The 54841-nt window shown below is 71.4% G+C and carries 54 protein-coding genes and 1 pseudogene (2 of these 55 cut by a window edge); 19 read left to right on the top strand and 36 right to left on the bottom strand.

Translation table 11 applies throughout. From position 1 onward, the window contains the following. Positions 1-550, top strand: partial view of an aminotransferase gene (locus LQ222_RS11220; protein WP_230166467.1) — the 3' portion only. 644 nt of this gene lie to the left of the window's left edge; the window shows 550 of its 1194 coding nt (coding positions 645-1194); its start codon lies off the left edge, out of view; the stop codon is at positions 548-550. 478 nt (positions 551-1028) lie between these two features. Beyond that, on the top strand, positions 1029-1322 hold the full coding sequence (locus LQ222_RS11215) for a hypothetical protein (protein WP_230166466.1): 294 nt from the start codon (positions 1029-1031) through the stop codon (positions 1320-1322). 109 nt (positions 1323-1431) lie between these two features. Here LQ222_RS11215 and LQ222_RS11210 read toward each other — a convergent pair whose 3' ends face one another. Together LQ222_RS11210 and LQ222_RS11205 are read right to left on the bottom strand one after the other, a co-directional pair. Then, positions 1432-1677 (bottom strand): DUF3297 family protein, encoded by a 246-nt coding sequence (locus LQ222_RS11210; protein ID WP_230166465.1) that lies wholly within the window; start codon positions 1675-1677, stop codon positions 1432-1434. A 148-nt stretch (positions 1678-1825) separates the two neighbouring features. Further along, complete coding sequence (locus tag LQ222_RS11205) at positions 1826-3277, bottom strand: M81 family metallopeptidase (protein WP_230166463.1); 1452 nt, start codon at positions 3275-3277, stop codon at positions 1826-1828. A 124-nt stretch (positions 3278-3401) separates the two neighbouring features. Between LQ222_RS11205 and LQ222_RS11200 the strand changes: the two genes are divergently transcribed. Both LQ222_RS11200 and LQ222_RS11195 read left to right on the top strand, forming a co-directional pair. Then, positions 3402-5165, top strand: coding sequence for a calcium-binding protein (locus tag LQ222_RS11200; protein ID WP_230166462.1), 1764 nt, complete (start codon positions 3402-3404; stop codon positions 5163-5165). Between the two features lie 121 nt (positions 5166-5286). Beyond that, on the top strand, positions 5287-6222 hold the full coding sequence (locus LQ222_RS11195; protein WP_230166461.1) for a TAXI family TRAP transporter solute-binding subunit: 936 nt from the start codon (positions 5287-5289) through the stop codon (positions 6220-6222). On the opposite strand, the gene LQ222_RS11190 is transcribed toward LQ222_RS11195, so the two are convergent. From LQ222_RS11190 to LQ222_RS11160, 7 genes are all read right to left on the bottom strand, one after another. Further along, positions 6223-7539: a TRAP transporter large permease gene (locus tag LQ222_RS11190; protein ID WP_230166460.1), complete on the bottom strand. Its 1317-nt coding sequence runs from the start codon at positions 7537-7539 to the stop codon at positions 6223-6225. Further along, positions 7536-8024, bottom strand: coding sequence for a TRAP transporter small permease (locus tag LQ222_RS11185; RefSeq protein ID WP_230166459.1), 489 nt, complete (start codon positions 8022-8024; stop codon positions 7536-7538). The genes LQ222_RS11190 and LQ222_RS11185 overlap by 4 nt, the downstream gene beginning before the upstream one ends. Next, positions 8021-9061: a TRAP transporter substrate-binding protein gene (locus LQ222_RS11180; protein ID WP_230166458.1), complete on the bottom strand. Its 1041-nt coding sequence runs from the start codon at positions 9059-9061 to the stop codon at positions 8021-8023. Before LQ222_RS11180 ends, LQ222_RS11185 begins: the two co-directional genes overlap by 4 nt. 151 nt (positions 9062-9212) lie before the next feature. Beyond that, the gene (locus tag LQ222_RS11175; RefSeq protein WP_230166457.1) at positions 9213-10058 is read right to left on the bottom strand and encodes a neutral zinc metallopeptidase; all 846 of its coding nucleotides are present in this window, start codon (positions 10056-10058) and stop codon (positions 9213-9215) included. Between the two features lie 67 nt (positions 10059-10125). After that, entirely contained in the window at positions 10126-10263 is a 138-nt protein-coding gene (locus tag LQ222_RS11170; RefSeq protein WP_230166456.1) for a hypothetical protein, read from the bottom strand. 233 nt (positions 10264-10496) lie between these two features. After that, positions 10497-11231, bottom strand: coding sequence for an aspartate/glutamate racemase family protein (locus tag LQ222_RS11165; RefSeq protein WP_230166455.1), 735 nt, complete (start codon positions 11229-11231; stop codon positions 10497-10499). Then, entirely contained in the window at positions 11231-12148 is a 918-nt protein-coding gene (locus LQ222_RS11160; RefSeq protein ID WP_230166453.1) for a TauD/TfdA family dioxygenase, read from the bottom strand. Before LQ222_RS11160 ends, LQ222_RS11165 begins: the two co-directional genes overlap by 1 nt. A 107-nt stretch (positions 12149-12255) precedes the next feature. Between LQ222_RS11160 and LQ222_RS11155 the strand changes: the two genes are divergently transcribed. Further along, positions 12256-13398 (top strand): M20/M25/M40 family metallo-hydrolase, encoded by a 1143-nt coding sequence (locus LQ222_RS11155; protein WP_230166452.1) that lies wholly within the window; start codon positions 12256-12258, stop codon positions 13396-13398. Between the two features lie 110 nt (positions 13399-13508). Here the strand turns inward: LQ222_RS11155 and LQ222_RS11150 are convergent, their stop codons facing one another. Genes LQ222_RS11150 through LQ222_RS11140 form a run of 3 tightly spaced genes read right to left on the bottom strand, consistent with a single transcriptional unit; the run spans position 13509 to position 16072 of the window. Next, positions 13509-14216 (bottom strand): tellurite resistance TerB family protein, encoded by a 708-nt coding sequence (locus LQ222_RS11150; RefSeq protein WP_230166451.1) that lies wholly within the window; start codon positions 14214-14216, stop codon positions 13509-13511. Positions 14217-14276: 60 nt separating this feature from the next. Then, positions 14277-15038 carry an SDR family NAD(P)-dependent oxidoreductase gene (locus LQ222_RS11145; RefSeq protein WP_230166450.1) on the bottom strand — a complete coding sequence of 254 codons (762 nt, stop codon included), beginning with the start codon at positions 15036-15038 and terminating at the stop codon, positions 14277-14279. Further along, positions 15035-16072: a ketopantoate reductase family protein gene (locus LQ222_RS11140; RefSeq protein WP_230166449.1), complete on the bottom strand. Its 1038-nt coding sequence runs from the start codon at positions 16070-16072 to the stop codon at positions 15035-15037. The genes LQ222_RS11145 and LQ222_RS11140 overlap by 4 nt, the downstream gene beginning before the upstream one ends. Positions 16073-16150: 78 nt before the next feature. Here LQ222_RS11140 and LQ222_RS11135 point away from each other — a divergent pair, with 78 nt between their 5' ends. Beyond that, a complete protein-coding gene (locus LQ222_RS11135) occupies positions 16151-17017 on the top strand; it encodes a DMT family transporter (RefSeq protein ID WP_230166448.1) in 867 nt (288 codons plus the stop codon). Here LQ222_RS11135 and LQ222_RS11130 read toward each other — a convergent pair. Beyond that, positions 16989-17429 (bottom strand): gamma-glutamylcyclotransferase family protein, encoded by a 441-nt coding sequence (locus LQ222_RS11130; RefSeq protein ID WP_230166447.1) that lies wholly within the window; start codon positions 17427-17429, stop codon positions 16989-16991. The two genes, LQ222_RS11135 and LQ222_RS11130, sit on opposite strands and share 29 nt — an antisense overlap. Here LQ222_RS11130 and LQ222_RS11125 point away from each other — a divergent pair. The 3 genes from LQ222_RS11125 (at position 17428) to LQ222_RS11115 (ending at position 20859) form a co-directional block, all read left to right on the top strand. Further along, positions 17428-18411, top strand: a complete 984-nt coding sequence (locus tag LQ222_RS11125) for an MBL fold metallo-hydrolase (RefSeq protein ID WP_230166446.1) — start codon at positions 17428-17430, stop codon at positions 18409-18411. The genes LQ222_RS11130 and LQ222_RS11125 overlap by 2 nt on opposite strands. Beyond that, complete coding sequence (locus LQ222_RS11120; RefSeq protein WP_230166444.1) at positions 18408-19811, top strand: L-lactate permease; 1404 nt, start codon at positions 18408-18410, stop codon at positions 19809-19811. Before LQ222_RS11125 ends, LQ222_RS11120 begins: the two co-directional genes overlap by 4 nt. 70 nt (positions 19812-19881) lie before the next feature. Beyond that, the gene (locus LQ222_RS11115; protein WP_230166442.1) at positions 19882-20859 is read left to right on the top strand and encodes a tripartite tricarboxylate transporter substrate binding protein; all 978 of its coding nucleotides are present in this window, start codon (positions 19882-19884) and stop codon (positions 20857-20859) included. 201 nt (positions 20860-21060) lie between these two features. Here the strand turns inward: LQ222_RS11115 and LQ222_RS11110 are convergent. Further along, positions 21061-21687, bottom strand: a pseudogene (locus LQ222_RS11110) (TerC family protein); the annotation flags it as partial. A 478-nt stretch (positions 21688-22165) separates the two neighbouring features. On the opposite strand from LQ222_RS11110, the gene LQ222_RS11105 reads away from it, so the two are divergent. The 4 genes from LQ222_RS11105 to LQ222_RS11090 all read left to right on the top strand — a co-directional run bounded on the left by LQ222_RS11105 (position 22166) and on the right by LQ222_RS11090 (position 25864). Then, on the top strand, positions 22166-23140 hold the full coding sequence (locus LQ222_RS11105) for a DctP family TRAP transporter solute-binding subunit (protein WP_230166441.1): 975 nt from the start codon (positions 22166-22168) through the stop codon (positions 23138-23140). 65 nt (positions 23141-23205) lie between these two features. Continuing rightward, on the top strand, positions 23206-23793 hold the full coding sequence (locus tag LQ222_RS11100) for a TRAP transporter small permease (RefSeq protein WP_230166439.1): 588 nt from the start codon (positions 23206-23208) through the stop codon (positions 23791-23793). A 149-nt stretch (positions 23794-23942) separates the two neighbouring features. Next, positions 23943-25220: a TRAP transporter large permease gene (locus tag LQ222_RS11095; RefSeq protein WP_230166438.1), complete on the top strand. Its 1278-nt coding sequence runs from the start codon at positions 23943-23945 to the stop codon at positions 25218-25220. Continuing rightward, complete coding sequence (locus LQ222_RS11090) at positions 25217-25864, top strand: DNA-3-methyladenine glycosylase (RefSeq protein WP_230166436.1); 648 nt, start codon at positions 25217-25219, stop codon at positions 25862-25864. Before LQ222_RS11095 ends, LQ222_RS11090 begins: the two co-directional genes overlap by 4 nt. On the opposite strand, the gene LQ222_RS11085 is transcribed toward LQ222_RS11090, so the two are convergent. Beyond that, complete coding sequence (locus tag LQ222_RS11085) at positions 25857-27044, bottom strand: FAD-binding domain-containing protein (protein WP_230166434.1); 1188 nt, start codon at positions 27042-27044, stop codon at positions 25857-25859. The genes LQ222_RS11090 and LQ222_RS11085 overlap by 8 nt on opposite strands. Positions 27045-27122: 78 nt before the next feature. On the opposite strand from LQ222_RS11085, the gene LQ222_RS11080 reads away from it, so the two are divergent. Further along, positions 27123-27995 (top strand): metallophosphoesterase, encoded by an 873-nt coding sequence (locus tag LQ222_RS11080; protein ID WP_230166433.1) that lies wholly within the window; start codon positions 27123-27125, stop codon positions 27993-27995. Here the strand turns inward: LQ222_RS11080 and LQ222_RS11075 are convergent. The 9 genes from LQ222_RS11075 to LQ222_RS11035 all read right to left on the bottom strand — a co-directional run bounded on the left by LQ222_RS11075 (position 27985) and on the right by LQ222_RS11035 (position 38272). Beyond that, positions 27985-29676: an acyl-CoA dehydrogenase family protein gene (locus tag LQ222_RS11075; RefSeq protein ID WP_230166432.1), complete on the bottom strand. Its 1692-nt coding sequence runs from the start codon at positions 29674-29676 to the stop codon at positions 27985-27987. The two genes, LQ222_RS11080 and LQ222_RS11075, sit on opposite strands and share 11 nt — an antisense overlap. Before the next feature lie 102 nt (positions 29677-29778). Continuing rightward, the gene (locus LQ222_RS11070; protein WP_230166477.1) at positions 29779-31179 is read right to left on the bottom strand and encodes a homospermidine synthase; all 1401 of its coding nucleotides are present in this window, start codon (positions 31177-31179) and stop codon (positions 29779-29781) included. Between the two features lie 26 nt (positions 31180-31205). Further along, positions 31206-32540 (bottom strand): type III PLP-dependent enzyme, encoded by a 1335-nt coding sequence (locus LQ222_RS11065; RefSeq protein WP_230166431.1) that lies wholly within the window; start codon positions 32538-32540, stop codon positions 31206-31208. A gap of 671 nt (positions 32541-33211) precedes the next feature. Further along, positions 33212-33982: an alpha/beta fold hydrolase gene (locus tag LQ222_RS11060; protein ID WP_230166430.1), complete on the bottom strand. Its 771-nt coding sequence runs from the start codon at positions 33980-33982 to the stop codon at positions 33212-33214. Further along, positions 33979-34836 carry a DMT family transporter gene (locus LQ222_RS11055; RefSeq protein ID WP_230166429.1) on the bottom strand — a complete coding sequence of 286 codons (858 nt, stop codon included), beginning with the start codon at positions 34834-34836 and terminating at the stop codon, positions 33979-33981. Before LQ222_RS11055 ends, LQ222_RS11060 begins: the two co-directional genes overlap by 4 nt. Positions 34837-34994: 158 nt before the next feature. After that, complete coding sequence (locus LQ222_RS11050; RefSeq protein ID WP_230166428.1) at positions 34995-36332, bottom strand: NAD(P)H-dependent oxidoreductase; 1338 nt, start codon at positions 36330-36332, stop codon at positions 34995-34997. A gap of 10 nt (positions 36333-36342) precedes the next feature. Continuing rightward, positions 36343-36525, bottom strand: coding sequence for a hypothetical protein (locus LQ222_RS11045; protein WP_230166427.1), 183 nt, complete (start codon positions 36523-36525; stop codon positions 36343-36345). Beyond that, the gene (locus LQ222_RS11040) at positions 36525-37265 is read right to left on the bottom strand and encodes an SDR family NAD(P)-dependent oxidoreductase (protein WP_230166426.1); all 741 of its coding nucleotides are present in this window, start codon (positions 37263-37265) and stop codon (positions 36525-36527) included. The genes LQ222_RS11045 and LQ222_RS11040 overlap by 1 nt, the downstream gene beginning before the upstream one ends. Beyond that, positions 37265-38272 (bottom strand): NAD(P)H-quinone oxidoreductase, encoded by a 1008-nt coding sequence (locus tag LQ222_RS11035; protein WP_230166425.1) that lies wholly within the window; start codon positions 38270-38272, stop codon positions 37265-37267. The genes LQ222_RS11040 and LQ222_RS11035 overlap by 1 nt, the downstream gene beginning before the upstream one ends. Before the next feature lie 126 nt (positions 38273-38398). Between LQ222_RS11035 and LQ222_RS11030 the strand changes: the two genes are divergently transcribed. Beyond that, complete coding sequence (locus LQ222_RS11030) at positions 38399-39619, top strand: ABC transporter substrate-binding protein (protein ID WP_230166424.1); 1221 nt, start codon at positions 38399-38401, stop codon at positions 39617-39619. Between the two features lie 6 nt (positions 39620-39625). On the opposite strand, the gene LQ222_RS11025 is transcribed toward LQ222_RS11030, so the two are convergent. The 6 genes from LQ222_RS11025 to LQ222_RS11000 all read right to left on the bottom strand — a co-directional run bounded on the left by LQ222_RS11025 (position 39626) and on the right by LQ222_RS11000 (position 46165). After that, positions 39626-40603: a tripartite tricarboxylate transporter substrate binding protein gene (locus LQ222_RS11025; protein ID WP_230166423.1), complete on the bottom strand. Its 978-nt coding sequence runs from the start codon at positions 40601-40603 to the stop codon at positions 39626-39628. 89 nt (positions 40604-40692) lie between these two features. After that, positions 40693-41760, bottom strand: a complete 1068-nt coding sequence (locus LQ222_RS11020) for an ABC transporter ATP-binding protein (protein WP_230166422.1) — start codon at positions 41758-41760, stop codon at positions 40693-40695. A gap of 4 nt (positions 41761-41764) precedes the next feature. After that, complete coding sequence (ugpE, locus tag LQ222_RS11015; RefSeq protein ID WP_230166476.1) at positions 41765-42604, bottom strand: sn-glycerol-3-phosphate ABC transporter permease UgpE; 840 nt, start codon at positions 42602-42604, stop codon at positions 41765-41767. Positions 42605-42657: 53 nt separating this feature from the next. Beyond that, complete coding sequence (gene ugpA, locus LQ222_RS11010) at positions 42658-43539, bottom strand: sn-glycerol-3-phosphate ABC transporter permease UgpA (RefSeq protein WP_230166421.1); 882 nt, start codon at positions 43537-43539, stop codon at positions 42658-42660. A 28-nt stretch (positions 43540-43567) separates the two neighbouring features. Continuing rightward, on the bottom strand, positions 43568-44917 hold the full coding sequence (gene ugpB, locus LQ222_RS11005) for a sn-glycerol-3-phosphate ABC transporter substrate-binding protein UgpB (protein ID WP_230166420.1): 1350 nt from the start codon (positions 44915-44917) through the stop codon (positions 43568-43570). A gap of 72 nt (positions 44918-44989) precedes the next feature. After that, a complete protein-coding gene (locus tag LQ222_RS11000; RefSeq protein ID WP_230166419.1) occupies positions 44990-46165 on the bottom strand; it encodes a diaminopropionate ammonia-lyase in 1176 nt (391 codons plus the stop codon). Between the two features lie 65 nt (positions 46166-46230). Here LQ222_RS11000 and denD point away from each other — a divergent pair, with 65 nt between their 5' ends. Both denD and LQ222_RS10990 read left to right on the top strand, forming a co-directional pair. Then, positions 46231-47214 carry a D-erythronate dehydrogenase gene (gene denD, locus LQ222_RS10995; protein ID WP_230166418.1) on the top strand — a complete coding sequence of 328 codons (984 nt, stop codon included), beginning with the start codon at positions 46231-46233 and terminating at the stop codon, positions 47212-47214. Between the two features lie 4 nt (positions 47215-47218). Then, a complete protein-coding gene (locus LQ222_RS10990) occupies positions 47219-47734 on the top strand; it encodes a YqhA family protein (RefSeq protein ID WP_230166417.1) in 516 nt (171 codons plus the stop codon). A 152-nt stretch (positions 47735-47886) separates the two neighbouring features. On the opposite strand, the gene LQ222_RS10985 is transcribed toward LQ222_RS10990, so the two are convergent. Beyond that, on the bottom strand, positions 47887-48336 hold the full coding sequence (locus LQ222_RS10985; protein WP_230166416.1) for a thioesterase family protein: 450 nt from the start codon (positions 48334-48336) through the stop codon (positions 47887-47889). A gap of 122 nt (positions 48337-48458) precedes the next feature. Here LQ222_RS10985 and LQ222_RS10980 point away from each other — a divergent pair, with 122 nt between their 5' ends. After that, on the top strand, positions 48459-49427 hold the full coding sequence (locus tag LQ222_RS10980) for a tripartite tricarboxylate transporter substrate binding protein (RefSeq protein WP_230166415.1): 969 nt from the start codon (positions 48459-48461) through the stop codon (positions 49425-49427). A 68-nt stretch (positions 49428-49495) separates the two neighbouring features. Next, complete coding sequence (locus LQ222_RS10975; RefSeq protein ID WP_230166414.1) at positions 49496-50464, top strand: tripartite tricarboxylate transporter substrate binding protein; 969 nt, start codon at positions 49496-49498, stop codon at positions 50462-50464. Between the two features lie 53 nt (positions 50465-50517). Here LQ222_RS10975 and LQ222_RS10970 read toward each other — a convergent pair whose 3' ends face one another. The 5 genes in view from LQ222_RS10970 to LQ222_RS10950 are tightly spaced (at most 57 nt apart) and all read right to left on the bottom strand, a layout consistent with a single transcriptional unit that may run on beyond the window. Continuing rightward, a complete protein-coding gene (locus LQ222_RS10970) occupies positions 50518-51696 on the bottom strand; it encodes a M20 family metallopeptidase (protein ID WP_230166413.1) in 1179 nt (392 codons plus the stop codon). A 57-nt stretch (positions 51697-51753) separates the two neighbouring features. Continuing rightward, complete coding sequence (locus LQ222_RS10965) at positions 51754-52722, bottom strand: tripartite tricarboxylate transporter substrate binding protein (protein ID WP_230166412.1); 969 nt, start codon at positions 52720-52722, stop codon at positions 51754-51756. Between the two features lie 40 nt (positions 52723-52762). Continuing rightward, a complete protein-coding gene (locus LQ222_RS10960) occupies positions 52763-53638 on the bottom strand; it encodes a fumarylacetoacetate hydrolase family protein (RefSeq protein ID WP_230166411.1) in 876 nt (291 codons plus the stop codon). Between the two features lie 12 nt (positions 53639-53650). Then, on the bottom strand, positions 53651-53947 hold the full coding sequence (locus tag LQ222_RS10955) for an alkylphosphonate utilization protein (RefSeq protein ID WP_230166410.1): 297 nt from the start codon (positions 53945-53947) through the stop codon (positions 53651-53653). Next, positions 53944-54841, bottom strand: partial view of an amidase gene (locus LQ222_RS10950; protein ID WP_230166409.1) — the 3' portion only. Its footprint extends 512 nt past the window's final position; only the last 898 of its 1410 coding nucleotides appear in the window; its start codon lies off the right edge, out of view; its stop codon occupies positions 53944-53946. The genes LQ222_RS10955 and LQ222_RS10950 overlap by 4 nt, the downstream gene beginning before the upstream one ends.

Raw genomic sequence — 54841 nt, 5'->3', positions numbered from 1 at the left:
GACGCTGCCGGGCATGCGGCAGCGCTGCATGCGCGTGGGCTCCGCCGGCAAGACCTTCAGCCTGACCGGCTGGAAGGTCGGCTACGTGACCTGCGACCGGTCGATCGCGCCCAATGTGGCGAAGGCGCACCAGAACCTGACCTTCACCACGCCGCCCAACCTGCAGCGCGGCGTCGCGGTCGGGCTGGTGAAGGATGATGCGTATTTCGAGGGGCTGTCCTCGCATCTCCAGCAGAAGCGCGACCGGCTGGCGGATGGCCTGGCGCGGCTCGGCTTCGGCGTGCTGCCGACCCAGGGCACCTACTTCATCACCACCGACGTCCGCCCGCTCGGCTGGAACGGCGACGACGTGTCGTTCTGCCGCACGCTGACCGAGGAAGCCAAGGTGACCGCCATCCCGGTCACGGCCTTCTATGCGTCGGAGGATGCGCCCAACCACTACGCGCGCTTCGCCTTCTGCAAGGGCGATGCGCTGCTGGACGCGGCGCTGGGGCGGATCGAGGCGTGGCTGGCCGCGCGCGTGGCCGGGACGCGCGCAGCGAACGGATAGGCCGGCGGCCTGGCGCGCTGCGCGCCGGCGGCTGAGGTGGGCGTTCGCCTCGCCGTGGCGCGGGTCCTCCAGCCCGCGCCAGCCAGGCTGGTGGGCCTTGCCCCGCGGGCGAACCCCGCCCCGACGGATGGTGCCGCCAGCGCCGCCCCGTCCCGAAGCATGTCCGCGTGAACCGGCGCCAGGCCGTCGCGCTGCGGTGGCGGAGCGGCGGCGGGGGCTCGCGCCATGCGCATGGCGGCGGCGGCGCGGCGCGCGCCGAGTGTGGCGACGGGCACGCGACCGCCATCCCGTGCGTTTCAAAAAGCGGGAATCACCATGAATTCGACGGCACCCCAGATATGGTGGTTCTGACGCTGGTTTGCCTACAATATCGATCCAATCGCAGGGAATGTCCTAAAAATAAGATTTATTAATACATTGCAAACGTTACAACCTCGTGGTTTCCTTCCCGTCACAGATTGCAACGGGGGTCCACAAAATGTCGGATACGGGAATCGTCGATCGCCAGCGCGTCCGGGACGTCTATGGCGACTCCAACTGGTCGCTCGATGGGCGACTCGCCGTCGCGCTGGGCATCATCGCCATGCTGATCGGCCTCGGCGCCATCGTCACCGGCGCCTGGATCGCCTACGGCAATACCGCGACGATGTTCCATCTGCCCGGCGGCATGCCGCCGGCGGAAGGCCAGACCATCAGCCTCTATCTGGTCGCCTGCGGGGCGCTCACCACCCTGCTCGGCGGGTTCAGCATCTACAAGTCACAGGACATGTGAGCCCATCCGGTTGCCGATGGGGCGGCGACCGGCGGTAGCACCATGCCCCTGTGACCACCGAGGGGCCGGATGCAGGGGGGTATCCGGCCCCTCCGGCCTGCGCCGGCGGTCAGCCGGCGGGCGCACGCAGATAGGGTTCGACCGTGCCGGTCAGCTTCAGGGTCAGCGGCTTGCCCCGGCGGTCCACCGCCTTGCCCATGCTGACCCGCACCCAGCCTTCCGAGACGCAGTATTCCTCGACATTCGTCTTCTCCTGCCCGCGGAAGCGGATGCCGACGCCGCGGCCCAGCAGTTCCTCATTGAAGAACGGGCTCGCGGGGTCGGTCGACAGGCGGTCGGGGAGGGTGTCGGACATGGGCTGACGCCTCTGGCTGGGAAGATGGCGCAGCGCTACGCCAGCGCGCCGCCGATGCCAATGGGCGGAAGCCGGGGCCGCCGCCCGTTTCGCCACCAAACGCGCGGCGCGCCGCGGGCTGCGGGTCCGGCCGCCGCGCGCCCGGCGGTCAGCGCCAATCGGCCGGCACGTGCCGGAAGGGCAGCGCCGCCAGGTCGAGCGCCGCCGGCCCCGGTGCGTCGCATTCCACGATCGCCACGCAGCGATCCCTGAACGCCGCGCGGAAATGATTCTTGCCCTTGTTCGCCAGCAGCCGCGTGGCCGCCAGGTCGATGCCATGCAGCGCGAAGAAGGCCGGGTCCACCGCCGATTCCTTCAGCGTGGTGCAGATGATGCGCAGGCTGCCCGCGCGCAGCACGCAGGTCGGGCCGAGGTCGACCGGCGCGCCGCGCTCCATCGGCCCCTCATTGACGAAGCGCCCGTCAGTCAGGCGCTCGACCACCACATCGGTGATGACGGGGCGGCCGAAGGCCTCGGTGATGGTGGCACCGAGGTGGCGTGTCAGCGTGGCGCCCAGCCCGGCCTCCTGCGCCGCCGCCACGCTGGCGGGGTCGTGCAGGAAGGCGAAGACGGCGGGTACGTCGAGTTGCGCCGCAACCAGCACGCGCAGCATCTCGGGCGTATCGGCGATGCCGCCCGACAGCGGGTTGTCGGCCGGGTCCAGCAGCGCCACCAGGCCGGGCGGGGCGGCCAGTGCCTGGCGCAGCGCGGTGGCGGGGCCGGGCAGGGTCACGCCGAAGCGCGCGCGGCGTGACGCGATGGCATCCGCCAGGCGTTCCGCCAGGTCCCGCGCCGCGCCGGCATCCTCCGCCCAGACCATCGCCGCGGGCCCGGCATAGGGGCTGTCACCCCAGGCGAAGCCGCCGAAGATGCTGGCATCGAGGACCGGCGCGCGTTCCGCCGCCGCCGCCTCGGCCCAGACTTCGGCCATCGGCCCGGCCTCGTGGCGCATGTGGAAGCTGTGCAGGACCATCGGACGCTTCGCGATGTGGCCCTGCGCGCGCGGGGCGCCGGACAAGGCGCGCTCCAGCAGCGCCAGGGCACGCATCGCCGCGGCATCCATGTCGATATGCGGGTAGGTGCGATAGGCCGAGGCGCCGTCGAGTTCCCCGGCGATCTCTGGCGCCATGTTGGCGTGGAAGTCGAAGGACGCGGTGATCGGCACGTCGCGCCCGACGATGCTGCGGATGCGCGCGATGGTGGTGGCGTCGGCCTCCGGGTCGCTTTCGCTGACGCAGGCGCCATGCAGGGAAAGATACACGCCATCGAAGCGCTGCGCCTTGAGCGCGGCCTCGACCTCGGTCCGCCAGGCGCGCAGCGCGTCGTCGGCCATCGGCCCGCCGGGCTGGGCGGCGATGCAGGGCAGCACCGTCGCCTGCCAGCCGGGCCGCGCCGCCAGGAAGGCGCCCACCGCGCCCAGTTCGGTCGCGGTGCCGGCGTAGCGCGCGAGATGCGCCGGCCCGCTGCCCCATTCGCGCGATTCGAAGGCGCTGCGGGGCGTGGGCACCGGGGTGAAGGAATTGCCTTCGAACCAGAGGCGGGCGACGGCGATGTGCGGCATGGCCGCATGCGTAGCGCCCTTGCCAGGGTCCGGCGAGCCCAGCGGCCGATATTGCGGGTGCAGCGGCCCACGATCCGCCCTAGAATGTTGCGATCTCGAAAATATAAACGGGAGGGAAAAGCCCATGGCGACGACCGTGATCGCAACCAATTCGGGCGCGCGCATCGTACAGCAGGGCAACCAGCTGGTGGTCACACGGACCGGCACCGTGACGGCCCTGACCGATGGCAGCCCGGCGGTCGATGCGCGCGATTTTTCCCGGATCGTCGTCGATGGCGGCGTCTATGGCGGCGACGGGAGTGCGATAGACCACGACGGCAGCGGCAATGTCGAAGTTGTCGTCGGCCTTGCCGGAACGATCACCGCGCCGGGGTCCGGCATCGTCTCCTTCGCAGGCCCCCTGGCAGTGACCAATGCTGGCTTCATCGATGGCGGGCTTCGCGGTGTGTACACGCTTGGCGGCGCGCTCAGCCTGGTCAATGCGGGTACGATCTCCGGCACGCTGCTGGCCGTTGATGTGAACAACGCGATGGCACCGGTGGTCATCGTCAATTCGGGCGTGCTCGCCGCCGCCGCCGCCAGCACGGGTGCGCAGGGCGCGGTGGCGATCGAATCAACGGCGGGCTGCACGCTGCTCAACAGCGGGACCATCCTCGGGGGTGGCGGTTTCGGCGTGCGCCTTGAAGTCGCGGGCGATGCGTTCGTCGTCAATGATGGCCGGATCATCAGCAACAACGACTTCTCCTTCCCCGACAGCACCGACGAGGCATTGAGCACGGGCGGCGGCAACGACACCGTCGTCAATCGCGGCGACATCGACGGCGGCGAGATCCGGCTTGGCGCCGGCAACGACATCTTTGACGGCCAGGCCGGGCGATCCGGCGGCAGGATCCTGCTCGACCTCGGCAACGACACCGCCTTCGGCGGCGAACTGGGCGAGCGCATCGATGCCGGCGGGGGCAACGACCTGGTGGTCGGCGCCGCCGGCGACGACCAGGTCGATGGCGGCACCGGCAACGACACCCTGGCCGGCGAGACCGGTGCCGACACGCTGCTGGGCAATATCGGCATCGACATCCTGCTGGGCGCGGAGGGCGACGACCGGCTGGATGGCGGCGCCAATGACGACCTGGTCGATGGCGCGGAGGGGCGCGACACGCTGCTGGGCGGCGACGGCGCCGACGACATCGCGGCCGGGTCTGGCGACGACCTGGTGGAGGGCGGCGCGGGCGCCGACCTGCTGTTCGGCGGCGAGGGCGCGCGGGACATCCTGTCCTATGCCACGAGCACCCTTGGCGTGACCGTGAACCTGTCGACCGGCGACGCCGCGGCAGGCCATGCCGAAGGCGATGTCTTCGCGGAATTCGAGGGGGCCTGGGGCAGCGGCCTGGCCGACAGCATCACCGGCAGCCTGCAGGCCAATGCGCTGCGCGGCCTCAGTGGCGACGACCGCATCCTGGGCCTGGCGGGCAATGACCGCATGCTGGGCGACGGCGGCAACGACACGCTGACGGGCGGCGCCGGGCAGGACCTGCTGTTCGGCGGGTCGGGCGTCGACCGCTTCGTCTTCGGCCTGGCATCGGACACCGGCGTGACCAGCGCGACGCGCGACTGGATCATGGATTTCAGCCAGCCGCTGGACGAACGCATCGACCTCGGCGCGATCGATGCCAATACCGGGGTGGGCGGCAACCAGGGCTTCGCGTTCATCGGTGCCGCCGCCTTCAGCGGTGCGGCCGGCGAACTGCGCAGCACGCGCGGCACGTCCACCACGCTGGTGCAGGGCGACGTGAACGGCGACGCGATCGCCGATTTCACGATCATGCTGCGCGGCGCCTATACGCTGGCGGCGGGGGATTTCGTCCTCGGCCTCGGCCTGGGCGGATAGGCGGCGCGCGGCAGCGATGCGCTGACCGTCGCGCGTCACGCCGATGGCCCGGGGTCGAGAAACAGGGCGCGCGGGCAACCGCGCGCGTGCCAGGATGGCGCCGTTGGACGGGAATGACACGATGCGCCGACGCCCCCTGCTTGCCGTGCCGATCGCGCTTGCCGCGCTGCCTGCCGCCGCGCAGGCGCCACTACGGCTGTTCACCGCCGGCGCGGGCAGCGCCTTCCTGCCCTATGGCGAAGGGCTCGCCGCCTTCCTGGGCAAGCAGGGCGTGGCCGTCACGGTCGAACGCAGCGCCGGGTCGCTCGAAAACCTCGCGAAGGTCGAGGATGACGCCGGCGCGCTCGGCACCGCCTTCCTGGGTTCGGCGGCGGATGCGGTGGCCGGCACGCCGGCTGCCGGCGGGCGCGTGCATGGGCGCGTGCGCGCCTTGTTCCCGATGTACGAGACATCCTTCCAGGTGGGCGTGTTGCGCGCCTCGGGCATCGCGCGCTTCGCCGACCTGGCGGGCAAGCGCGTCGGCGCAGGCCCGGCGCGCGGCCCGGCCGAGACCTTCCTGCGTGCCGCCCTCGCCGCGGCGGGGATGGAGGCGACGATCGTCTCGGGCGATCCGGCGGAGATGACGCGCCTGCTGGTCACCGGCGGGATGGACGCGCTGTGGCAGGGGGCGATCGTGCCGATCCCGTCCCTGGTGGCGGCGCAGCAGCAGGCGGATGTGGTGGTGTTCGGGCTCGAAGCGCCGGTCGTGGCCGCCGTGCGCGCGCGGCTGCCCTACCTTGCCGACACGACGCTGCCGCCCGGCACCTATGCCGGACAGTCGACCCCGATCCTGTCCTTCGCCGCGTGGAATTTCGTGGTGGGGAATGCCGGTCTGTCGGACGAGGCCGCGTATCGCGTCACGCGCGCCGCGCTGTCAGCCACCGATCCGCGCGCCGAGATCCACCCCAGCGCCGCCGGCACCCGCGCCCAGAACGCGCTGGCCAACAGCGTGCTGCCCTTCCATCCGGGTGCCGCGCGCTACTATGCCGAGCGCGGCATCACCGTGCGGGCGGGATAGTCACCACAGCCCCGGCAGCCACAGCGACAGCACCGGAGCCAACACGAGCAGGATGATGCGCACGACATCCGACGCCACGAAGCCCATCACGCCGCGATAGGTCTGGCCCATCGGCACGTCCTTCGCCATGGCGTTGATGACGAACAGGTTCAGCCCAAACGGCGGGGAGATCATCCCCACCTCGACGCTCACCAGCACCAGGATGCCGAACCAGACCAGCACCTGCTGCGGGGTCAGCCCGAAATCCAGCGCCAGCATCAGCGGAATGAAGATGGGCAGCGTCAGCAGCACCATCGCCATGCTTTCCATGAAGCAGCCGAGGATGAAGTAGATCAGCAGGATGGCGAACAGGATCGCCAACGGCGGCACATCCAGCCCTGCGATCACCGACGACAATTCCGCCGGCACGCGCGACAGCGCCAGCGCGGCGGAGAATAGCTCCGCGCCCAGCAGCATGATGAAGATCAGCCCGGTGGTCTCGGCGGTGGACAGCAGGCTCTCCTTCAGCCCCTGCCAGCGCATGCCCCCCAGCGTCACGGCCAGTACGCCGGTCGCCGCCGCGCCTACCGCGGCGCCCTCGGTCGCGCTGAACCAGCCCGCATACATGCCGGTCACGACCAGCACGAAGACCAGGATGACCGGCCAGACCTCCAGCGTCGGGCGCAGCCGCGCGCGCCACGGAATGCGCTCGGCCGGCGGCGCCGCACCCGGCACCACGCGCGCGTAGATATTGACCACCGCCATGTAGCACAGCGTCGCCAGCACGCCGGGGATGACCGCGGCGATGAACATCACGCCGATGCTCTGCTCGGTATAGATCGCGTAGATCACCAGGATGACCGAGGGCGGGATCAGGATGCCGAGCGTCCCGCCCGCCGCCAGCGTGCCGGTCGCCAGCGCCGGCGAATAGCCATGCCGGCGCATCTCGGGCAGCGCCACCTGGCTCATGGTCGCGGCGGTCGCGAGCGACGACCCGCAGATGGCGCCGAAGGCCGCGCAGCCGCCGATGGTCGCCAGCCCCAGCCCGCCCCGCCGATGCCCCAGCCAGGCCCGCGCGGCCGCGAACAACGCGCGGTTCAGCCCGCCCTTGGTGGCGAAATCCCCCATCAGCAGGAACAGCGGAATGACCGACAGCGTGTAGGAGGAGAACTTGCTGAACGACATGGACCGCAACGTGGCCAGCAGCGGCGTCCAGCCCGTGATGGCAGCATAGCCCAGCCCGCCCACCAGCAGCATCGCCACACCGACCGGCATGCGCAGCGCGATCAGCACCAGCACGCCCGCGAACATCGAAAGCCCGATCTCGAAGCCGGTCATGCGGGGCGCCGCGCGTCCTGGAACCGTTCCACCGCGACGAAGGCTGCCGTCACGGTCCACAATGCAAGCCCGACCGCCGCCCCCGCATAGCCCCACCAGTACGGCAACTCGAGAAACATCGTCGCGCGTTCCCGGTCCCATTGCGCGAAGGCGCCGTCGGTGATCTTCACCGCCAGCACGGTCGCGACCAGCGCCACGCAGGCGCGCATCGCCGCATCCAGCCAGGCGATGCCGCGCGCAGGCAGGCGCGCGGTGAAGACATCCACGATCACGTGGCTGCCGCGCATTTCCGCCCAGGGCAGGTACAGCGCGACCGCCACGCCGAGGGACATCTCCACGATCTCGGAATCGCCCAGGATCGGCCGGCCGAAGGCGCCGCGCAGAACGGATGCGCAGGTCACGCCGACCGCCACCAGCAGCAACGCCCCGCCCACCAGCGCGCCCGCCTGCGCGAGCGCGGTCAGCACCGCACGCAGGCGCGTCACGACCGCGCGGAGGCCGCGATCGCCTGGATGTCCTCGAACATCGCGCGGCCATTGCGCCCGCGCCGGTTCATCTCGGCGATCCAGGCGTCGTACACAGGCTGCACGGCGGTGCGCCAGCGTGCCTTCTCGGCATCGGGGATGTCGATGATCTCGTTGCCGGCGGAAGCCCGCGTCGCGGCGATCGCCGGCTGGGTCTGGCTGTCCCAGATCTCGCCCAGGCGGGCCGAGAGCGGCGCGCCGGAATCGGCATCGATCACCGCCTTCAGGTCGGCCGGCAGGCGGTTGTAGGACCGCTGGTTCATCAGCGTCAGGATCATGCCCTGGAAGATGCCGCCGCGCGGCTGGGAGTGGAACTTCGCCACCTCGTAGAAGCGGAAGGGCTGGGTGATCGCCCAGTTGATCATCATCCCGTCCACCTGGCCGCGCGCCAGGGCCTCGTACACGCCGGGCAGGGCGATGCCGACCGGCGTGCCGCCGAGCGCGGTCACCGCCTCGCCGATCCAGCGCCCGGCCACACGGATGCGCAGGCCGCGCCAGTCCTCCAGCGTGCGGATCGGCTTGCGCGTGGTGTGCACCAGCGCGCGGTCGGTCGCATTGATCGCGATGATCTTGATGCCGCGGAACTCGTTGTCGGCCAGGTGCTTCTGCACGAAGTTGAAGGCCGCCGGGCTTTCGCTGACCGACAGGCCGGTGTTCATGAAGGGCAGCTCCAGCCCCTCGACGCCCATGAACCGCCCGGGGGTGAAGCCCGGCACGGTCCAGATCATGTCCACCACGCCGTCTTCCAGCTGCTGCACCAGGTCGCGCGGCTGCCCGCCGAGCTGCATGGCCGGATAGACCTCGACCTTGATGCGCCCGCCGGAGGCCGCGCCGATCCGCTCCGCCCAGCGATCGAGGTGCATGGTGTGGTCGAGCGCGGTGGGCGACGAGAAGGAATGCAGCCGGAAGGTGAATTGCGGCGCGCCCTGTGCGCGCACCAATGCCGGCAGCGCCACGCCGGCCGCCGCCATGCCCAGAACCCTACGCCGATCGATCATCGCGAACCCTTCCCTGCCGCGCCCTGCAACGGGCCGGCATTCCCACACGTCGCGCCGGTTAGTGCAAGCGGCGTTCCAGGCGCTGTGCGCCACGCCACGCGGGACGCGCCGCCATGACCTTGGCCCGGCGGGCAGGTGGCGCTGCGCGCCCTCAGCGCGCGTCGGCGAAGGTGTCGCAGGCTTCCATGCGCCCGCTCTCGAGCCCCCGCCGGAACCAGCCGACGCGCTGCGCCGAGGTGCCGTGGGTGAAGCTCTCCGGCGCCACATGTCCCCGGCCGGCCCGCTGCAGGCGATCATCGCCGACGGCCGCGGCGGCGTTGATCCCTTCCTCCACATCACCGGTCTCCAGGATGTTGCGCGCTTCATGGGCACGCCGTGCCCAGACCCCGGCCAGGCAATCCGCCTGCAGTTCGACGCGCACCGACACCGCATTCCCGGCCGCCTCGCCCTGGCTGCGACGGGCCTGCTCCACGCGCCCGAGCACGCCGGTCAGGTTCTGCACATGGTGGCCGACCTCATGCGCGATGATGTAGGCGGCGGCGAAGTCGCCCCCGGCCCGCAGCCGGCGCTGAAGGTCGGCCATGAAATCGAGGTCGATGTAGATGCGCCGGTCGGCCGGGCAGTAGAACGGGCCGACCTGCGCCTGCGCGAAGCCGCAGCCGGATTGCGTCGCACCCGAGAACAGCACCAGCGTCGGTTCCTCGTAGCGGGCGCCACGGCGGGCGAATTCGGCGCGCCACACCTCCTCCGTTTCGCCCAGGACCTGCGCCACGAAGCGGCGCCCGGCATCGTCCTGCGCCGTCATCTGGCGCTGCTGTGCCTGGGGCGGGGGTGCCTGGGTGCCTTGCAGCAGCTCGTTGGGGTCGATGCCGAAGAGCAGGGCGATCAGCAGGATCGCGATGCCGCCGAAGCCCCCGCCGATGGCGATCCCGCGCCCGCCCACGCGGCTGCCGCGCCGGTCCTCGACATTGCCGCTTTCGCGTCCACCCAGCCGCATCCCGTCCGTGCCTCCATCTGTCCGGCACGCGGCCACCGGCGACGACGCGCGGGCACTGCCGCCCGCATCACCGCCCGCGCAGCGCCACCTGCCCGTCGGCACAGAAATGGATGAGCAGGGACAAAGTTGCGAGCAGCTTGTGCGCCGCGCGCGCCACTGGCGTAGTCCACCACTGGCCCGGCGCATCGGTGTCGAGCGCGATCATGCCGCCCGGGCGCACCTTCGCAACGATCGGCGCGAAGCTCCCCCCCCCGGCGCACCGCGCCAGCGCGTGCTCGCCATCGATCCAGACGAAGTCCAGCGCGGCATCCGCCCGGGCGAACGGACCGCGTCAGAAGGCGGCGCGGAACACGCGGCGCCCGGCACCCCCACGCGGCAGCATGCTCGCGACCACCCGCCGCGCACCGACATTCACGAGCACCGCACGGACGCCTCCGCTCAGGCCCCGCGCAGCAATGCCGACAGCGCGGGTTGCAGCCCAAGGCTCTCGCGCCCGGCGCAGGCCGCGTAGGATCCGCTGCACGGCTTGGGAAGCTGCAGCGCCACCAGCAACTCCGCCAGGCGCACGCCGCAGGCCATGCCATCGAGCAGCGCCACCGGCGCCTGCGCCTGCAGGCGGCGGTCGTAGCCGGCCAGCGCCGCACCCGCGAGCACCACCGAATCCGCCCCCATCGCCGCCAGCTCGCCGATCCCGGCCAGTACCTTGCGCCCAACCCCCTCGGGGTCGGCGATCGCCTCGGGCGGCGTGGCCGGCACGCTCACCAGCCCCGCCATGCGGCCGGCCAACCCATGGCGTTCCACCAGTTCGCGATAGGTGTCGAGCGCGCCGAAGGTGAGGATGCCGAAGCGCCCGCCGACCAGGCAGCCGACCAGGCAGGCGGCCTCGGTCATCCCGACCACCGGGCAGGGCATCATCTGCCGCGCCGCTTCCAGCGCGGTGTCGTGGCTGACCGCCAGCAGCACCGCATCGACGCGGCCGGCGTGTTCCGCGAGCAGTTCCAGCAACGCATGCCCGGCGATCACATTCTCGGCGCGCGAGGAGATCACCGCTGGCCCGAATCGCGGCGTGGCGGGGATGACCTCGGTGCCCGGCGCCGCTGCGGCGCGCGCGGCGGCGGCGCAGGCCTGGGTTATCGCCTCGGTGGTATTGGCGTTGGCGACCAGCAGGCGCATCAGCCGGGCTCCGCGACGGTGCGGCGGGAATGTTCCATCGTCACGCGCAGCCGCCGGAATTCCTGCGGCGCATCGGGCGCGCCGGCCGCGGCCTCGGCCAGCGTGCGGCGCTTCCATACCAGATGCGGGTTGAACAGCAGCAGGTCGCCCGGGCGCGGTTCCAGCTTCAGCATCAGCGCGGGCTCGGCGCAGACGGCGTCGAGCAGGTCGAGCGCCGGGATCAACCCCGCCGGCAGCGGCGGCGCGCCGGGCTGCGGCAGCGCGGCGGCGGCCTCCACGGCGGTGCGGGTATAGCGCGCGGCGAAGGCGCCGCCGGTCATGGTGAAGACCGCGCGTTCGGCGGGCTCGCCATCCTCCAGCAGGGGCGCGGGTTCGTACAGCTCGGCCAGGGCGGCGCGGTCGCGGCGCATCACCTCATTGTGCACGGCGCCGGCCGAGACCAGCACATGCGCCGGTGCTTCCGGCCCGTTCGCCAGGCACAGCAGCGCGATGGCGTCGCAGGCCTCGATATGGAAGCGCGGCGGGCCCGACCCGGCGAGCGGTTCGTCCGGCGGCCCGGTCAGGCGCGTCACCGCCGCGCCCTGGCCGCCGAGCGGCCGGCCGAGATGCTCGCCCAGCGCCAGCAGCGCCGCCTCCGCCGCCGTCGCGCCGTGGCGGTCGAAGGGCAGGCCGCGCAACAGGCAGAAGCCCCGCCCGGTATCGAGCCGCGCGGTCACGCCCGCCAGGATCGGCGCCAGCCGCGCCAGCGGCGGCACGGGTGCGGCAGCCTGCGCGGCGGTCAGCGCGGCTTCCAGCTCGGCCGCTTCCTCGGTGCCGACCGGGACCATCCAGTCGGCGGCGGTCAGGTCGGACGCGGCCCAGACGGCGGGGCCGGTCTGCGGTACGGGCCGCGGTCGGGGGCGGGTGGTGGCGCTCATGCGCGCTGCTGTAGCACGCGGCGCGCGCCGGCGCGAAAGCGGGGTGCCCTTGCGGCGCGCGCCGGGCCGGTGGACCCTGCCGTGCAACACTGCGGAGCGACGCCTCGATGACCGAATTCCCCGCCACCGCGCTGCCCTTCGACGCGGATGAGATCCTGGCGCGCCTGACGCGCTGGGCGGCCTGCGAGAGCCCGACCTTCGATGCCGCCGCAGTGAACCGCATGATGGATGTCGCGGCGCGGGACCTGGCGCTGCTCGGCGCGCGGATCGACCGCATCCCGGGGCGCATGGGCCTGGGCGACTGCGTGCGCGCGCGCTTCCCGCACCCCGCGGGCGATGCCGCGCCGGGCATCTGCGTGATGGCGCACCTCGATACCGTGCATCCGGTCGGCACGCTGGCGAAGCTGCCGATCCGGCGCGAGGGCAACAGGTGCTATGGCCCGGGCATCCTCGACATGAAGGGTGGGGCGGTCATCAGCGTCGAGGCGATGCGCCTGATCCTGGCCGCCGGCATGGCGACCAGCCTGCCGGTCACCTTCCTGCTGACCTCCGACGAGGAGATCGGCAGCCCGTCCACCCGCGACATCATCGAGGCCGAGGCCGCGCGCAGCAAGTTCGTGCTGGTGCCCGAACCCGCGCGCCCGGATGGCGGCGTGGTGACCGGGCGCTACGCCATCGCGCGCTTCAACCTCAAGACCACCGGGCGGCCTTCCCATGCCGGCGCGCGCCTCGCCGAAGGGCGTTCCGCCATCCGCGAAATGGCCCGGCAGATCGTGGCGATCGAGGACATGACGACCGACGACTGCACCTTCTCGGTCGGTGTCATCCATGGCGGGCAGTGGGTGAATTGCGTCAGCACGACCTGCGAGGCGGAGTCGCTGTCCATGGCCAAGCGCCAGGAGGACCTGGACGCCGGCGTGCAGCGCATGCTCGCCCTGCGGTCGGGCGCCAACGACGTGACGCTGGAGGTGACGCGCGGCGTGACGCGCCCGGTCTGGGAACCCGATGCGAAGGGCATGGCGCTGTACGAACACGCGCGCAACATCGCCCAGCTGATCGGCTTCGACATCCCGCACCAGAGCAGCGGCGGCGGGTCCGATGGCAATTTCACCGGCGCGATGGGCGTCGCCACGCTGGATGGCCTGGGCGTGCAGGGCGCGCTCGCGCACACACTCGAGGAACACGTGCTGGTCGACAGCCTGGTGCCCCGCGCGCGGCTGATGGCTGGGCTGCTGACGTCGCTGGCGTGAGCGCGAAGTGCCGCGCGTGGTCCTGCGCGCGCGTTGCTGCGCGACGACCTGGGCGCGCGTTGCCGCGCGACGACCTGGGCGCGCGTTGCCGCGCGACGTTGTCGTGACGCTCAGCGCGCCGGCGCGGGGGATTCCGGCGCCAGCACCGCGCTGACCTGGCCGTCGAGATGCGCGGCCAGCCCCGGCGGCAGCCGCAGCCGATGCGCCAGCGCGTCGAGCCAGGCGCGTTCCGCCGCCTGGTCGGGATCGATGGCAAGGCGCGCGGCCAGGTACAGTTCCGCCGCCTGTTCCTGCGTGGCGGCGCCAGCGGCGATGTCCTCGAAGGAGGGCGGGCGCTGCAGCGTCTCGAAGACGAAGCCCTTGGCCTCGGCATCGAGGCCGAGCCGTTCTACCTGCGCGAAGATCGCCTCGCGCTCGGTGGCATCGACATGGCCATCGGCCATCGCCGCACCGGCCATGGCGCGCACCAGCGCAAGCTGGAAATCGGGCGACGTCGCCTGGAATTCCGGCGGCGGCAGCGCGAGCGGCTGCGATGGCACGGGCGCTGCGGCGGGCGGTGTGCCCTGCTGCCAGCCCTGCCAGGCACGATAGGCCAGCGCGCCGAGCGCGGCCGCGCCGCCATAGCCGACCACGCCGCCGGCGACCTTGCGCACCTTCTTGTTGCCCAGCAGCAGCGCGAGCAGCCCGCCCGCCGCGGCGCCGCCCATCAGCGAGCCGGCATTGCCGCCAAGCGCACCGCGCGCGCGTTGCGCCAGGTCGCCCGCGCCGGCGGCTGCATTGGGGCCGAGGAAACGATCGAGAAGGGCTTTCGGGTCCATCCGCCTCAGGTCGGCCCGGCACGCCTGCGGTTCAACCCCCGCGCGCCCGGGGCCGGCGGGCTACTTCCCGCCGTCCACGCTCAACACCTGCCCGTTGATGTAGTTCGCCATCGGCGAGGCGAGGAACATCACGGCGTTCGCGATGTCCTGCGCCTCTCCCAGGCGCCGCAGCGCGATGGAGGACATCACCCGCGCCTGGCCCTCGGTGCCATAGGCCTCCCACTGCTTGATCGACGACGGGTTCGACAGGATCAGCCCCGGCGCGACGGAATTCGCGGTGATGCCATGCGGGCCGAGCTCGTGCGCGAGCTGCCGCGTCAGCCCGATCAGCCCGTGCTTGGCGCTGGTATAGGCCTGGATGCCGGTCCGGCTGGGTTGCAGCCCGGCACCGCTGCTGATGGTCACGATGCGCCCGAACCCCGCGCGCTTCATGCCGGGTGCGACCGCCTGCGCCAGATGGAAATGCGCATGCAGGTTGATGTTCACCACGTCGTGCCAGTCGCTTTCCGGCACATCCTCGACCGGGCGCATCACCTGGCCGCGCACGCCGCCTGCATTCGAGGCCAGCACGCCGACCGGCGCTTCCGCGTGCTTCTCGACATCGGCGATCCAGGCGCGCGCCGCACCGGGCGCCGTCAGGTCGAAGGCACTGGTGTGGATGGCGCCGGGATGGTCGGCGGTTTCCTCCAGCTCCGCGGCCGAGAGATCGCAGGCAAAGACCTGCGCGCCGAGGGCTGCGAACGACCGCGCGATGGCACGCCCGAAGCCATGGCCCGCGCCGGTCACGGCCACCACCGTCCCGCCGAAATCGAATTCCGTCATGGCAGCAACTCCGTGAGGTTGGCATCCGACATCGGGCGCGTGCCCGCTTCGCAGTCATGCGTCATGGCCACCAGCGCGCGGATGGCCGGGCAGGGCAGGCCATGCGTCGCGCCGATGGTGGCGATGGGGGCGATCTGCACATCCACTTCGGTGCGGCGCTTTCGTACCCAGAGGTCACGCCACACGCCCGAATGCGTCTTGGCGTTGGGGCGGTTGAAGTCGACCATGGCGGCGACGGAAGCCGCCGCCTGCGCCTGCGTCGCGCCGGGCGAAAACGCCGCCGGATCGAAGCCGTTGAAGCCGAGCGGCGTGACACCCTCCGCCCGCGCCACGGCGATGGCCTCGCCGCCCAGCGCGCGCCACAGCGGCAGCAATTCGGGGCGCGCCAGGCAATCGGCGATGCCCTTCTCCCCCAGCGCCTGCGCGAACAGCATCGCCCCGTAGCCGAGCTTGCCCCACAGATAGCCCCAGATGTTCGGCGTGATGATCGCGTTGGGTTCGAACACATCGCGCAGCAAGCTGTGCAGCGCCATCAGCCGCGGCGTGGTGGCACCATCCAGTTCGCCCAGCACCAGCGCGCCGCGGCCGCCATACATGATGCTGCCCGGCCCGTGCCAGTCGGCGGAGAAATTCACGAAGCAGCCGACCGTGCGCTCGGCGCCGATGATGGGCGCGATGATGGTCTCGCACAGCCCGTTCTGCAGAGACAGCACGTAGCCATCGGGGGCGAGGTGCGGCAGCAGCGCGCGACAGGCGGCCTCCGTGTGGTGCGCCTTCACGCACAGGAAGATGCGGCGATACACACCCTTCACTGCGTCCGGCGTGACGGCGGGTGCCACGATGCGGTGCGGGTCGACCGGGCCTTCGATGGACAGCCCGCGCGCGGGGTCGGCGATGGCGGCGACGTGGTCGGCCTCGATATCCACGAAGACCACGGCGTGGCGGGCGCGCACCAGCGCCGCGCCGATCGTGCCGCCGATCGCCCCTGCACCCCAGACCAGGATCGGCCCGCGATCCACCGCTTCCGTCGCCATGCCCCACCCTTCCCGCCTGGACGCGGCGCGCGCGCCGCCGCTAAGTGCCTGACGCTACGCCGGAGGCAGCCGCCGTCAATGTTCCAGGGTCTCTCGGGCAATCTGCGTGGCGGCGCGCTGATGGCGGTGGCGGCCATCCTGTTCGCCGCCGAGGCGCTGGCGATCCGCCTGATGACCGCGCGCGGTATCCCGGTCGAGGTGCAGGTCCTGGCGCGATCGCTCGGGCAATTGATGTGGGTCGCGCCGATCATCGCGGCGACGGGCCTCGCGGTGTTCCGCACGCGGCGGCCGGGGCTGCATGTGCTGCGCGGGTCGTCCTCGCTGCTGACCTGGGGGTTCTACTACGCGTCCTTCGGGCCGCTCGACCTCGCCACCGCCACCGTCCTGTCCTTCACCAACGTGATGTTCACCACGCTGCTGGCCGGACCCGTGCTGGGCGAACGGGTGGATCGCTGGCGCTGGGCGGGCACCATCGCGGGCTTCATCGGCGTGGCGGTCATGCTGCGCCCGGGCACCACGGTGTCGATGCTGGGGGTGGGGCTGGCGCTGGCCGCGGCGATCACCTGGTGCGGCATCACGCTGTCCTCGCGCGTGCTGGCGCAGCAGGACCGCAACACCACCATCATGGCCTGGGTCGGGCTGGTGACCACGGCGGGGTCGGCGCCCTTCGCGGTGATGGCCTGGGTGCCGCTGGGCCTGGTGGATGTGCTGATCCTGGCCTGCGTCGCGGGATTCGCGCCCGGGATCATCTGGCTGATCACCAGCGCCTACCGCCATGGCGAGGCCTCGGCCATCGCGCCCTTCCAGTACCTGCGCCTGATCGTGGTGGCCGGCTTCGGCTGGGCGATCTTCCACGAGGTGCCAGATGGCTGGACCTGGCTCGGCGCCGGCGTGATCCTCACCGGCGCCGTGATCGTCACGGTCGCGGAGGCGCGGCGCCGGTGAAGCCCGACTCCGCGATGGCGGATTCCAGCACCGCCGTGTCGAAGCCGAAATCCGCATAGCCGCTGCGCAGGCGCTGCACGTATTCGGCCGCCGGCGGGCCGGGGCGGATGCGGATTTCGGTGTAGGTCCAGGCCATCCCGCCATCGGGCAGCGGCACCTGCACGCGCGTGTAGGTGCGCGGGCCCTCGTAGCGGTCCAGGGATTCTAGGCACGCCGCCGTCACCTGCCACAACCCGATCGGGCAGGACGCGGCGTCGTCGCGTTCGATCAACGCATACTTGCGCACCACCAGGCGCCAGCCCTCCAGCACCACGTGTCCCGCCACGCGCGCAGCCGGGCAGCGCCGGCGCATCTGGTCGTGCCACAGGTTGCTGCCATAGGCTGCGTAGGGTTGGGGAAGGAACGCGGACATGCTCGCACCTCTGGCAGTCGATCGGATCGAGATAACGACACTTGTCGACAACGTCACGGACAGCCTGTCCTCCACGCCGTCCTTCGTGACGCGGGAGTGGGTGCGCCTGCAGCAGAAGGGCATGAAGCGCGTCGCCGGCGGGTCGCTGTGCTGCGCCAATCACGGGCTGTCGCTGGTCATCACCGTGGAAGCCGCGGGCGAACGCCGCTGCGTGCTGTTCGATGGCGGGCCGGTGGACTACGCGGTGGAGCGCAACGGCACGCGGCTCGGCGTCGATTTCGGCGCGATCGAGGCGATGGTGCTCTCGCACGGCCATTGGGACCATGCCGGCGGGCTGCCCAAGGCCATCGCGATGATCCGCGCCGGCAATGGCGGGCGCGAGGTGCCGCTGCACCTGCATCCGGGGATGTTCCGCGAACGTGGCTCCCGCCAGCCCGATGGCGGCGTGCTGCCGATGGACCGCGTGCCCGCACCCGCCGAATGGGCGGCGATGGGTGCACTGCCGCAGGTCTCGCGCGAACCGGCTGTGGTCGCCGGCCATGTCCTGGTCAGCGGCGAGATCCCGCGCGTCACCGACTACGAGACCGGCCTGCCCGGCCAGGTCGCGCGCGCACATGACAATGCGGACTGGCAGCCCGACGAATGGCTGCACGACGAACGCTTCGTCGCCGTGAACCTGCGCGGCCGCGGCCTGGTGGTGTTCTCCGCCTGCTCGCATACCGGCATCGTCAACGTGCTGCACGAGGCACGCCGCCTGATGCCCGATGTGCCGCTGCTGGCGGCGATGGGTGGCTTCCATTTGTCGGGCACGAATGAACGCATCATCCCGCGGACCGTCGCCGACCTGGGCGGCTTCGGGCTGCGCTGGATGTTCCCGTCGCATTGCACCGGCTGGCGCGCGCTGAATGCGCTGGAACGCGCGCATGGCGAGGCCGTCGTGGTGCCCGGCGCGGTCGGCAAGACCTTCGTGCTCGACGCGTGACGCTGCTGCTGCAGGCGGCGCCGCTGCTGCTGCTGCTCGGGCTGCTGGTCTCGGGCCGCGCAGGGCCGCTCGTGGCCGTGCTGGTGGCGCTGGCGGCGACGCTGCCGGCGGCCTTCGTGTCGCTGCCGGCCGCCACCGGCCTGCTGCCCTTCCTGGCCGAGGAAGCCCTGCGCGGCGCCTTCCTGGCCGCGCAGCCGATCGGGGTCGTGCTGGGCGGCCTGCTGTTCCACGCCGCGGTCGAGCGCCGCGACGCCGCCGCCAGCCCGGCCGCCGCGACCCCGCGCGCCATCTTCACCGCGACCCTGCTGATGGGCGTGTTCATGGAGAGCGTGACCGGCTTCGCCGTCGGGGCCGTGTTCGCGCTGGCCGCCTTGCGCGGCATGGGCATCCACGGTGCGCCGGCGGCCGCGCTGGCGCTGCTCGCGCTGTGCCTGATCCCCTGGGGCGGCCTCGGGCCCGGCACGGCGCTGGGTGCGGTGCTGGTGGGCGCGCCGGCGCAGGACATCGCCGCCCTGACCGCGCTGCCCAATGCGGCCTGGCTGCTGGCGCTGGGGCCGGTCTGCTGGCGACTCTCGGCAGCCGCCGGCGTGCGCGTGCCGGGCGAGGAGCGCCTGGCGCAGATGACCCTGCTGGCGGTGATGGCGACCATCCTGGTGGCCGGGCATTGGCTGCTGCCCTTCGAGGTGCTGGGCATCCTCGCCGCCGGCGTGCCGCTGCTGTTCGCGCTGTGGCGCGCCGATCCGCCGCGCGATGCCGCGGCGTGGCGCCGCGCCGGGCATGCGCTGGCGCCCTATGCGCTGCTGACGGTCGCGCTGCTCGGCGCGCGGGCGGTGCCGGCGCCGCCGTCCTGGCAGCCCTATGCCGCGCTGCCGGCCTTTCCCGTCACGCATGTCGCCATCGTGCTGCTGGCGGTCTCCGCCGGGCTGCTGGCGCTGAGCGACGCGCCGCTCCGGCGTGCGACGGGCGCGCTCCATCGTGCCGCGCGTCCGGCGCTGGTGCTGCTGCTGTACGTGCTGCTGGCGCGCTGGATGGCCGGCAGCGGCGCGACCGGCGCACTGGCGCTGGCGGCGGCCGCGGTATTGGGCGAGGCCGCGCCCTATGCCGTGCCGCCGCTCGGCTTGCTGGCCGGGATGGTGACCGGCAGCAATGTCGGCTCCAACGCCGCGCTGATGCCGGTGCAGCAGGCGCTCGGCCTCGCTGCCGGGCTGCCGCCGCTGCTCGCGCCTGCGGTGCATAATTTCGCTGGTGCGGCGGGGGCGGGGATGTCGGTCGGCGTCACCGCGCTGGTCTGCGGGTTGCTGGCGGATGGCAGCCGCCCGGCGCAGGTCTGGCGGCTGCTGCTGCCATCGCTGGGCGCGGTGCTGGCGATCGGCTGGGCGGCGATGCTGCTGCTGCGCTGACCGTGGGCTTGCGCCGCCGCGCCGGGCGCGAGAGGCTTGCCGGAACGAAGGCTCCGGGGAGAGAACCGCCATGACCCGCATCACCCGCCGCACGGCGCTGGCCGCGACCGCCGGCCTGCTGGCCGCGCCCGCGCTGCGCGCGCAGCCCGCCTTTCCGAACAAGCCGCTGCGCATCGTGGTGCCTTATCCGCCGGGCGGGGTGACGGATCTCATGGGGCGCTTCGCCGCGGAGGCGATGGGCCGCCACCTTGGCCAGCCCGTGGTGGTCGAGAACCGGCCCGGCGCCGGCGGCAACATCGGCGCCAAGGCCGTCGCGCAGTCCGAGCCCGATGGCTACACCATGCTGCTCGGCACCATGGCGACGCAGGGCGTCAATCCGGTGCTGTACCCCGATGCGGCCTTCGACCCGCGGCGCGACCTGGTCGGCGTCGGCATGATGGCCGACATGCCCAACGTGCTGATCTGCAACCCGCGCCGCTGGAACCCCGCGAATGCGCAGGAAGCGATGGCGCGCATGAAGGCGGAACCGGGCCGCATCCTGTTCGGGTCGGTGGGCAATGGCTCGTCCTCCCACATGTCGCAGGTGATGCTGTGCCGCATGGCGGGGCTGGATGTGACGCATGTGCCCTATCGCGGCTCCTCGCCGGCCGTCGCGGCGATGATCGCGGGGGATCTCGACCTGCTCTTCGATGCCTCGGCGACCTCGGGGGCGCATATCAGGCAGGGCACGGTGAAGGCGCTCGCCATCACCATGAACCGGCGGATCGAATCGCTGTCCGAGGTGCCGACGCTCGAGGAAGCCGGGGTGGCCGGCTATCACCTCAGTGTCTGGAACGGCGTGCTGGCGCCGGCTCGCGTACCGCCGGCGATCCTCGCTCGGCTGCAGGATGCCTTCGACAAGGCGATGGACGCCGCCATGCTCGCGCGGCTGCGGGCGAATTTCACCGAGCCGCTGGTGATCCCGGCCGCCCGGCTGCAGCCCTGGCTGAACGCCGATGCCGAGCGCTGGGTGCGCGTGGCGCGCGAGAGCGGCATCCGGCCGGACTGACGCCGCCCCTCAGCCCGTCCGGCGCAGCCGCGTGAGGTCGCGCACCGGCCCGCCCACCGCGACGGCCAGGGCGGTGTAGAACGCGACCTGGAGTGCCGTCGCGAGGACCCAGAGCCAGACCGGGAAGATCCCGGCCATGGCCGGCACCAGGAAGCCCAGCGGCAGGAACAGGTAGGCATAGGCCTCCGGCACCGCCCGGGTGACCTCGTGCGTGCCTTCGACGATCATCGAGCCCGCGACGTACAGGATGATCAGCAGCCCGACCCACGCGATCCAGCGGTGCCGGTCGAGCAGCCGCGCGATCAGCGTCGCCGCGACGCCCATCAGCACGACCGAGACCGCCAGGCCGAGAACGAGCACATAGGGGTGCTCCTTCGCCGCACCGGCGACGGCGAGCACGTTGTCGAGGCTCATGGACACGTCGGCGACGAGAATCTGCGTGATCGCCTGGCGCAGCGACTTGCGCGGGGCACCGGGCGTCGCCTCGCCTTCCAGGGCCTCGACGCCCTCGGCCTGCTCCGTGGCGTCGTGGCTGTGGCCGCCGCCATCGCGCAGCTCGCGGTACATCTTCCAACAGACCCAGAGCAGCAGCACGCCGCCGGCCAGCACGATGCCGACGACCTGCAGCAACTGCACCGTCACCGAGGCGAAGGTGATGCGCAGGATCGTGGCCGCCGCGATGCCCCAGAAGATCGCCTTGCGGCGCTGGTCCGCCGGCAGGCCCGCCGCCGCCATGCCGACCACGATGGCGTTGTCGCCGGCCAGCACGACGTCGATGAACAACACCAGTGCGAGTGGCTGGAGCCATTCGGGCAGCATTTCGAGCATGGCGCGGTGATCCCTGCGGGCCGGAGTCCGACGCACTGTTCCAGATTGTCGGCACCGTTGCATTGCGAAGTGTTCATACGCCGGCGGCAGCAAGGCCGGCCGAACCGCGATGGCGGGTGGATGCGCGAACGCGACGTCGAAACGTGCTGCCTGATCCGTCGCCTCCGCCTCCCGGCGGGGCGGCCTGTCCTGCGTCGCGGCACCGCGGGCCGCCCATCGCGCGCCGGCTGGCACGCATGGCGGCCCCGAAGGCGAGCGTCGCGCGCGGGACCGGCGGCCGAACGGATCGGGCGCGGGCGCCTGCAGGCGGATTGCCAGTGGCCGCGGCGCCCGGCTAAGTGCCTGCCGTGAACTTCTGGCGCCGCGCGGCTGCCCCACCCGGGGCGCGCATCGGCGCCGGACCTCGCCAGCCGCCGCAATGTGGCTTTCGAGCCGGATTGTACGTGCCTGAACGACCAAACATGGGGAGAATCCACGGATGACGTTGCCTCGCCGGCTGGCCTTCGCGGCCGCCCTTGCCGTGCCGCTCGCTGCCGGGCCCGCGCTGGCCCAGACCCAGATCACGGTGCAGCACGCACTGCCCGCCAACAGCCACACCGGCGTCGGCGCCTCCACCTTCGCCGAGACGTTCCAGCGCCTGACCAACAACCGCTACCGCGTCGTCGCCCAGCGCAACGACAACGAGCGCGAGATGATCGAGAGCGTGCAGATCGGCACGATCGACTGCACCTTCACCTCGACCGGCCCGGTCGGCAATTTCGTGCCGGAAGTCCGCATCTTCGACGTGCCCTTCCTGTTCCGCGACGCTGCCCATGCGCGCGGCGTGCTGGATGGCGAGATCGGCCAGCAGGTGCTCGCGCGCTTCCCCGCGCGCGGCCTGGTCGGGGTGATCTGGATCGAGAACGGCTTCCGCAACCTGACCAATTCGCGGCGCGAGGTGAACACGCCGGCGGATGTGCGCGGCCTCAAGATCCGCACCATGGAGAACCAGGTGCACATGCGCGCCTTCACGCAGCTGGGCGCGCTGCCCACGCCGATGGCGTTCAGCGAACTGGTGCCGGCGCTGCAGCAGGGCACGGTGGATGGGCAGGAGAACCCGATCTCGGTGATCGTGGCGAACAACCTGAACCAGGTGCAGCGCTTCATGACGCTGACGCGGCATGTCTATTCGCCGCAGGTCATGATCTGCAACCCGGCCACGGTGGGCCGGCTGAACGCCGCCGACCGCGCGCTGTTCCAGCAGGCGGCGGTCGCTGCCCAGACCGCCAACCGCGCGCGCGTGTCCGCCGATGACGATGCCGGTGTGGCCGAACTGCGCCGCCGCGGCATGACGGTGGTCACCGAGGTCGATACCGCCGCCTTCCAGGCCGCCTTGGCGCCTGCCTTCGCCGAGTGGGAACGCACGCTGGATGCCGCGACGCTGCGCCGCATCCGCGACTGGCGCGCGAACTGAGCTGACGCCGGGGCGCGGCCAGACGCCGCGCCCCATCCGGCCCGGGGGGCATGTCGATGAATGCGATGAACCTGCTGCCCTTGCAGGTGACGGCGGCGGCCACGGCGCTGACCGTGGCCTTCGCGCTGTGGGTTGGCTCGGGCGATGGGCTGCGCGCCACGCTGCGCCGCGCGATCCTGGCGGCGGACCGGATCACCACCGGCGCCGCCGCCATCCTCGCGAGCCTGGCGATGACCGTCGCGGTGGCGGCCGGCCTGTGGCAGGTGGTGGCGCGCTTCGCGACTGAGACACCCTCGGTCTGGTCGGAGGCATTGGTCCGCACCGCCCTGATCTGGATGGCCTTCCTGGGCGTGGCGGTGGCGCTGCGCGCCGGCGCGCTGGTGTCGATCGACGTGGCGCACCGCTATTCGGGCGGTACGCTGCGGCGCGGGCTGGAGGCGGCGGCGCTGGCGGCCTGCCTGTCGATGCTGGGCGTGATGTTCTGGTTCGGCTGGATCATGGCGCAGCGCGTGCAGTTCCAGGAGATGGCGGGGCTCGAGGTCTCGATGTCCTGGGGCTACGCGGCGATCCCGCTCGGCGCCGCCTTCGCGATGGTGGGCGCGGTCGCGCATTTCCTGGACCGGCGCTCGGAAGAACTGGACCTGGCCGTATGACCAGCACCGCACCCAGGCGGATCGCCGCCGGCGATCCGGGAGCGCAGGGCGCGACCGCGCCCATCCCGCACGCTGCCGCCGGCGCACCAGTCCACGGCGCGCAAGCCAAGCCGGCGGATGCCGGCGCCCGGCGTCTGAGGGCCAAGTAAATGTCTCCCATCATGCTCACGGTCATGCTGGTGCTGTTCGCCGCCAGCATCCCGGTCGCCATCGCCATCGGCATTGCCGCGGTGGTCGGCATCGCGGGCTTCACCTCCTTCCCGCTGATCGTCGCCGCGCAGCAGCTGTTCGTGGCGCTCGACCGCTTTCCGCTCGCCGCCATTCCCTTCTTCATCCTGGCGGGCAACCTGATGGAGGTGGGCGGCATCTCGCGCCGCCTGGTGGAATTCGCGCGCTCGATCGTGGGCGGCATCCAGGGCGGGCTGCCGGCGACCTGCGTGGTCACCTGCATGATCTTTGCGGCGATCAGCGGGTCCTCGGTCGCGACCACCTTCGCCATCGGCAGCATCATGATCCCCGCACTGGTGCGCGCGGGTTATCCGGTCGCTTTCGCGGCGGCGCTGCAGGCGACGGCGGCGGAACTCGGCGTGGTCATCCCGCCCTCCATCCCGATGATCCTGTACGGCGTGACCACCCAGACCTCGATCCCGGAACTGTTCATCGCGGGCTTCGGGCCGGGCCTGCTGATCGGCGCGGCGCTGATCGCGACCGTGCTGGTCTGGTGCCGCATCAAGGGCTGGGGCAAGCAGGATGGCGAGGGACGGTTGTCCTTCCTGACCGCCACGAAGCAGGCCGGATTCGCGCTGTTCATGCCGATCGTGGTGCTGGGCGGAATCTATGGCGGCATCACCACGCCGACCGAGGCATCGGTGCTGGCCGTGGTCTATGCGCTGCTGGTGGGCATGTTCCTGCACCGCGAGATCGGGCTGCGCGACCTGTTCCCGATCTTCCGCAAGTCGGTCATCAGCAGCGCGGTGATCCTGTTCATCATCGCCTGCGCGGCGGTGTTCTCCTGGCTGTTGAACCGCCAGGGCGTGCCGGATGCGGCTGCGGCCTGGCTGTCGACATCCTTCGACAGTTCGGCGCTGTATCTGCTGGTGGTGAACCTGTTCCTGTTCGTGGTGGGCATGTTCGTCGAGACATCCGCATCCATCATCGTGCTGGCGCCCATCCTGCAGGAAGCGGCCGAGCGCCTTGGCATCGACGGCGTGCATTTCGGCACGATCATGGTGGTGAACCTGGCGCTGGGCATGATCACGCCGCCCTTCGGCGTGAACCTGTTCGCCGCCGCGCAGGTGGCGCGCTGCGGCGTGGACCAGATGATGCGCTACCTGGGCGTGTTCATCGGCGTGATCTTCGCCTGCCTCATGGTCATCACCTACGTGCCATGGATCACGATGGCGCTGCCCAACCTGGTGTTCCGATGACCATCGGGTCGCCGGAGGCGCTGCGGCACCTTCGTCGCGACCCGGTGCTCAAGCGCGTCATCCGCCAGGTCGGCCCCTGCACGCTGGTGGCCGCGAAACGCCAGCCGTATGAGGCGCTGGTGCGCGCGATCGCCCACCAGCAGGTGCACGGGCGCGCGGCCGAAGCCATCCTCGGCCGATTCATCGCCTGCTGCTGCCCGGACGGCTTCCCCGCGCCCGAGGCCGTGCTGGCGACCACGCCCGAGGCGATGCGCGCCTGCGGCCTGTCCGCCAACAAGGTGCTGGCGATCCGCGACATCGCCGAGAAGGCGGCGGCCGGCATCGTGCCAACCCGCGCGCAGGCGCGCCGCCTGTCCGACGATGCGCTCATTGAACGCCTGTTGCCGTTGCGCGGCGTCGGGCGCTGGACGGTCGAGATGCTGCTGATCTTCACGCTCGGCCGCCCCGACATCCTGCCGGTGGATGATTTCGGCGTGCGCGAGGGCTACCGCGTCGCCGCCGGGCACGATGAACAGCTGAAGCCGCGTGCCTTGGGCGTGGTCGGCGACGCCTGGGCGCCGCACCGCACGACCGCCGCGTGGTACCTTTGGCGCGCCGCCGACCTCGCGAAGGACGGCAGCTTCAAGGCGCCCGCCGCTATCTGACCAGTGCGGCGCAGAGCCGCGGGATATTCTCGCGGAATGCGAAGAAGCCTTTGGTCGCGTGCGGCCAGCACAGGCTGTCCCAGTCGCGGCGCAGGCCATGCAGTGCACATCCCTGTGTCGCGAGGGCGGCACGCAGGGGCGCCAGCGCCTCGGCCGTCCAGCCGACAGGCGCATGGGGCGTGACGACGACGCGCGCGCCGCACGCCGCGGCGACGGCTGCGATATCCGCGCTGTCCAAGCGCCGCGCGGCCACGCCGAAATGCGCCGCGGCGCGCGACAGCGCGTCGTCCATCGCCGCACCCACGAAGCCCGCTGCGCCGGCGGCGCAGCCGAACGGCGAGCGCGCTGCGGGCGCCGCCACCCCGGCAACCGCGACGATGCGTGCCCGGCCAAGATCAAGGCTCTCGGGATGCAGGTCGTCCTCGTGCAGCAGCAGCAGGGCAGGGCCGTCGGGTACGGGCATGGCCGGCGGCAGCGCGCCGGGCGGCGGCGCCGGGCCGTCATCGAGCGGTGCGGGATCCTCGTTGAGCTGCCCGCGCGGATCGAAGCGGCCATCGGTGTAGCGCGCGATGTTTTCGGCGCGCGCGACATAATGCTTGCCGCGCGTCTGCATCCCCGCGACCCAGCGCCAGGACAGCGTGTTCGACGCCGCATCGGCATCGAGCAGGTGGTGCAGGAAGTGATCCGCGCCGAGCACCCAGGGCAGGCGCAGCGTGAAGATCCAGATGCTGGCGAACCACATGCGCGTGTGGTTGTGCAGCCAGCCTGTCTCGACCAGTTCGCGTGTCCAGGCGTCGAAGCAGTCGATGCCGGTCCGGCCCTGCAGCGCGGCCGCGTAGCCGGGGGGCGGGTCGGCCAGCGCGCGGTCGCGCTCGGCTGTGAAGCGCGCCCAGACCGCGGGGCGCAGTTCCAGCCAGCCCTTCCAGTAGGTCCGCCAGAACACTTCCTGGATGAATTTCTCAGCCGCCTGTGGGGCGTGATGCGACAGCGCGGCGGCCACCACCTCCTGCTCGGTCAGCAGCCGGTGACGGATATGCGGCGACAGCAGCGAGACATCGCGCCGCGCAGCAGGGCCCGGGTCATGGTTGCGCCCCGCGGCATAGGCTCGGCCCATGCGCGGGGCGAAGGCGGCCAGGCGTTCCAGCGCGGCGGCCCGGGTCGGGGCAGGGGTCTCGGGCATGGGGCGCATGTGGCCGGTGCGGGCGCGCGCGCAAGCCTCGCCGCAGCGGCGCCATGATCGCGTGCAGGATGCCGCGCCATGATCGGACGACGCGGAATGCTGGCGGGGCTTGGTGGCATGTCGGCCCTGGGGCTCGGGCTTGCGGGCTACGGCTTCGGCGTCGAGCCCTTCCTGCGGCTGGCGGTGCAGCACCATCGCGTGGCCCCGCCCGGCTGGCCGCCGGGATTGACGCTGCGCGTGGCAGCGCTGGCCGATCTGCACGCGGGCGCGCCGATCATGGCGGAGGCGCGGATCGAGCAGATCGTCGCCGCGACCAATGCGCTCGCGCCCGACATCATCCTTCTGCTGGGGGATTACGGGGCGACAAGCCGCTTCGTCACGCGCGTGCTGCCGCAGGCCGATGTGGCGCGGCGCCTGGCTGGCCTGCGGGCGCCGTTCGGCGTCTTCGCCGTGAACGGCAATCACGATTGGTGGGAAGACCGCGCGGCGCAACTGGCCCGCCAGGCCGGCACGCCGATCATGACGCGAGCGCTCGATGCCGCCGGCATTCCGGTGCTGCGCAACGACGTTGCGCGCGCCGGCCCCGTGCTGGTCGGTGGCCTTGACAGCACCTGGGCCTTCCGGTCGAGCCTGGGCGCGCACGACGTGCCTCGCCTGATGTCGCGGGTCACCGGCGACGCGCCGCTGCTGCTGATGGTGCACGAACCCGACATCTTCGCGACCCTGCCGGCGCGCGCGGCGGTGACCTTCTGCGGGCACACGCATGGCGGCCAGGTGCGTCTTGCGGGCTGGTCGCCGATCGTGCCGTCGCGGTATCGCAACCGCTACGCCTGGGGCCATGTCCGCGAGGGCGGGCGCGACCTGGTCGTGTCGGGTGGCCTCGGTATTAGCACCCTGCCGGTGCGCTTCGGCGTGCCGCCGGAAATCACGCTGGTCGAGATCAGCGCATAGCGCCGGGGTCGGGCAGCAGCGAATCCGGAATGGGGTCGTCGGTGGCTGCCAGAGGGTCGCGCGGCAGAACCCGATGCGCCAGTACCATCGCCGCAAGTGCCGCGCGTTCGGGCACGGCGCGCGCCTCCCACGCCATCATCGTGGCGGAGGCGACGTTGTAGAGGCCTGTGGCGGCCTGGCGCGCCAGCACCGGCCCGCCATCCCCGCCGGCATGGCGCGCCAGCGCGAAGGCGCGCGCGGCTGCGGCGTCCAACGGCGGAAATGGCGCCGGCGTATCGGCGCGCAGCGTCGCGAGGTGTGCCTCCAGCGCCTCCAGCGATCCCTCCCGCGCCGCCGCGCGCAGCACGTCGAGTGCCACGATGTTCGACGTGCCTTCCCAGATCGATCCCAGATGCGCGTCGCGCACCAGGCGCGCATCGGGGAAGTCCTCGATGTAGCCGCAGCCGCCGCGCACCTCCATCGCATCGCCGGTGACCACGCGCGCATCGCGGCAGGCGCGGAACTTTGCCAGTGGCGTCAGGATTCGCAGCAGCGCGTAGGCACCGGGTTCGCCGGCATCGGATCGGCGCAGGACCTCGGCCGTCTGGAACACCATGGCGCGTGCCTGCTCGGCCCGCACCAGCATCTTCGCCAATTGCCGGCGCATCAGCGGCAGCGTCACGATCGGTGCGCCGAAGGCGATGCGGCGGTGCGCGATGAACAGCGCCTCGGTCACCGCGCGGCGCATCATGCCGGCCGCGCGCACGGCGTTCGACAGGCGCGAATTGTTCACCATGTCGGCCATCTGGCGCATGCCCGCGCCGGGTTCGCCCACCATCCAGGCGGTGGCACCCTGCAGCGTGATCTCGCCGGAGGCCATCGACCGCGTGCCGAGCTTCTCCTTCAGCCGCACGATGCGGTAGCGGTTGGGCGTGCCATCCGGCAGCACGCGCGGCAGCAGGAACAGCGAGACGCCCTTGATGCCCGGCGCCGCGCCCTCGGGCCGCGCCAGCACCATCGCCAGTTCCGCATCCGCATTCGAGCAGAACCACTTGTCGCCGCTCAGCGCCCAGGACCCGTCGGCGTTCGGCGATGCGGTGACGGCGGTGTTCGCGATGTCCGATCCCGCGCCCTGTTCGGTCATGAACATGGCACCCTGGAACAGCGCGTCCATGTCCTGCGAGGTCAGCGCCGGGAGGTAGCGGTCGACCAGCGCCGCGTCGCCGAATTTCCGCAGCGTGCGCGTCAGGCTGTCGGTCATCGAGACCGGGCACATCAGGCCGAATTCCGCCTGCACGAACAAATAGGTGATGGCGTATTTCGCCGCCGCCGGCATGGGGGCCGGCCAGTCCAGCACGCCCGCGCGGTGCGACAGCGCCGCCAGGCCGTAGTCGCCGAAGGCCAGGCGTTCCATCTCGCGATAGGCGGGGTGGTAGGCGATCGATTGCGCGTCCTCGCCGCGGCGCGTGCGGTGCAGCAGTTCCGGCGGGTTGGTGTCGGCCGTCGCGGCCAGTTCGGCCAGCTTCCCGCCGGCCAATTCGCCGAGCCGGTGCAGATGCGGCGTGAGGTGCGCCAGCAGGTCTGGCGGCAGATACAGCGGCAGTAGCGCCGCCAGCGTCGGATCGGCGCGAAAGAGGTTGATGCCGTGGCTGTCGGGTACGGCCTCCGCCCCTGTCGGGGCTGGTCTGTTCGGGATGTTCATGTCCCGCCCAGGATAGCGGTCTTGAAGTGACGGGATCAAAGGGCCTTTCGGCCCTTTGCGGGGCGAGGTCTGGAGAGGGGCAGCGCCCCTCTCCAGGATCGGTCAGACGACGCGGAAGTTCGAAAACTGCCACGGATCCGGATCGGTGGCCTCGGGGAACAGCGCCCCGCGCCCCTGCAGCGGCGTCCAGTCCGAATACACCCCCGCCATTTCGCCCAGATACGGGAAGCAGACTTCCAGCATGCGCGCGTGGTCCAGCTCATCGGCCTCGAGCACGCCCTGGTTCGGGTTCTCGATGGCGTAGACCAGCCCCGCCAGCACCGCGACGGTCACCTGCAGCGAGGTCGCGTTGTTGTGCGGGCAGAGCCGTCGCGCATCCTCGATGGTCAGGCGCGAGCCGTACCAATAGGCACCCTTGGCGTGCCCCATGAGCAGCACGCCGAGCTCGTCCATGCCCGACGTCACCTCGTCCATCATCAGCCGCTTGCTGTCCTGCATCTGCCAGTTCTTGCCGGCCAGTTCGTGCACCGACAGCACCGCGTCGTCGCAGGGATGATAGGCGTAGTGGCAGGTCGGGCGATGCGTCACGGCGCCGGCGGCGTCGCGCACGGTGTAGTAGTCGGCGATCGAGATCGCCTCGTTGTGCGTGATCAGGAAGCCGTGCATCGGCCCTTCCAGCGGCGTCCAGGACCGCACGCGCGTGGAAGCGCCCGGCCGCATCAGGTAGATCGCGGCATCGCAGCCGAAATCGTGCCGCTTGCCATCCGGCGGCAGGCCCTTCTCGTGGCTGCCCCAGCCGAGTTCGGCGGGCTGGTTGCCCTCGCCCACGAAGCCGTCGATCGACCAGGTATTGACGAATTCACCACGCCGCTTGGGTTGGTTCGCCACCTGGGTGTCGCGCTCGGCGATGTGGATCACCTTGATGCCGAGATCGGCCGCGAGCTTCGCCCAGCCCTCGCGCGAGGACGGCACCGCCACGTCATGCCCGGTGTCCCTGGCGATGTTCAGCATCGCCTGCTTCACGAAATGCGAGACCAGGCCGGGATTCGCGCCATGCGTCGTCACCGCGGTCGGCCCGGCGCCATCCTTCAGCGCCAGCGCGCTCTCGCGCAACGCGTAGTTGGACCGCTGCGAGGGCGTCAGCGACGCATCGGTGTAGCCGCCCTCCCAGGGCTCGATGCAGGTATCGAGGTACAGCGCGCCGATCTCCCGGCACAGCGTGATCAGCGCGACCGAGGAGACATCGACCGACAGGTTGCACAGGAAATCGCCCTTGGTCAGGCGCGCGCGCAGCTCGGCCGCGTAGTTGTCGCGCGTGAGCGGCAGCACGGTGTGCTTGATGCCGTGTTCGGCCGCGATGGCCTCGCCGCGCGCATCCGACGTCACGATCTCGATGCGGTCCTTCGGCATGTCGATATGGCGCAGGATCAGCGGCAGGACACCCTGCCCGATCGAGCCGAAGCCGAGCATCACCAGGCGGCCGTCGAAGGCGGCGTGCTTCATCATCGTGGTTCCTTTGCAGCAGGTCGTCAGGCGGCGCGCGCGGGCGCGGACGCCTCATAGCCCGCCGTGGCGAGCATGGGTGAATCGGTCACTTCCGTGACAAGCGCGCGGTCGAATCCGTTGAACGCCGTGCGCAGCGCCGTGCCATAGGCGCCGAGCTGGCCGATCTCGATCCAGTCGCCCTCGCGCACATCGGCCGGCAGGCTCCAGGGGCCGCGCATCACGTCGGCGCTGTCGCAGGTCGGGCCGAACAGCGTGAAGTCGCGCGTCACCGCCGCGACCGGGTCGCCGCCCTCGCGCACCAGGCGGTGCGGGAAACGGAAGCCCGGCGCGCCGGCATCCGACAGCGCGCCATAGACGCCGTCATTCACGTACAGCGCCTCGCCGCGCCGTGCGAGCACCTGCACCACCACGGATGCCCCGCCGGCCACCAGCGCACGGCCGGGTTCCGCCCACAGGCGAACGCCTTCAGGCAGCAGCGCCGCACCCGCGCGGATGGCGTCCATGAACAGCGCCAGCGCCGGCGGCTCGCTGCCCGGATAGGCCACCGGGAAGCCGCCGCCGACATCGACGATCTCGACCGCCACGCCAGCCGCCGCGATCACCTGCGCGGCCAGCGCCAGCGCGCGCGTCCAGGCCGCGGGCTCCATGCACTGCGACCCGACATGGAAGGACAGGCCCAGCCGCGCCGCATGCGGGCGCGCCGCGCGCAGCAGCGCAGCCGCTTCCTCGGGCGCCGCGCCGAACTTGCCCGACAGGTCATAGGCAGCCGTGCCCTTCGGCAGCGCAAGCCGCACCACCAGGCCGAGGTCATCGCCGCCGCCGGTCTCCTGCAGGATCTTGGTCAGCTCCCCATCGGTATCCAGCACGAAGTCGCGCACGCCATGCTCCGCCCAGGCGCTGCGGATGGCCGCGCGCGACTTCACCGGATGCATGAAGTGGATCGCGGCGTCGGGAAACATGCTGCGGACCAGGCGCACCTCGGCTTCCGACGCGCAGTCGAAATGCGCGACGCCACCGGCCGCGATCGCGCGCAGCAGGGTCGGTTCCGCATTGCACTTCACGGCATAGAGCACGTCGCCCGGGAAGGCGGCCACGAAGGCGCGCGCGGCATCGGTCACCGCCTGCGGGCGCAGGCAGTGCAGCGGGTCCTGCGGGCGCAGGGAGGCGATCGCGCCATCGACCGTGGTGCGGCGCTGGGCGGCGGGGCGGCGCAGCGGCGCGGCCTGGTTGGCGCGCCGGAGCGGCGCGTCGAGGTCCGCGCGCCGGAGCGGCGCGTCGAGGTCCGCGCGCCGGAGCGGCGCGTCGAAGTCCGCGCGCCGGAGCGGCGCGACGGCACCGCGGGGACGAAACTGGGTCATCGCAATGAAACCTTCCAGGCGGGTGGGCGCGCCCGCCGCCGCGCCACGGGCCGAGGCCCGGGCGCGGCGGCGGGACAGGAGGGAGCGGCCGGCCGTCCGCGGCACACGACGCCCCGCGATCCCCTCGGCGCGCGAAGCGCTTAGGGGCGGGACGGCGGCGCAGCGGCGCGGATCAGGCGCTGCGGCTGGTGCGATGAGGTCTCATCGCAGGGCGGCGGACAGGCGACACAGGCGGCTCCCTCGAACCTTCCGGCCCACACGGGTGGCCGGATCGAACAAAGGACGCGTCCCGTCGTTGCGTGTGGGCCGAAGCCCTGCGGCACGTGCGATGGCGTCAGCACCCGTTCTGGGGTGCGGTCCGGAAAATATGCAGCATCATTGGAGATTGCAAGAGAAATCGCGCGAAGCGCACATGCGCGGCACGCATATTGGCCGGGAATATCGCCGGTTCAGCCGGAAAACATCCTGGCACGTAATCTTGCAGATGCCGCGGGTGGCCCGGCCGCAGTTTCAGGGCAGTGAAGCGGCTGCCCCGCGTTGCGTTGTTTCCCGCTTGCGGGCGTGCCCCGGATCGTCGCCTGGCGCCTGGTCGGCGCGGCACGGGTGGCACCCTGCCCTCGCAGGGTCGCCCGCGCAGGTGCAGGCGCAGTGCCCGCCGGACGCCAGCGCCGCTACGCTGCCTCGTCCACGAAGGGTTGCAGCAGCGCGAGGAAGCCGGACGGATTCTCCGCATGCACCCAATGCCCCGCCGCCGGCACGGTGGCGAAGCGCGCTGCCGGGAACAGCGCGCGAAACCCGGCGTGGTGCTCCGGGCGGATATAGCCTGAGCGTTCGCCCGCCATCACCAGCACCGGCCCGTCGAAGCGCGCGCCGGGGGGCGCGGTGAAATCCTCGATCTGCGGCATGGCGGCGGCGATCTCGGACAGGCCCAGACGCCAGGTGGGCGGGTTGCTCTCGAAGCGCAGGTTCTGCAGCAGGAAGGCGCGGATGCCGCCCTCCGGGATGGCGGCGGCCAGCGCCGCATCGGCCTCGCGCCGCGCCAGGCCGCTGTGCAGCGCGATCCCCTGCATCGCCGCGACATACCCGCGCAGCGCCGGCAGGTAGCGCACCGGCGCGATGTCGGCGACCACCAGCCGTTCGACCCGTTCGGGGTGCAGCAGCGCCAGCGCCATCGCCACCTTGCCGCCCATCGAATGGCCCAGCACCGCGGCGCGCGGCAGGCCGGCCGCGTCCATCGTGGCCACCACATCCGCCGCCATGGCGGCATAGGACATGTCGGGATCGCGCCCCGATGCGCCGTGGTTGCGCAGGTCGGGCGTCAGCACCCGCATCCGCCGCGCCAGCACCGACCGGATGCCGCCCCAATTCTGCCCCGCGCCGAACAGCCCGTGCAGCAGCACCAGCGGCGGGCCCTCGCCGGCCTCGGTCGTGGCCAGGATCACGGCCGCGACGCCAGGATGACGGACAGCACGATCAGCCCCCCGCCCACCGCCATGTCCCAGCCGATCGGCTCGTTCAGCCACAGCGTGCTGACCAGCACGCCGAAGGCCGGCACCAGCAGGAACGCCACCGACGCCACCGCGCCCGGCAGCCGCCGCCCCACCTCGATCACGCACCAGGTTCCGATCGGCGCCACGATCAGCCCGATATACAGCATGTAGGGCCAGGCCGGGCCGAAGATCCCGCCCGAGGGTTCCAGCACCAGCGCGAAGGGCAGGATCAGCAGCGTCGCCAGGCCGAAGCACCAGGGCAGCAATTCAAACACCGGCGTGGGCGGCGGCCACTTCCGCGTGGTGACGATGGCCAGCGTCCAGAACAGCGCGGCCGCCATCAGCATCAGGTGGCCCAGCACCTGGTCCATGCTGGACCAGTCCACCCCCCAGGGGCCGGTCAGCGCCGCGACCCCCGCCAGCCCCAGCCCCGCCGCGACCCAGCGATGCGCCGGCACCTTCTCCCCCAGCACCAGCACCGAGAGCGGGATCAGCCAATAGGTCACGACCGCCGAGATGATGGCGGTGCGCCCCGCCTGCACCATGGTCAGCGCCGCATGCGCCAGGATGAAGAAGGCGCCGAGTTGCAGCAGCCCCAGCGCGACCACCGAGGGCAGGTCGCGCCGCGCGGGCAGGTGCAGCCGCCCCAGCGCGGCCAGCAGCACCGCCGAGACCAGCGCCGCCAGGCCCGCGCGCCCCATCGCGAACCACATCGGCGTCGCATTCGCCAGCGCCGCCTTGGTGACGGGCCAGGCCCCGCCGAACAGCAGGATCGCCACGATGAGAAGGTGAAAGGCCGAGCGCATGGCGATGACGGGCGTTTCCCGGGCCGAATTCGTGTTGAACCGTGCATACCACCCGGCCCGCGAAGCATTTATGAGCGCGAATGATCGATTCTGGAAAGCCGGCGCCACCGCCGGCCGGCCCATAACGCATGCCAGGCCAGGATGTTGCCGCGGCCCCGTCAGCCGCAGGCGGCGATCATCTCGGCACGGATGCGCACCGCGTCGCGGCCGGCATCGGGTGGGGCGTCCGCCGCGGTGATGATGCTGCCCGCCGCCACGTCGCGCCGCAGGCGGATGCCGTGCGCCAGGCCGATCGGCAGCGCGTCCAGCGCGCGCGAGCGTGCCGCCGGGATGCACTTGCCCCAGGCGCAGGCACCGCCCTCGCCGTCCAGGGTTTCGCCCGCGCGCAGGTCGCGCTTGGCCACGGCCACCACGTCGCCGCGCCAGGCTTCGCCGCAGCCTGTGGGTTCGCGCCGCAGCGCCGCCGAGGCGACCGAGACCCCCAGCTCCAGCCCGATGAAGTGATAGGGCCGCCACAGCGCCGCGTAGCGCCCGGACGGGTCGGTCGCGACGCCATATTCGGTGAAGCAGCGGCGCGCGTAGTCGGTCTCGCCCTCGAACACCACGAACACGCCCCAGCGCAGGTTGTCCGGGATCTCGGATCCGTCGCGCCGGACGGACGACACCACTTCCACGATGCCCTTGCGCGGCAGGATCCCGCCCTCGTTGTGCGGGCGCAGGATGGCGGGCAGTTCCGAGGTGCCGGCGGGCGGGAAGGCGAGCCCGTCCTCGGGCGGCGCCAAGCCGGTCGCATTGGCGATCGCCGCCATCTCGATGCCGGACTTGGTGCCATCGAGGAAGGAGTTGAACATCTGCGGATTCATCCCGCCCTCGCGCGCCTGTTGTTCCGTCAGGCCGTAGTGGCCCCAGACGGTCTGCGGCGTGCTGGCGTGGAATGCCGGCAGGTACTTGGTGCCCTTGCCCGCGGCGATGACGGTGAAGCCACCCGCGCGCAGCGTGTCGACCATTTCGCAGACCAGCGCGGGCTGGTCGCCATAGGCCATGGAATAGACCACGCCGGCGGCCGCGGCTTCCCGCGCCAGCAGCGGGCCGGCGAGCACATCGGCCTCCACATTCACCATCACCACGTGCTTGCCATGGGCGATGGCGGCGCGGGCATGGCGCAGCCCGGCCTCGGGGTGGCCAGTGCATTCCACCACCACCTCGATGCGCGGATCGGCGATCAGCGCCATCGCGTCCTCGGTCAGCTGCGTGCCGCCGGTGGCCATGGCGTCGTCCAGCGACGCAGCGTCATACGACCCGTCCGGCCAGTGGACGCGCGCCAGCGCCGCGCGCGCGCGCGGGACCGACAGGTCGGCGATGCCGGCCACATGCATGCCGGCCGTGCGCCTCGCCTGGTGCAGGAACATCGACCCGAACTTGCCCGCGCCGATCTGCGCGACGCGGATGGGGCGGCCGGCCTCGGCGCGGGCCAGCAGCAGGCGGTGCAGGTTCATCGAGGCATCCTCAGGGGCTGCGCCAGGGCCGCGGCCGATGCCCGGGCAGGTGGGCGGCGCGCAGCTTCACCATGGCCGCCGCGGTCAGCGCCAGCACCGCCGCGCCGGCCGCGAAGGCCCGCCCGCCGCCGCGCGGCAGCCGCGCCACCAGCACGGCGAAGACGACGGCGACGATCAGCAGCCCGACGAACATCAGTCCATGTAGATCCCGCCATTGATGTGGATCGTCTCGCCATTCACGAAACCCGCCGCATCCGAGGCCAGGAAGGCGATGACGGAAGCCACTTCCTCCGGCGTGCCGAAGCGCTTCATCGGCGTGGCGGCCAGCAGCGCCGCGCCATTGTCGCGCATCACCGCCTCGGTCATCGCTGTCGCGATGATGCCGGGCGAGACGCAATTCGCCCGCACCCCGCGCGGGCTGAGTTCATGCACCAGCGAGCGCGTGAAGCCCAGCACCGCGGCCTTGCAGGCGGCGTAATGCGCGTGCCGCACCGATCCGCGATGCCCGGCCATCGAGGCGATGTTCACCACGCTGCCGCCGCGCCGCAGCAGCGGCATCGCCGCGCGGGTCGTGTAGAACACGCCATCGAGGTTGACGCCGATGGTGCGCCGCCAGTCGTCATCGGACATGGCGGCGACCTCCTGTTCGACATACAGCCCCGCGCCGGTCACCAGGATGTCGATGCCGCCGAATTCGCGGCCCGCCAGCGCGACCGCCTCGTCCACCTGGTCGCGCTGCGTCACGTCGACCTGCGCGGTGACGATGCGCGTCTGCGCCTCGGGCAGCGATGCGGCAAAGCCATCGAGCGCCCCGCGATCGAGGTCCGTCAGCACCAGGTGCGCGCCGAGGCTGCGCAACAGCGCCGCGGTGGCGCGCGGGATGCCGCCATTGGCCCCCGTGATCAGCGCCACCTTGCCAGTGAGGTCGAACATCAGCCGGCCACCTCCAGCATGATCTTGCCGATATGCGCGCTGCTTTCCATCAGCGCATGTGCATCCGCCGCCTGCGCCAGCGGGAAGCTGCGGAAGATCTCCGGCCCGCAACGCCCCTGCGCCAGCAGCGGCCAGACCTTGGCCTCCAGCGCCGCGGCGATCGCGCCCTTCTGCGCCGTGCTGCGCGGGCGCATGGTGCTGCCGGTGACGGTCAGGCGCTTCACCATGATCGGGCGCAGGTCGGCCTTCTCGGCTTCGTGGCCGCCCAGGAAGGCGATGATCACCAGCCGCCCATCGAGCGTGAGGGACCGCAGGTTGCGCGCGAAATATGCCGCCCCGACCATGTCCAGGATCACGTCCACGCCGCGCCCGTCGGTCAGGCGCTTCACCTCGGTGGCGAAGTCCTGCGTGCGGTAGTCGATCGCCGCATCGGCGCCGATCCGCAGGCAGGCCTCGACCTTCGCGGCGCTGCCCGCGGTCGCAAAGACCCGTGCGCCGAAGGCCTTGGCGAGCTGGATGGCGGTGACGCCGATGCCCGAGGTGCCGCCATGCACCAGCACGGTTTCGCCCGCCGCCAGCCGCCCATGCCCGAACAGGTTGGCCCAGACGGTGAAGTACGTCTCGGGCAGTGCCGCCGCCCGCAGCGCATCGTAGCCAGCCGGCCAGGGCAGCGCCTGCGCCTCGGGGGCCGTGCAGTAGTCGGCATAGGCCCCGCCATTGGTCAGCGCGCAGACCCGGTCGCCGGCCTTGTAGCGCCTGACGGCGGCGCCGGTCGCCACCACCTCGCCGGCGCATTCCAGCCCGAGCACCGGGCTGGCGCCGGGCGGCGGCGGGTAGGACCCGCTGCGCTGCGCGACATCAGGCCGGTTCACGCCGGTGGCCAGCACGCGGATCAGCACCTCGTCGGGCTGCGGCACGGGCAGCGGGCCGCGCGCGGGCACCAGCACCTCCGGGCCGCCGCCCGCGCCATGCGCGATGAAGCTCATCTCCTGCGGCAGCTCCGCCATGGCACGTCCCCTTGCGTTGCGGGCGGACCATTCGCCTTGCGGTAGCGACGCGTCAAGCGGGGCATCTTGCAACCTTGCGCGTGCCCGCAGAACATCGCGCGCGGCCAGCCCGCCGGAGGAAACGCCATGCCTGCCATTCGTCGCCGCCGGCTGCTGGGGGCGGTCGCTGCCGCCACCGCGCCGTGCGCGGCGTTCGCGCAGGCGAACGAGCTGCGGATCGGCGCGCTGTTTCCCTTCTCCGGCACGCTGGCGCTGCTGGGGGACGAGAGCTTCCGCGGCCTCGAACTCGCGGTCGAGGAGCGCAATGCCGCCGGCGGCGTGGCAGGGCGCCCGGCGCGGCTGCTGCGCGGCGATGCGGCCGACCAGGCGCAGGCCGCCGCGGAATCGCGCCGGCTGATGACCACGGAGCGCGTCGCGGCGATCTTCGGCACCTATGCCTCTCCGCCCTCCTTTGCCGCGACGCAGGTCGCGGAGGTGCAGGGCATCCCGTATTTCGAACTCGGCGCCCTGTCGGACAGCATCACCGAGCGCGGGCTGCGCGGCGTGTTCCGCACCTGCCCGCGCGCCGCCGACTACGGCGCCGTCGCGGTCGATGCGCTGGAACTGGTCCTGGCGCCGGCCTGGGGTGTCGATCCGCGCGCGCTGCGCATCGCCCTGCTGCACGAGGACGGGCTGGACGGCCAGGGTGTCGCCGCCGCGCAGGAGGCCGAACTGCGCCGCCGCGGCCTGCAGCAGGTGGAGCGCATCGGCTATGCCGCGCGCGCCGCCGAATTCCCGCCGATGATCCAGCGCCTGCGCGGCGGCCAGGCCGAGGTGGTGCTGCACGCCGCCCGGCAGAACGACATCCTGCTGTTCTTCCGCGGGCTGGAGGAAGCCGGCTGGCGGCCGCGCATGGTGGTGGGCGCCGGCGGCGGGTATTCGCTGTCCGACACCGCGCGCGCCATCGGCCCCGCCTTCGAAGGCGTGATGAACGTGGACGTGCCGCAATTCGCGGTGAACGAGCAATTCGCGCCCGGCGCCGTGCCCTTCGCCGACCTCTACAAGCGGCGCTTCGGCGCCGATCCGCGGTCGGGCCATTCGCTGTCGAATTTCGTCGGCGCGCAGGCCTGCCTGGAGGCGCTGCACCGCGCCGGCGGCGCCGAGCGCGACCGCGTGCGTTCGGCGCTGCTGGCGACCGACGTGGCCGATGGCGGCACCGCCAATGGCTGGGGCCTGCGCTTCGACGAGCGCGGCCAGAACACCCGCGCGCGCGTCCTGCTGATGCAGTGGCAGGGCGGGCGGCAGGTCACGATCTTCCCCGCTGACGCGGCGGTCACCGGCCCGCGCGGCAGGATGGGCGTCGGCTGACCGCGGTCAGGACGGGCGGATGCCCGCCGCGCGGATCACCGGCGTCCACTTCGCCATCTCGCTGGCCAGGAAGCGCGCGGCGCTCTCGGGCGTGCTGTCGGTGGTCACGTTCATGGTCAGCTGGCCCAGGCGTTCCTGCACGGCCGGCACCGCCAGGGCGCGGTTGAAGGCGGCGTTGATCTGCTGCACCACCGGCATCGGCGTGCCCGCCGGCGCCATCGCCATGTGCCAGGTGTAGCATTCGAAATCCGGCACGCCGCCCTCGATCACGGTGGGCACGTCGGGCGCATAGGGCATGCGGGTGCGCGTGCTGATCGCCAGCGGCCGCAGGTCGCCGCGCTGGATATAGGGCAGCGCGCCGGCGGCGACGTCGAAGATCATCGGGATGCGGCCGGACAGCACCTCGGGCATCGCGGCCGACGACCCGCGGAACGAGATGTGGTTGACCTGGAGCCGCCCCGCCATGTGCAGCAGCAATTCCGTGCCCAGGTGCACCGCACCGCCATTGCCCGACGATGCGTAGTCGTACTTGCCGGGATTGGCGCGCAGCAGCGCCAGCAGCTCGGGCAGGGTGCGCGCCGGGAAGTCCTTGTTGACCAGCAGGATCATCGGGATCTGCCCGACGAAGGCGGCCGGGATGAAATCCGCCACCGGGTCGAAGGGCAGGCGTTCGAACATGCCCGGCAGGTAGGCATGCGCCACGGTGGTGTAGAGCACCGTCTGGCCATCCTTCGCCGCCTTGGCGACCATGTCGGTGCCGACCACCACGCCCGACCCGGTGCGGTTCTCGACCACCATGCGGGCGGGCAGGAACTTCGACATCTCCTCGGCCAGCAGGCGGGCGGGAATGTCGGTCGGGCCACCGGCGGCGAAGGGCACCACCAGGCGCCCCGGCCCGTTCGGCCAGGCCGGCGCCTGGGCGCGCGCGGCGAAGGGCGACAGCGTGGCGGCGGCACCGAGGCCGAGGATGCTGCGACGGTTCATTGGACAATCTCCCGAGCGTTTCTGCGGCCTATGTGACCACGGCGCCGGGTGGGGTCAATGCCGGGGCGGGGGCCTGCCGGCCGGCGCGTTCAGGTCGCGTCGATCCGCTTGCCGGTGGTGGCGTCGAAGACATGCAGCGCGGCGAGGTCCGGCGCCAGCGAGAGCCCCTCGGTCGCGGTGGCGCCGGGCACCCGCGCGGTGATCGGCGTGCCGTCGTCCAGATGCGCGTGCAGCACGGTCTCGGAGCCCAGCGGCTCGGCGAGTTCCAGCGTCACGGGCAGCCCGTCCACGCCGCCGGGCAGCAGGTGCTCCGGCCGGATGCCGATGGTGATGGCGGCGCCATCACCGCCGGGCCGTGCGCCATCGGTGAAGCGCCACAGCGCACCGCCGGCCAGGCGCGCGGCGTGGCCGCCCTCGGCCAGCGTGGCCGGCAGGAAGTTCATCGCCGGCGATCCGATGAAGGACGCCACGTAGGTGTCGGCCGGGCGCGCCCAGACCTCCATCGGCGTGCCGATCTGCGCGGCGCGGCCTTCGTGCATCACCACCAGGCGGTCGCCCAGCGTCATCGCCTCCACCTGGTCATGCGTGACGAACAATGACGTGACGCGCAGGCGCTTCTGCAACCGGCGGATCTCGGCGCGCATCTGCACGCGCAGCTTGGCATCGAGGTTCGACAGCGGCTCGTCGAACAGGAACAGCTTGGGGTGGCGCACGATGGCGCGGCCCATCGCGACACGCTGGCGCTGCCCGCCCGAGAGCTGGCGCGGCTTGCGTTCCAGCAACTGCCCGATCGACAGCAGCTCGGCGGCTTCCTTCACGCGCGCGGCGATCTCGGCCTTCGGCAGCCGGCGGATCTTCAGGCCATAGGCCATGTTGTCGAAGACCGTCATGTGCGGATAGAGCGCGTAGGTCTGGAAGACCATGGCGATGTCGCGATCCGCCGGCTCCAGCGGCGTGACGTCCACCTTGTCGATCAGCACGGCGCCGGTGGACGCGGTCTCCAGCCCCGCGACGATCCGCAGCAGCGTGGACTTGCCGCAGCCCGAAGCGCCGACGATCACCACCATCTCGCCATCCTGGATGGCGAGGTCGATGCCGTGCAGGACGCGGGTCGCGCCGAAGGCCTTGGTCACGCCCTGGATGTCGAGGCTCGCCACGCGGCTACTTCTCCGTCTCGGTCAGGCCCTTGATGAACCAGCGCTGCATCAGCACCACCACGAGCACCGGCGGCAGCAGGGCGAAGACCGCGGTGGTCATGATGAGGTTCCACTCGTTCTGCGCGTCGCCGATGCCGATCATCTTGGTCAGGCCGACGATCACCGTCTCGAGGTCGCGGTCGGACACCATCAGCAGCGGCCACAGATACTGGTTCCAGCCATAGATGAACTGGATGACGAACAGCGCCGCCATGCTGGTGACCGACAGCGGCAGCACCACGTCCTTGAAGAATCGCAGCGGGCCGGCGCCATCCACCTTCGCGGCCTCGACATATTCATCCGGGATGGTCAGGAAGAATTGCCGGAACAGCAGCGTGGCGGTGGCGGAGGCGATCAGCGGCAGCGTCAGCCCGGTCATGGTGTTGATCAGCGCCAGGTCGGTCATCACCTGGAAGGTCGGGATGATCCGCACCTCGACCGGCAGCATCAGCGTGATGAAGATCATCCAGAAGAAGAACATCCGGAACGGGAAGGCGAAAAACACCACCGCGAAGGCCGACAGCAGCGAGATCGCGATCTTCCCGCAGGCGATGACCAGCGCCATGGTCAGCGAGTTCAGCAGCATGGTGCTGGCCGGCACCGCGAAGGTGTTGCGCCCGCCGCCGCCCTCGGCCCAGGCACGGGTGTAGTTGGCGACGGCTTCGCTGCCCGGCAGCAGGGGCACGTCGCCGCGCCCGATCGTGTCGGTGTCGTGGGTGGACCCCACCACCGTGATCCAGATGGGCAGCGCGAAGATCATCACGCCCAGGATCAGCGCGGCATGCGTCAGGATGCGCCCGCGCATCCGCCGCCGGCGCGATGCCGCGGCCAGGCGTTCGACATCGATGGTGGCGGACATCAGTAGTGCACCCGGCGTTCGATGAAGCGGAACTGCACGGCGGTCAGCGCGATCACGATGACCATCAGGATCACCGATTGCGCGGCGGAGGATCCGAAATTCAGGTTCTGCACGCCATCGACATAGACCTTGTAGATCAGCGTCTCGGTCGCATTGCCCGGCCCGCCGCGGGTCAGCGCATGGATCACGCCGAAGGTGTCGAAGAAGGCGTAGACCAGGTTCACCACCAGCAGGAAGAAGGCGGTCGGCGACAGCAGCGGGAAGATCACCGTCCAGAAGCGCCGCACCGGCCGCGCGCCGTCGATGGCGGCGGCTTCCAGCACCGAGGTCGGGATGGATTGCAGCCCCGCCAGGAAGAAGATGAAGTTGTAGGACACCTGCTTCCAGGCCGCGGCGATGATGACCATGGTCATCGCCTGCCCGCCATTCAGGCGGAAATCCCACTCCACGCCGACCACCGCCAGCGCCTTGCCCACCAGCCCGATGGACGGATGGAAGATGAACAGCCACAGCACCGCCGCCAGCGCGGGGGCCACGGCGTAGGGCCAGATCAGCAGCGTCTTGTACAACCCCGCGCCACGGATGTGCTTGTCAGCCTGCACCGCGAGGAACAGCGCCGAGCCCAGCGCCAGCGCCGTGACCGCGGAGGAGAACACCACCGTGTTCCACGCCGCGTTCAGGTAGATCGGGTCGCCGAACAGGTCGGTGAAGTTCTCGAACGCCACGAATTCGGTGCTGAGCCCGAAGGCGTCCTCGCGCAGCGTGGACTGCCACACCGCCATGCCCGCCGGCCAGAAGAAGAAGACCAGCGTGATGAGCAACTGCGGCGCCAGCAGCAGGTAGGGCAGCGCGACGCCGCGGAAGATGACCTTCTTTCTCAATCCATCCTCCGCGGCGTCGTGTCGTGGTTCAGCCGCGATTCGCGCGTTCGAAGTTCCGCAGCACGACATTGCCGCGCGTGGTCGCGTTCGCCAGCGCCTGGGCGGCGGTCTGCTGGCCCTGGAAGGCGCGCTCCAGCTCTTCTTCCATGATGGTGCGGATCTCGACGAAGCCGCCGAGCCTGATCCCGCGGCTGTTGTCGGTCAGCGTGCCGCCGCCGCGCAGCAGCTGCTCGATCGGGATGTCGGCGCCGGGATTCTCACGGTAGAAGCCGCGATCCTTCGCGATGGCATAGGAGGCGCGGCGCACCGGCACGTAGCCGGTGTCCATGTGCCACTGCGCATCGACCTCGGGGTTCGACAGGTATTTGAAGAACTCGGCCACCCCTTCGAATTCGCCGCGCGAACGCCCGCCGCCGGCGGCCGGACCCTTGTTCATCACCCACAGCGACGCGCCGCCGATGATGGAGTTGATCGGCGCGCGCGGCGTGCCCTCGTAGTAGGGCAGCATCGCCACGCCCCAGTTGAAGCGCGCCTCGCGCTGCACGCGCGCGCGGAAGCCGGAGGAGGTGAACATGATCGCCGCCTCGCCATTCGGGAAGGCGGGCTCGCCGGCATTGTTGCGCCCGCCGTAGCGGTACAGCCCGTCCTTCTGCCACTGGGCCAGCGCCTCCATGTGGCGCTGCACCAGCGGGTTGGCGATCCGCAGCTCGGCGCCCAGGCCGCCGAAGCCGTTCGCCAGCGTCGCCAGCGGCACGTCGTGGATGGCGGAGAAATTCTCGATCTGACCCCAGGTCAGCCAGGCGGTGGACATCGGCACGGCGGTGCCGCCATTCGCCTTCAGGCGCGGCAGCAGGTCGGCCACGCCCTGCCAGGTCTCGGGGAACTTCTCGGGGTCGCCGCCGGCGCGGCGGACCGCGTCCTTGTTGTACCACACCACGGTGGTCGAGCTGTTGAACGGCATCGACATCATCCGCCCGTCCGACAGGCTGTAGTAGCCGCGCACGCCAGGCAGGTAGTCGTCGAAGTCGATCTGCACGCCGGTCTCGGCCAGCAATTCGTGCACCGGCTTCACTGCGCGGCCGGCACCCATCATGGTGCCGGTGCCCACTTCGAACATCTGCACGACATGCGGCGCGTTGTTGGCGCGGAAGGCGGCGATGGCGGCGACCATGGTCTCCGGGTAGGAGCCGCGGAAGGTCGGCACCACGCGATACTTGGTCTGGGTGGCGTTGAAGTCGGTGGCGCGCTTCTCGAGCATGCCGCCCAGCGGCTGCGCCAGGCCATGCCAGAACTGGATGTCGATCGGCTGCGTCTGGCCCAGCGCGGGCGTGGCGACCGCCAGGGCGGCGGCCCCGGTCAGCAATGTACGACGGTCCATGGTGTCGTCCTCTCCCGTTGTGCGACGCGGCGGCTTAGCCCTGCGCCTTTACCGAGAGATTACAGAAAAAAGTCAGTTCGATGAAGGGGCTTGCCCGACAAGGCGCGCATAGACCTCCGGATCGGTCGCGCCCTCGGTGCAGAACAGCAGCACGCGGCTGGTGTCGTCCAGCCCCAATGCCGCGCGTGCGAAGGGCTCGCTGGCGGCCAGCAGCAGCGCCGCCAGGCCGGCCACCGCGCTTTCGCCCGCCACCACCGGCGGCTGGCGCGCCGCCAGCGCCTTCATGCAGGCCACGGCGCTGTCGTCGGTGACGCAACAGAAGGCGAAGGCGCTGCGTTCCAGCTCCTGCCAGGCCAGCAGGGACGGTTCCCCGCAGGCGAGCCCCGCCATCAGCGTATCGAGGTCGCCCGGCACGGTGACCGGCGCGCCGGCCTCCGCACTCGCCAGCAGGCAGGCCGCCTTGTCGGGTTCCGCCACGATCACCCGCGGGCCGGCGCCGAAGCGCGCGCGCATCTGCGCCGCCACCGCCGCCGCCACGCCGCCCACGCCGCCCTGGATGAACACATGCGTCGGCGCCGCGCCCATCTGGTCGGCGGCTTCGTCGGCCATGACGCGGTAGCCCTGCATGACGTCGCGCGGCACTTCGGTATAGCCGGGGTAGGACGTGTCGCTGACCACGAACCAGCCCAGCGCATCGGCCTGCGCCTGCGCCTCGCGCACCGCGTCGTCGTAATTGCCGGGCACCACGCGGATGGTCGCGCCGTAGCGCGCGATGGCGTCGCGCCTTCCCTGGCTGACCGTCTCGTGCACGAAGATGACGCAGGCGGCGCCGAAACGCTGCGCGCCCCAGGCGACGGAGCGGCCGTGATTGCCGTCGGTCGCGCAGGTCACGGTGATGGCGCGCGTCGCCTCCTTGTGGGTGCCGTCCGTCAGGTCAGCGGCGGTCGCGGCATTCGCCACGCCGCGCCGCGCCAGCTCCGCCTGCAACAGCCGCATCACCGCATAGGCGCCGCCCAGCGCCTTGAAAGACCCGAGGCCGAAGCGCGATGCCTCGTCCTTGTAGCGAACGCTGGCGACGCGCGCGGCGGCCGCGACATCCGCCAGGTCGACCAGCGGTGTTGGCGCATAGCCGGTCCAGGACGCGATCTCGGCCCTGGCGCGGCGGAACCCGCCCTCGGTCAGCACCACCACGCCGGGCGTGCCGTGATGGCGGTTGACCATGAAACGGAAGGGCGCGTTCGGGATCATGCGGCGGATATTGCGCCGCGCCGCGCCGCACGCCAAACCTGGGCAGGATCAGCGGGGTTGACGGCATGAAGATCACCATCCTGGGCGGCGGCGGGTTCCTGGGGCGCAAGCTGGCGGCGCGGCTGGCGGCCGACGGCACGCTGGGCGGCCGCGCCATCACCGGCCTCACGCTGTTCGACCTGCACGCGCCGGCTGCCTTCGCCGCGCCCTTTCCGCTGCGCTGCCTGGGCGGCGACGTGGCCGACCCCGAAGCGGTGGCCGAAGCCATCCCGCCGGGCACCGAGGTGGTCTTCCACCTGGCCGCCGTGGTCAGCGCCGCGGCCGAGGCCGACTACGACCTCGGCATGAAGGTCAACCTGCATGGCACGCTGGCGGTGGTGGCGGCGTGCCGCAGGCTCGGCACGGCGCCGCGGGTGGTCTTCACCTCCTCCGTCGCCTCGTTCGGCGGCGGGCAGGAGGCGGTGGTGCCCGATGACGGGCGCCAGGTGCCGACCAATTCCTACGGCGCGCAGAAGGCGATCGGCGAATTGCTGCTGCAGGACGCCACGCGCAAGGGCTTCATGGATGCGCTCAGCCTGCGCCTGCCCACCGTGATGGTGCGCCCCGGCCGGCCCAACAAGGCGGCGTCGTCCTTCGTCTCGGCGGTGGTGCGCGAACCGCTGCTGGGCCTGTCCACCGACTGCCCGGTGCCGCCGGAATTCGCGGTCTGGATATGCTCCCCGCGCAGCGCCATGGAATGGTTCCTGCACGCCGCCACCATGGACACCGCGGGCATGGGCGTGGACCGCGGCATCAACCCGCCGGGGCGCAGCGCCACCGTGGCGAAGATGCTGGAGGCGCTGGAGACCGTCGCCGGCCACGCCGCGCGCGAGAAGGTCGGCTTCGCCTTCGACCGCGAGGTCTTCGACATCGTCGCCGGCTGGCCCGCTGCCTTCGCCGCCACCCGCGCGCGCCGCCTGGGCTTCGTGGAACAGGAATCGCTGGAGGACCTGGTGCAGGCCTTCATCGAGGACGACCTGGCGGCGACGAAGTCCGAGCGCGGCCTGTAGCGCCATGGAGCGGCTGGTCGAACGGATCATCGTCGTCAGCCGCTGGGCGCTGGTGCCCTTCTACCTTGGGCTGATCGCGGCGCTGTTCACGCTGATGGCGGCCTTCATGCGGGAACTCCATGCCGCCGTCACCAACGCCATGTCCTATTCCGAGCACCAAGCGATCGTGAAGGTGCTGTCGATGGTGGACCTGACGCTGATGGCGGGGCTCGTCGTCATCGTCATCTTCTCGGGCTACGAGAACATGGTCTCGCGCATCGACCCGGGCGGGCCGCGCAACTGGCCGGCTTGGCTGACCACGGTGGATTTCGGCGGGCTCAAGAAGAAGCTGTTCGCCTCGATGGCGGCGATCTCGGGCGTGACCATGCTGAAGGCGCTGATGGCACTCGAGGAGAGCGTCAGCGAACGGCAACTCTATTGGCTGGTGGTCATCAACATGGTCTTCCTGCTGGGCTACCTGATGATGGCGGTGGCCGACTGGTTCGCGGCGCGCGCGCGCGGGATGAAGGACGGCGACTAAGAGCCTGTCCTGAAGGTCGCCTTCCGGCGACTTTGAAGCCCGGCACCGGCCCGCCCCGCCACCCGGCCACCCACGTCAGTATCCTGGAATGGGTGGCCGGGTGGGGGGGGCGGGCCGGTGCCGGGCTTTCGAGACCGGGTCTGAGCGCGGGTTCAGACCTCCGCCACCGCGCCGTCGCGGTCCGCCATCAGCCGGCGCATATCGTCCGGGATCTCGGCCTTCTGGCCGGTGGCGTTGTCGATCACCACGCACAGCGCGCGCGCCGAGCACAGCAGCCCATCCGCCCGCCACATCGCATACTGGTGCACGAAGGACGTGCGGCGGAACGACGCGGTGCGCACGCACAGCAGCACCGGGTCGCGGAAATGGCCGGGGCGGTGGTATTTCACTTCCAGCGTGCCGACCACCGGCCCCGGCTTGTCGGGCGCGAAGGCGCCGCCGGCACCCAGCCACCAGTCGATGCGCATGTCCTCGAACAACGTCAGGTAGGCCGCGTGGTTCACATGCGCGTAGATGTCGCATTCCGCCCAGCGCACAGTGTGCTCGCGCCAAAGTGCCCATTGGCCTTCGACGCCGAAGCGTTCGCGCAATGTAGCGTCCATGTCGTTCGTCCTGGCGGTTCCGCTGCGCAGTCTGCGGCGCGGCGGCCCCGAGGGAAAGTCCGCGCTTGATCCGCGCCGCCCTGCGCGCGAGGCTTCGCGCAACGAACGAACGGGGAAACGCCATGATCAAGCGCCGCCACCTGCTGCTCGCCGGCATCGGCCTCACGCTACCCGCGATCCATGAGGCCCACGCCGCCTGGCCCGCCGATCGCCCGATCGAGGTGATCATCCCCTTTCCGCCGGGCGGCGGCGTCGATGCCGTCGGCCGCTTCGCCACGCACCAGATCACCGCGCGCCTGCCCGGCGTGCGCTTCGTGGTGGTGAACCGCGCCGGGGCCTCCGGCCAGCTCGGCATGGAGGCGATCTTCAATGCCGCGCCCGACGGCTACACCATCGGCGCGATCGGCAGCCTGAACGTCTCGACCCTGCCGCTGGAACGGCCGGTCCGCTGGAAGGCCGACGAATTCACCTACTTCGCCAATATCGTCGACGATGCCTGCGGGCTGTGGGTGCTGCCCAATTCGCCGCTGCGAAGCCTGGGCGACCTGGTCGCGGCGCTGAAGCGCCAGCCCGAGAGCGTCTCGGTCGGCTCCGCCGCCGGCGTGGGCTCCGACGACCACCTGGTGCTGCTGGGGCTTGAGGAGAAGGCGGATGTGCGCGCCCTGCACGCGCCCTTCAACGGCACCGCGCAGGTGCAGCGCGACCTGCTCTCCGGCGCGGTCGACGTCGCCTCCTTCAACATGTCCGAAGGCATCGTGCTGATGCGCGAGGGGCGCATCCGCTGCCTGGGCCAGGCCTCGCCCGCGCGCTGGTCCGCGGTGCCTGACGTGCCGACCTTCCGCGAGCAGGGCTATGACGTGCTGGTCGGCTCCGCGCGCGGCATCGTCGGCCCGCCCGGCTTCCCGCCGGAGGCAGCGCGCGCCATGCAGGCGGCCTTCGCCGCCACCTTCGCCGACCCGGCCTTCACCACCGCGGCCGACCGCGTGAGCCTGCCGCTGCGCCCACTGGTCGGCAGCGCCTATCGCGACATGGTGCTGGCGGAAGGCGAGGCGGTGCGCGTGATGTTCGCCCGGCGGCCCTGGCGGCGCTGAAATCCTTGCGGGTGCGTCGCGGCGACGCCTAGCCTTCCCGTAACGAAATCCTGGGAGGACCCAACGCCATGACGACCCGTCGCGCCCTGCTTGCCGGGGCGGGGGTGCTCGCCGCGCCCGCCACGCTGCGTGCCCAGGCCGCCTGGCCGGGCGACAAGCCGGTCGAGGTGATCGTGCCGTTTCCCGCCGGCGGCGGCGTGGATGTGATGACGCGCCTGGTGATGCCGCTGGTCGCCGCGCAGATCCCGGGGATGCGCCCGGTCATCGTCAACCGCACGGGTGCTGCCGGGCAGATCGGGCTGGAAGCCACCTTCAACGCGGCGCCGGACGGCTATACGATCGGTGCCACCACCATCCCCGCGCACAACGCCATCCCGCTGGAACGCCAGGTGCGCTACCGCGCGATGGACTTCACCTTCCTGTGCAACATCGTCGAGGACGCCAACGCCTTCTACGTGCGCACCGAGAGCCCCTTCCGCTCCGTGGCGGACATCGTCGCCGCGGCGCGCGCACGGCCCAACCACGTCACCTACGGCACCACCGGCATCGGCAGCGACGACCACCTGTTCATGCTGGCCTTCGAGGCCGCGGCGAACACCCCGCCCATGGTTCAGGTGCCCTTCGCCGGCGCGGCGCCGCTGATCCCGCAACTGCTCGGCGGCAACATGGACCTGGCGGTGCTGAACGTGAACGACGCCCCGCAGCTGGTGCGCGAGGGGCGCCTGCGCATCCTGGCGCAGGGCGGCGCGCGCCGGCAGCCCGAGGCCGCCGACGTGCCGACCTTCCGCGAACTGGGCATCGACATCGTCGGCGGTGCGTCGCGCGGGATCGTCGGGCCGCCGGGCATGCCCGCGCCGATCGTGGCGCGGCTGGAGGCCGCCTTCCGCGCCGCGCTGAACGACGAAGGCTTCCGGCGCGAGGCGGAACGCCAGCACATGCCGCTGCGCCCGCTGGTCGGGGCGGAATACAAGGCCTTCGCGCAGACCATCGACGACAATCTGAAGCGGCTGTGGCAGGTGCGCCCCTGGCGCGGGTGAGCCGCCCCCGCGCGTGATCCGCCGCGACGGATCACGCCACCGCGGCGCGGGCGCTACAGCCCCGCCTGCTCCAGCCGGATGATCGCGCGCGCCATCGCCTGCGCGCGCGGCACGATGCTCTCGACCTCGAGGTACTCCTGCGGGCTGTGCGCCAGCCCACCAACCGGCCCCACGCCGCACAGCGTCGGCACGCCCAGCGCCGCGGTGAAGCCGGAATCGGCGCAGCCGCCGGTGAATTCCGCCTCGACCTTCAGCCCGCTCTCCGCCGCCGCGGCCTGGTACACGCTGAACACGCGCTCGCTCTCGGGCGTCGGGTTCAGCGGGCGGAACTCGCCCTTGATGGTCAGCGTCGCCCGCGTGCCGGGCACGTAGGCCCGCGCCACGATGTCGTGGATCTTGCCCATCACCTCGTCGCGGTCGGCCAGGTCGATGGTGCGCAGGTCGATCTGGAACCGGCAGGACGGCGCGGTGGTATTCACGGATTGCCCGCCTTCGATCAGCCCGACATTCAGCGTGATGCCGCGCTTGAGGTCGGTCAGCGCATGGATCGCCACGATCTTGTGCGCCGCCTCGCCGATCGCGCTGATGCCGGCTTCGAAATTGCCGCCGGAATGCGCGGCCTTGCCCTCGACATCCACCACCGAGAACACGCCGCCCTTGCGCGCCTTCACGACATTGCCGCTGACCCGGCCAGGTTCCGAATTGAACACCACGCGGGCGTTGGCCGCCTCGGCCTCGATGACCGGGCGGCCTTCGGGGCTGCCGATCTCCTCGTCGCCGGTGAACAGCCCGACCAGCGGGCCGGGCGCGCCGCCGAACTTCGCGAAGGCGGCGAGCACGAACATGTTCATCACGATGCCCGCCTTCATGTCGGCGACGCCGGGGCCATAGGCGCGCGCGCCCTCGATGCGGAAGGGCCTGCGTTCGGGCTCGCCCTTCGGGAAGACCGTGTCGCGATGGCCCATCAGCACGATGTTGGACCGCTGGTTGCCGGTACCCAGCGCATGGCCGCCCTCGACGATGCCGCGGATGCAGTCGCCATGCTTCTCGCGCGGCACCGCCTCGGTCGCGATGCCGTGCGCCTCCAGGAAACGCACCACCTGCGCGCCGGTGCGATCGACGCCGGGCTTGTCGTAGGACCCGCCATCGGTGTTCACCATCGCCTCGATCTCGGCAAGCATCGCGTCCTTCTGCGATGCGATCCAGTCGGTGATGGCGGCTTCGGTGGTCATGCGTGTCTCCTCGGCGGGCACGCAGGCTGGCACCGGCGCGGCGCGGCGGGAAGGGGGCTACTCGATCCTGCCCAGCGCGCGCACGGTGCGGACAAGGCGTGCGGCGTCCTCGGTGTAGAAGCGCAGGAAGGCCTCGCCCTCGCGGAAGTCGAGCGTATTGCCGCTGGCCGCCATGACGCGGACGAACTCCGGGTCGCGCGCAACCTGCGCGCTTGCTTCGCGGATGCGCGCGATCACCGGCGCCGGTGTCGCCGCCGGCGCGAACAGCCCGACCCAGATGTAGAATTCGCAGTCGGGGAAGCCCTTCTCGATCAGCGTCGGCACGTCCGCGAAGCCGGCCAGGCGCGTGCGGCCCCAGGTGGCGATCGGGCGCAGCGTGCCGGCGCGCACATGCGGCGCGATCGGCCCCGGGCCCGAGGCCAGGCACTGCACCTGCCCGCCCAGCAGCGCCGTCAGCGCCGGCCCGCCGCCCTGGAAGGGCACGTGCAGCATGTCGAGCCCCGCCGCCTGCGACAACTGCGCCATCGGCACATGCAGCGCGGAATAGTTCCCCGCCGAGGAATACGACACCTGCCCCGGCCGCGCCTTCACATCGGCGATGAAGTCCTCGATCCCGCGGACCGGGCTGGCGGACGGCACCACCAGCACCGTGGGGTCGGCGGCGAACAGCGCGATGGGCGCGAGCATGTCGGTCGCATAGGTCGGCTCGCGCCCGTTCACCCGCGCGGCTTCGGGCAGCAGCGCCATGGACGACAGCGCCATCAGCAGCGTGTAGCCATCCGCTGTGGCACGCGCGACCGCCGCATTGCCGATGGCACCCGCCGCGCCGCCGCGGTTCTGGATGGGCACGGCGACACGCCAGATGCGCTCCAGCCCCGCCGCGACCGGCCGGCCCACCACATCGGCCTGGCCGCCGGGCGGGAAGGCGACGACGATGGTGACGGCGCGCGCGGGAAAGGTCTCGGTCTGCGCATGGGCGGCAAGCGGCAGCAGAGATGCCCCCGCGATCAGGCTCCGGCGTTGCATTGTCGCTGATCCTCCCGTTGGTGATGGCCGCCGCGTCACGTCATGCGACTGGATTCTCCAGCACGCCGATCCCAGGCACTTCGATCTTCACGCGGTCGCCCTTCTTCAGGAACTTTGGTGGCGAGAAGCCGATGCCCACCCCCGCCGGCGTACCGGTGGCGATGATGTCGCCGGGTTCCAGCGTGATCGCCGCGCTGATGGTCGCGATCAGCATCGGGATGCCGAAGATCAGGTCGTCGACCGGCGCGCGCTGGCGCAGTTCCCCATTCACCCAGGTCGAGATCGACAGCTTCGGCGGCACGCCAGCCGCATCGGCGGTGACGATCGCCGGGCCCATCGGCGCATAGCCGTCGATCCCCTTGCCCAGGATCCACTGGCGGTGCTTGTGCTGCAGCGTGCGCGCGGTCACGTCGTTGACGATGGTGTAGCCGAACACATGGGCATAGGCGTCCGCCTCGCTGATCCCGCGCCCGCCGCGCCCGATCACGACCGCGATCTCGCCCTCGTAGTCCGTGCTGTTGGACGTATCCAGGAAGGACGGGATCGGCTCGCCCGGCCCGATCACGCAGGTGGGCGGCTTGGAGAACACCACCGGCGCCTCCGGCACCACCTCCTTGGCGGTGGCGTCGAAGCCGGACGATGCGAATTCCTTCGCGTGCTCGTGATAGTTCTTGCCGACGCAGAAGATGTTCTTCGCCGGGCGCGGGATCGGCGCCAGCAGCACCGCATCCGCGGCCACCGGCGCCGTCGCTTCGGCCGCGCGCGCGGCCGCCAGCGTGGCCTCGCCGCCGGCGATCAACGCCAGCATGTCGCGCGGCAGCGACGCATCCGCCGCCGCCAGGTCCAGCACCTTCCCCGCATCATCCAGCGCGCCGATGCGCGTGCCCTTGCCATCCCTGAACGTGACCAGCCGCATCCGAAATTCCCCCTACCGCTTGCGCACGAATTCGGTCCGCAGGACCAGGCCCTTGATGCCGTCGTAGCGGCAGTCGATCTCCTCGTCATTCTCCGTCAGGCGGATCGACCGGATGACGGTGCCCTGCTTCAGCGTCTGCCCCGCGCCCTTCACCTTCAGGTCCTTGATGACCGTCACGGAATCGCCGTCGGCGAGCGCGTTGCCGCTGGCATCGCGCACCACGCGCGCGGGCGCCGCCGCCGGCATCTCGCCGGCCGGGCGCCATTCGCCGGTCGCCTCGTCATAGACGTAGTCGTCGCTGCCGCTCATGCCGGCTGCGCCGCGGCGAGGTCGGCGAGGGGCAGCGTCGCGGCGCGTTCCAGCGCGCGGGCGCCCCGGAAGGCCATGTCGTCGCGATACAGCGCCGCCACCACCTGCACGGCGCGCGGCATGCCCTCGCCATCCAGCGCCACCGGCACCGAAATCGAAGGCTGGCGCGTCAGGTTGAAGGCGAAGGTCCAGGGCGCCCAGTCGCGCCACAGCGCCTGCTCCGGCTGCACCGTCGGCTGGTCGGCGGCGAAGGCGGCGGTCGGCGTGCAGGCGGTCAGCACCAGGTCGTAGCGCTGGTGGAAGCGCGCCATGGCGTGGGCGGCCTCCAGCCGCATCGCCTCGGCGGCCAGGTAGTCCACCGCCGACATCGCGCCATTGCGGCGCGCCACATCGACCATGCCGGCATCGAGCAGCGCCTGCTTCTCCTCCGGGATGGCGGCGAGCACGCGCGACAGCGCCACGCCCCAGACGCGCCCGAAGATGGCGCGCGTATCCGGCAGGCCGGGATCGGCTTCCTCGACGATCGCGCCCTGTTCCTGCAGCATCCGCGCCGCGCCATCGAGCACGGCGGCGCCATCGGCATCGAGCGGCGGTTCGAACCCCATCCGCCGCACCACCGCCACGCGCAGGCCGGCGACGCCATCCTCGATGCCGGCGCGCCAGTCGCGCGGATCGTCGGGCAGCGCATAGGGGTCGCGGATGTCGTGCCGCGCCATGGCGCCGAACATCAGCGCCGCATCGCGCACCGTGCGCGTCATCGGCCCCGCCACCGCCACATGCCCGAAGGCGCCGAGCGGCCATTGCGGGATGCGCCCGAAGGACGGCTTCACGCCCACCAGCCCGCAATAGGCGGCGGGGATGCGGATCGACCCGCCGGCATCCGTGCCGACATGC

It is taken from the genome of Roseomonas sp. CECT 9278, from assembly GCF_918698155.1.
In the GTDB taxonomy this organism is placed as follows: Bacteria; Pseudomonadota; Alphaproteobacteria; order Acetobacterales; family Acetobacteraceae; genus Neoroseomonas.
The sequence above is the reverse complement of the archived record's forward strand: the minus strand, read 5'-3'. Positions and strand labels throughout refer to the sequence as shown.

Excerpts from the sequence above, each read along its gene's own strand:
- LQ222_RS11030 (WP_230166424.1), top strand. The coding sequence starts at position 38,399 with ATGCCTGCCATTCGTCGCCGCCGGCTGCTGGGGGCGGTCGCTGCCGCC.
- LQ222_RS11200 (WP_230166462.1), top strand. The coding sequence starts at position 3,402 with ATGGCGACGACCGTGATCGCAACCAATTCGGGCGCGCGCATCGTACAG.
- LQ222_RS11145 (WP_230166450.1), bottom strand. The coding sequence starts at position 15,038 with ATGACGGAATTCGATTTCGGCGGGACGGTGGTGGCCGTGACCGGCGCG.
- LQ222_RS11070 (WP_230166477.1), bottom strand. The coding sequence starts at position 31,179 with ATGAAGCACGCCGCCTTCGACGGCCGCCTGGTGATGCTCGGCTTCGGC.
- ugpE (WP_230166476.1), bottom strand. The coding sequence starts at position 42,604 with ATGCGCGGGCGCATCCTGACGCATGCCGCGCTGATCCTGGGCGTGATG.
- ugpB (WP_230166420.1), bottom strand. The coding sequence starts at position 44,917 with ATGGACCGTCGTACATTGCTGACCGGGGCCGCCGCCCTGGCGGTCGCC.
- LQ222_RS10985 (WP_230166416.1), bottom strand. The coding sequence starts at position 48,336 with ATGGACGCTACATTGCGCGAACGCTTCGGCGTCGAAGGCCAATGGGCA.
- LQ222_RS10955 (WP_230166410.1), bottom strand. The coding sequence starts at position 53,947 with ATGAGCGGCAGCGACGACTACGTCTATGACGAGGCGACCGGCGAATGG.
- LQ222_RS11075 (WP_230166432.1), bottom strand. The coding sequence starts at position 29,676 with ATGAACATCCCGAACAGACCAGCCCCGACAGGGGCGGAGGCCGTACCC.
- LQ222_RS11095 (WP_230166438.1), top strand. The coding sequence starts at position 23,943 with ATGTCTCCCATCATGCTCACGGTCATGCTGGTGCTGTTCGCCGCCAGC.
- LQ222_RS11040 (WP_230166426.1), bottom strand. The coding sequence starts at position 37,265 with ATGTTCGACCTCACTGGCAAGGTGGCGCTGATCACGGGGGCCAATGGC.
- denD (WP_230166418.1), top strand. The coding sequence starts at position 46,231 with ATGAAGATCACCATCCTGGGCGGCGGCGGGTTCCTGGGGCGCAAGCTG.
- LQ222_RS11025 (WP_230166423.1), bottom strand. The coding sequence starts at position 40,603 with ATGAACCGTCGCAGCATCCTCGGCCTCGGTGCCGCCGCCACGCTGTCG.
- LQ222_RS10965 (WP_230166412.1), bottom strand. The coding sequence starts at position 52,722 with ATGCAACGCCGGAGCCTGATCGCGGGGGCATCTCTGCTGCCGCTTGCC.
- LQ222_RS11180 (WP_230166458.1), bottom strand. The coding sequence starts at position 9,061 with ATGATCGATCGGCGTAGGGTTCTGGGCATGGCGGCGGCCGGCGTGGCG.
- LQ222_RS11190 (WP_230166460.1), bottom strand. The coding sequence starts at position 7,539 with ATGACCGGCTTCGAGATCGGGCTTTCGATGTTCGCGGGCGTGCTGGTG.
- LQ222_RS11100 (WP_230166439.1), top strand. The coding sequence starts at position 23,206 with ATGAACCTGCTGCCCTTGCAGGTGACGGCGGCGGCCACGGCGCTGACC.
- LQ222_RS11175 (WP_230166457.1), bottom strand. The coding sequence starts at position 10,058 with ATGCGGCTGGGTGGACGCGAAAGCGGCAATGTCGAGGACCGGCGCGGC.
- LQ222_RS11035 (WP_230166425.1), bottom strand. The coding sequence starts at position 38,272 with ATGGCGGAGCTGCCGCAGGAGATGAGCTTCATCGCGCATGGCGCGGGC.
- LQ222_RS11050 (WP_230166428.1), bottom strand. The coding sequence starts at position 36,332 with ATGAACCTGCACCGCCTGCTGCTGGCCCGCGCCGAGGCCGGCCGCCCC.
- LQ222_RS11055 (WP_230166429.1), bottom strand. The coding sequence starts at position 34,836 with ATGCGCTCGGCCTTTCACCTTCTCATCGTGGCGATCCTGCTGTTCGGC.
- LQ222_RS10975 (WP_230166414.1), top strand. The coding sequence starts at position 49,496 with ATGACGACCCGTCGCGCCCTGCTTGCCGGGGCGGGGGTGCTCGCCGCG.
- LQ222_RS11090 (WP_230166436.1), top strand. The coding sequence starts at position 25,217 with ATGACCATCGGGTCGCCGGAGGCGCTGCGGCACCTTCGTCGCGACCCG.
- LQ222_RS11205 (WP_230166463.1), bottom strand. The coding sequence starts at position 3,277 with ATGCCGCACATCGCCGTCGCCCGCCTCTGGTTCGAAGGCAATTCCTTC.
- LQ222_RS11130 (WP_230166447.1), bottom strand. The coding sequence starts at position 17,429 with ATGTCCGCGTTCCTTCCCCAACCCTACGCAGCCTATGGCAGCAACCTG.
- LQ222_RS10960 (WP_230166411.1), bottom strand. The coding sequence starts at position 53,638 with ATGCGGCTGGTCACGTTCAGGGATGGCAAGGGCACGCGCATCGGCGCG.
- LQ222_RS11105 (WP_230166441.1), top strand. The coding sequence starts at position 22,166 with ATGACGTTGCCTCGCCGGCTGGCCTTCGCGGCCGCCCTTGCCGTGCCG.
- LQ222_RS11140 (WP_230166449.1), bottom strand. The coding sequence starts at position 16,072 with ATGGCGACGGAAGCGGTGGATCGCGGGCCGATCCTGGTCTGGGGTGCA.
- LQ222_RS11150 (WP_230166451.1), bottom strand. The coding sequence starts at position 14,216 with ATGGACCCGAAAGCCCTTCTCGATCGTTTCCTCGGCCCCAATGCAGCC.
- LQ222_RS11125 (WP_230166446.1), top strand. The coding sequence starts at position 17,428 with ATGCTCGCACCTCTGGCAGTCGATCGGATCGAGATAACGACACTTGTC.
- LQ222_RS11065 (WP_230166431.1), bottom strand. The coding sequence starts at position 32,540 with ATGACCCAGTTTCGTCCCCGCGGTGCCGTCGCGCCGCTCCGGCGCGCG.
- LQ222_RS11045 (WP_230166427.1), bottom strand. The coding sequence starts at position 36,525 with ATGTTCGTCGGGCTGCTGATCGTCGCCGTCGTCTTCGCCGTGCTGGTG.
- LQ222_RS11000 (WP_230166419.1), bottom strand. The coding sequence starts at position 46,165 with ATGATCCCGAACGCGCCCTTCCGTTTCATGGTCAACCGCCATCACGGC.
- LQ222_RS11080 (WP_230166433.1), top strand. The coding sequence starts at position 27,123 with ATGATCGGACGACGCGGAATGCTGGCGGGGCTTGGTGGCATGTCGGCC.
- LQ222_RS11160 (WP_230166453.1), bottom strand. The coding sequence starts at position 12,148 with ATGAGCGCCACCACCCGCCCCCGACCGCGGCCCGTACCGCAGACCGGC.
- LQ222_RS11115 (WP_230166442.1), top strand. The coding sequence starts at position 19,882 with ATGACCCGCATCACCCGCCGCACGGCGCTGGCCGCGACCGCCGGCCTG.
- LQ222_RS11165 (WP_230166455.1), bottom strand. The coding sequence starts at position 11,231 with ATGCGCCTGCTGGTCGCCAACGCCAATACCACCGAGGCGATAACCCAG.
- LQ222_RS10980 (WP_230166415.1), top strand. The coding sequence starts at position 48,459 with ATGATCAAGCGCCGCCACCTGCTGCTCGCCGGCATCGGCCTCACGCTA.
- LQ222_RS11135 (WP_230166448.1), top strand. The coding sequence starts at position 16,151 with ATGTTCCAGGGTCTCTCGGGCAATCTGCGTGGCGGCGCGCTGATGGCG.
- LQ222_RS11170 (WP_230166456.1), bottom strand. The coding sequence starts at position 10,263 with ATGATCGCGCTCGACACCGATGCGCCGGGCCAGTGGTGGACTACGCCA.
- LQ222_RS11195 (WP_230166461.1), top strand. The coding sequence starts at position 5,287 with ATGCGCCGACGCCCCCTGCTTGCCGTGCCGATCGCGCTTGCCGCGCTG.
- LQ222_RS10990 (WP_230166417.1), top strand. The coding sequence starts at position 47,219 with ATGGAGCGGCTGGTCGAACGGATCATCGTCGTCAGCCGCTGGGCGCTG.
- LQ222_RS10970 (WP_230166413.1), bottom strand. The coding sequence starts at position 51,696 with ATGACCACCGAAGCCGCCATCACCGACTGGATCGCATCGCAGAAGGAC.
- LQ222_RS11155 (WP_230166452.1), top strand. The coding sequence starts at position 12,256 with ATGACCGAATTCCCCGCCACCGCGCTGCCCTTCGACGCGGATGAGATC.
- LQ222_RS11215 (WP_230166466.1), top strand. The coding sequence starts at position 1,029 with ATGTCGGATACGGGAATCGTCGATCGCCAGCGCGTCCGGGACGTCTAT.
- LQ222_RS11210 (WP_230166465.1), bottom strand. The coding sequence starts at position 1,677 with ATGTCCGACACCCTCCCCGACCGCCTGTCGACCGACCCCGCGAGCCCG.
- LQ222_RS11085 (WP_230166434.1), bottom strand. The coding sequence starts at position 27,044 with ATGCCCGAGACCCCTGCCCCGACCCGGGCCGCCGCGCTGGAACGCCTG.